The following is a 57,671-nucleotide window of genomic DNA, read 5'->3' as shown; positions in this document are numbered from 1 at the left end:
TCAGTTTTTAAGAGACTATAAAGGAGCTGTCCTGGATCTGGAAGAGCTTAAAAAATATTATCCCGAAGATCTGGGAAGATCACAAAATGGAGATTATAATCTGGATGTAGTGAAAGCTATGTCCTACAGTGCTTTAGGACAGAAAGGAAAGGCCGTCGGAATTATTGAAAGACTGCTGGTTACAAGAGGGTATGTAAAGGGAATGTTTGACCATTACCAGCTTGGAGTAACCTATTTTGAACAGGGAAAATATGATAAAGCCCTGGAAAATTTTGAAAAACAAAGCAAAGAATACGACTTTGCCGAGAATATATACTTTAAAAGTAAAGTTTCTAAAATCAGAAACAAAGATTATTTGGATTTAAAAATGTTAGCCTTAAAAACGTATGATGAGGGAAAGACCATGAAAGATGGCTATACACATCATTTTAACAAAGTCTACAGAAAACAGATTGAAGAACTGTAGAACATAACATTAAATCAATAATCAAAAATTTACTTATGAGCAACGAGCTACAAAACATAAAAAACCGCTTCGGAATTATCGGGAATTTTCCGGCACTCAACAGAGCCCTGGAAAAATCGATACAGGTTGCACCTACAGACATTTCCGTCCTTGTTATCGGAGAAAGTGGAGTAGGAAAAGAATTTATTCCGAAGATCATTCATTCAGAATCCAGAAGAAAACACCAGCCTTATATTGTAGTCAACTGTGGAGCTATTCCTGAAGGAACCATAGATTCAGAACTTTTTGGACACGAAAAAGGAGCTTTTACAGGAGCTACAGCTACCAGAAAAGGATATTTTGAGGTGGCAGATGGCGGAACAATCTTTTTGGATGAGGTAGGTGAGCTTCCTTTGCAGACCCAGGTTCGTCTTTTAAGAGTCCTGGAAAGCGGTGAATTTATGAAGGTAGGATCTTCACAGGTACAAAAGACCAATGTAAGAATTGTAGCAGCTACCAATGTCAACATGATGAAGGCTATTCATGACGGAAGGTTCCGTGAGGATCTCTATTACCGTTTGAATACCGTTCAGATTGATATGCCTCCTTTAAGAGAAAGAAAAGGAGATACTCATCTGTTGTTCAGGAAATTTGCCATCGATTTTGCAGAAAAATACAGAATGCCTGAACTGGAACTGGAGCAAAGTGCCGTTCATTATATAGAAAATTACTCTTTCCCAGGGAATATCCGTCAGTTAAGAAATCTTGTTGAGCAGATGACCGTTGTGGAAAGGAACAGAAATATCACTGCAGAAAAACTTGCAGAATATATTCCGATGGAAACCCATCTTCCAATGGTGGTCAGCAACCAGAGTACACCAAAACCAAATGATTTTGGAAGTGAAAGAGAAATCATGTATAAAATTCTCTTTGATATGCGGAATGATATTAATGATTTAAAATCCTTAACTTCGGAATTAATAAAGAACAGAGGAACAGCAGATCTCAGCAATCATGAAAAAAATCTGATTAACAGAATTTATACCCCTGAAGCTCAGCCACAAATCAACTCAGGATCATTGCTGTATTTTGAGAATAATGAGGCACCGGCAGTACAAAACCCGACCATTATTTCAAGCCCGGATGACAGTTACGAAGATATTGAGGACATTGAAGTAGAGGAAAACAGACCAGAATCCCTTTCTCTTCAGAATAACGAAAAAGATTTGATTATCAAAGCGTTGGAAAAACATAAAGGAAGAAGGAACAGGGCAGCGGATGAGCTGGGTATTTCACAAAGAACTTTGTATAGAAAAATAAAACAGTATAATCTGGAAGATTAGAAAAGCACAATCAATCATGGATATAAATTTAAAACCAAAGCCGATTAATTTTAAATTCGGGGAATATATTAACAAAGGATTCGAACTTTTGAAGAAAGATTTCGGAAACGTATTTACCGCATTTTTAGTGTGCGTTGTGATGTCGATTATTCCTTTTTGCGGATTATTAGGAATGGGTAATATGTATAGATATCTTCATAAAATCAATAAAAATCAGCCAGCAAGCCCGGGAGATATTTTTGATTTTAAAGACTTTATGCCTTACTTTATTCTACAGTTAATTGTTTTTGGAGGAGTTTTACTCATTTACATTCCATTAGTGATTGTATTGGCTTTAACAGGAGCATTGTCTAATAATGGGAATGATGCTGGGCCACTTGCAATGATTTTTATAATTCCTTATGTAGTTTTTATTATGGTAGCGGTCTACTATTTTGCCCTAAAAGCATTCTACATCGTTCCATTAATCAGTCTTAAAGGAATCAAAGAGATCAAGACAGCCTGGAATATTTCAAAAGTAATGACTAAAGGGAATCTTATAGCAATTCTTCTTTTTTCATTTGTAGTAAGCCTTTTGGCTCAGATTGGATTTCTTGCTTGTGGGATTGGGATTTTTCTTACCATTCCATTAGCATATACTGCTAATTATTTTGCTTACGAAGATGCTATTCAACAGATTGAGTATGATGAAATCACTGAAATTGGATCTAAAAATGAATTTTAAAATTAAAAATATCCGTCTGAAACAGCCATTTTTGGTAGTGATGCTCTTTGCTCTGCTGGGAGTATTAAAGTCATGCTACAGCTTTACCGGATCATCTCTTACAGACGAGAAAACCGTCCAGATCAATGAGTTTCCAAACAATGCACCTCTTGTAAACCCTGCATTGTCACAACAGTTCTCTACAGATATTCAGAACAGGTTTTTACAGAGAACCACATTGAAAGGAACAAAATCAAATCCTGATATTCTGATAGAAGGTGAGATTACAGATTACTCCATTTCGCCTACTACGATCAGTTCCAATACCCAGACCAATCCGTCTGGCGGAGTAATACAACAGGCTCAGAATAGACTTACAATTACTGTAAAAGTACACTATGAAAATAAAGTACACCCGGATTCCAGTTTTGACAGAACCTATACGGATGAGGCTGCTTTTAACAGTAACTTGTCTCAGAGTGATATCGAAAGTCAGCAAGTAAAAATTGTGACTGAGAGAATTATTAACAAGATTTTTAACGACATTGTAGCGAATTGGTAAGATGAATCCCAGAGTTTTAGAATTAATAAAAAATCCAAAAAATATTCAGTCAGAAGACCTTGGCCTTTTGAAGGAAGAGATTCATGCATTTCCCTATATTCAAAATATCAGGGCGCTTCATCTGTATGGAGTACACCTGTATGAGAAAGAAAATTATCAGAAAGAACTTTCTATTACAGCGGCTTATACCACTGATAAAAAAATTCTTTATCAACTGATAAACGGGAAGATTCAGCAGGAAGTAACTGAAGAGAAACCCTCTGTAATAGTGGCTGAGAAGCCTGTTAAATATAATTATAATGTCAAGGGTTTCCCAATAAAAAGAGAAGAAACAGAGACTTCTGTAAAAACAGTAGCAGAAAAGGAAACATGCATATTGCCAACAAACCAGGAGGTTCAGCATATCTATGTAAACGGAGAAAGAAACAGAATTCTGTTTGAAGGTGAGGAAAACTTCCTTGATGAGGAAAATGCTGAAACAATTGATCTTGAATCTACATTAGAGTCAGGAACATTGGTCACTCAAAAATCCGAACCTGAAGTAAAAGAGACAATTCAACAGGAAGTAGAAGAGGTACAACAGGGAACAGAAGAGAATGCAGGAGAAAACTTTACATCGGAAACGGTTGTTGAGGAAAATGAGATTACCTCAGAAGCTATAGAAGAAAAAGTAGAAGAAGACAACAGCCTAAGCTTTGAGGAGACAGAATCCTTATTGACAGAAGCAGAGGTTAAAGAAAATATAGCTGAAGTTTCAGAAGAGGACGCTGAAGCCGTTGCGGATGAAGAAATTCCAGTTTATGAAACTGAAAAAGAAGAACCGGATACCGAATTAAGTTTCCACGGAACAGATGCATTCCTGCCTGATGTTAAGATCCAGGCCACTAATGATAGCATCGCTGAAACAGTTGAAGTTCCTTTACCTAATGTAAATAAGCATGAGGAGGAAATGAGACGTCTGATTGAGGAGGTTGAGAAAAAGATGAAGGAAACCAAATCTGCTCCTCAGGAAGAAGAAACAGAACCGAAAGCTGCTGAAGATGACGAGATAAGTTTTGCGGAAACTCAAAATTTCCACTTCTGGTCAACAGGAGAAGAAAGCCCTGAACAGGCAGAGGTTAAAGAAGAAGAACCACATGAAGAAGCGATTGAACAGCCGGAACCGGAAATAGAAGTTGCAGAAGAGTCCGTTCCTGAAGTTCAGACAGCCTGGAAGCCTATGAGCCTGGAATCCCATATACCTGATTCTTTGATTAATAAACCTGTAGTAGCCGTTGTTTCTGCCACAGCTATCCCTGTAGCAACAGAAGCCCCTGTGGTAGAGCCGGAAGCAAAAAATATAGAGTCTGTTGAAGAAACGGAAGAAATAATAGAGCCTTCTGCTGAAGATATTTTGCCGGCTGTAGAAGAAGCTCAGGAATTATCAGAAGAAAAATCTGAGGATAGTTCAGAGGAGGTACAGGATGTTCCTGAAACGGTTTCGCAGGAAAAGAAAGAAGAAGTTCCTGTGATGAATGTTTCATTCTTTGGTACGGATATTTCGAGCCTGAAGGTTGGAGAAGGACAGAAGGAAAAGAAAGAAGAGCCTGCAAAAGGAGAATCAATGAAGGATACAGTAGCGGAAAATACAGCCCAATCTTCAATTAACAGTAATGTTCCGGGGTTTATCAATACCTGGCAAAGCTGGTTGAAAATAGACCGAGTAGATGAAGTTGTAAAAGAAAAAGAGGAGATCAAAGAAAAGGCAATTGAAAACTTTATTGAAAACAATCCTAGAATCAGCCAGTTAAAAGAAGAAAGCTCTTATGTGGTGAAAGAAAAGAATGATGATATTTCCCACCTGATGACTGAGACATTGGCGAATCTTTATGTTGAACAGAAACTATACTCCAAAGCAATTAAAGCATTTGGAATACTGATCAAAAAATATCCGGAGAAGAAAGAATATTTCGAAACTAAAATTAAAGAGATCAAAGACTTTAGAAGTAAAAACTAAAATATAAAAGGTACAGAAGTAAAAGCTGTACCTTTTGTTTTATATTAATTTGAGGCCACTTTTTTGTTCCTAAGTTTTCTCCATGCTTTCCTTCCATAGACAATTACCAAAAACAATAAGATAATAGCCAGAACAGCGGCTATAATAGGTGCTACCATGGCAAGGATGGTCATAATGCCAGCTCCTGCTGTTTCGGTAGTTCCTACTACAGAATTACCCAATCCACCGGTAGTTGCCGTAGAAGCAGCCCGTATTCCTGCAAAACCTGAGCTGATGGTAGCTGCCGTCCCTCCACCCGCAATTAAAGCCAGGGCCCATTGCGGAAATGTTCCCAGTTCGGCAAACTGACTGGCAAATAAAACAGAGCCGGCCACTGTAGCCATCGGAATGGAGACCGTATCCAGTAAATGATCAATAAAAGGAATATAGTACGCCAGAATTTCAACCACTGTCGCAATACCTGTGGTGATTAATGTGGGCAAGCCCGCAAGCCATTCAAAATTTTCATTCATTGGAATCCAGTGAAAATAAGACGCCAGACTCACGGCAAACATGGGAAGAAAAACCCTGAAGCCTGTGGCTGCTGACAATCCAATGCCAATGAATGCACTGATGACATACGAAAGATAGGGAACTTGATCTAACATATTAATTTTCAGATTTATTGTTTCCTATAAAAATACAAAAAGTATGCGAGATTTGAAGGATTGTAAGGGGAGATTTGGAAATGGGATTACGAAGTATAAACTTCAAACGCTTCACAAGAATAAATTTGAATAATCAGCAAAGTCTGTGAAATATAGACTTTATAGAAACTTGTATCCGTAATCATCTGTGCCAATCTGTGTTATCAGTGGTGAGAAAAAATAAAATGAAGAATGAAATCTGTGAGAAATATTAACTACAGATTTTCACAGATTTCTATTGTAGATAAGTAATTAAATGAATAATCTGTCAGATTAAAATTACTTTTTCTGCGTTTCACAAAGCCTGATAAATTGTGCTTCCACTTCCTGAAATTTTGGAGGCATCTCAGAAGAAACCCAAAACAGCATTGCCATAGTCTTTTCTCCAAAAGCTTCTTTAAATAAATCCTTATTCAATCGATAACATTCCCTCAGTAACCTCTTGATACGGTTTCTGTGAACAGCTTTTTTAAAATATCTTTTAGAAACAGAAACACCAAGCTTTCCGTTTTCTACCGGGAGAGTAGGTTTGTCTTTCAGAATAATAATTCTCAGATTTCCGGAAGTTTTCCACTTACCCTTTTCAAAAAGCAAGCTGATCTCTGTATTTTTTTTGAGCTTTTCCGCCCTGGGGTATCTGGAATTCTGCATTAATCTTGTTTCAGTAAATGATTAATCACTTCAGCAGCAGCATAAAGCCCAAAAATGGCAGGCATATAGCTGATTGTTCCATAAAAAGATCTTTTATAATTGGTTCCGTCTGTCATTTTCAGACTTTCCTCATCCTGAATATCGTTGGCAAAAACACAACGTACCCCTTTGTCGATTTTTACTTTTCTCAGCCTTTTTCTTATCTGTCTTGCAAGATGGCAATGCTCGGTTTTGCTGATGTCTCTCACCAATACCTTACTTGGATCGGTCTTTCCTCCAGCTCCCATCGAGCTTACTATTTTTATTTTTTTTCTTTTAGCGGCTATAATTAAGCTTAATTTTGGAGTCACACTGTCTATACAATCCAGAACATAATCAAATGGCGAAGAATCCATCACTTCATCCATTCTTTCAGGATTCAGAAACTCATTGATTTTAGTTAATTTAAGATCCGGATTGATGTCTAACAGCCTTTCAGCAACAACTTCCACTTTATGTTTTCCAACAGTGGATCTTAGAGCAGGGAGCTGTCTGTTTACATTGGTAATATCTACAGTATCACCATCTACTATTGTCATACTTCCTACGCCGGCTCTAGCCAGAAATTCAGCAGCAAAGGAACCAACACCTCCTAATCCTACAACAAGAACAGTTGCTTTGTTCAATTTTTCCAAACCTTCTTCCTTAATGAGAAGTTCTGTTCTTTCCAGCCAGTATTTATCCATTTTTTATTGTGTGTAAGTTTTCTAAAATTTGTTCGTTGAGATCATCCAAAGAAATTCCTTTTATTTCCGAAACTTTTAGGTACAATTCTTCGATCTCAAAATCTTCATTGTCAGTTTCTAAAAAGAATTTGTCTAATGGAGTGGTTTTTAAAATATCCTGCAAAGATAAATTATACAAAACAGCTTTTCCAAAACTCAGATAAAAATTATTGGCCAGAAGATCCTCTGCAATTTGCCGTTTTTTATTAAAACCATGAATGATCATAGGTTGTTCCGCCTTTTTTTTAAAAGAAATCACTTCATAAAATTTTCTGACACAATGTACAATAACAGGCTTCTTTACTTCATTGGAAATTCTAATCTGTTGTAAAAAGACTTCCTCCTGAATTTTCTGATCAGTTGGTACCAAAGAATCCAGACCACATTCACCAATAGCAAAACAATTCTGAAATATCATATCCTTCATCCATGTCATCTGATGGTCTATATCCGAAATATTAATGTCATTCGGGTGAATTCCTATTGAATAAGGGAAATCCGGTGGAATTTGTTCAATATCCAAATTGTAAATTCCATTTCTGATACTTTTTTTATGGTGATGAAAATCGAAAAATTCCATACTCAAAAATACGACTATTTGGAATTAATATAAAATTATTAAACGATCGTTTATAAATGTGTTAAAAATTTCTTAACTTTACTCAAAGTACACTTCATGAAAAAAAAATTTACTGAAAAACAGATTCACATACTGGACATTGCAGAAGAATTGATTGCAAAGAAAGGGTACGAGGGAACTTCTGTAAGGGATATTTGTTCTAAGGCTAATATCAATGTCGCTATGATCTCCTATTATTTCGGTTCCAAGGAGAAAATGATGTCTTATCTCTATCAGTATAGAGTATTGAAGACCAGGGAAAATTTTTCAGAATTTGCGGATACCATTAAGGAAGGAAAGCCCGAAATGCAGATGCGCGAAATGATAAAATATATTGTTTCCCAGCTGTTCAAATACAATTATTTTCATGGGTTTGTTACCCAGGAACTCCGTCATACAGAGAATTTAAAAGATGAATTGCTGGATTTTTACCAGCTGTTTGTAAAAAAACTGGATGAAGTCATTAAAAAAGGGGTAGCCTCCGGAGTGTTTACTTTTACACCAAAGCCGGAAGATATTCTTACGATGATTATCGGCTCTACCTTATTTGTGATCCGGAATAAAAATTTTTATGAGCTTTACGTACCAAGCAAAAACGAAGAAGCCTATGCAAAAGAGGCTGAAAAGAAAGTAAGAATGAATCTTTTATTAAGTGTTTTTGCAATTTTAGGATACGCTGCAGACTAAAATTACGTTAAATATTCATAAAAAAAAATCTATTGACAAAAAAGTTATATTTTTGCAAATTAGTAAATCGGCTGTATAATCCGAAAACTGTTGAACTTTTTATATGAAAAAATATATTTTAGGTCTTTTCGCTGTAGCAGTGATGGCATCATGTGCTAGCCAGCAGGAAAGAGCAATGAAGAGTGCTGATAAAGATTTTATCTTAAAAGCCGCCAATGAAAACTTCGCCAAGAAAAAGTGGAAAAATGCGTTGGCTCTTTATGACAGACTTGCGAACCTTGTAGCAGGAACGGATGATTTCCCTAATGTAGGTTTCAATACAGCTTATGCCAATTACTACGATAAAAGTTACAAGCTGGCTGGGCATCAGTTTAAAAACTTTGCTGTTAACTTTCCAAAAGACCCAAGAGCTGAAGAAGCGGCTTATATGTCTGCATTATGCTACTATGAGGGATCTATGGATTACAACCTGGATCAGTCGAGTACAGAGCTGGCGATCAATGAGCTTCAGGACTTCCTGAATAACTATCCGACTTCAGAAAGAGCAAAAAATATTACTCAGCTTATTGATGAGCTTTCATACAAGTTAGAGTTCAAAGCTTATGAAAACGGAAGACAGTACTTTAAAATGGGAGAATACAAAGCTGCTAATGTTGCTTTGGAAAATGTATTGGAAGATTTCCCGGGTACAAAACTTCGTCCGAAAATTTATGATTATATCATGAAGTCACGTTATGAATTGGCATTAAAGTCAATTTATAGTCTTAAGGATGAGCGTATTGAAAGCGCATTGACTTACGTGAAAATGGTTGAAAAAGAACTTCCTAATACAGAATATTCTAAGACCGCAACTGATCTGAGAGTAAAACTGGAAAAAGAAAAGCAAAATTTTGTAGTTGTTAAAAAAGAAACAGAAGCAAGAATTGCAGCTTTAACTGCCAAACAGAAAAAAGAAGTTGAAAAGCTTGAAAGCCAGGATAAAAAAGAGCAGCAGATTAAAGATCAGATTAGCAACGAAAAGCAGGCAAAGCAGATGCAGAGGGATAGTGCAGCACTTAAGACCCCTCCACCTGCAGCGACTTTCAAAATTAAAAGATAATTCGTAAATTTGCCATCTTAAAATAAAAATAATTTTCTCAAAATGAGTGTAAAAGATACAAAAGCAGAAGTAAATACTATCACTTACGATAAAGATAAGATTGAAGATAAAGTAGGTTCAATCTATGAAGCTATTGTTATCATGGGAAAGAGAGCAGAGCAGATCAATGCGGAGATCCGTACGGAACTTCACAACAAATTAGATGAATTTGCCGTTCACAATTCTACATTAGAAGAAGTTTTCGAAAACAGAGAACAGATTGAGATCTCTAAGCATTACGAAAAACTTCCTAAGCCAACTTCAATTGCTATTGAAGAGTGGCTAAATGAAGACGTGTATTTCAGAAAAACAGAAGAGAGAAAGTAATCATCATCTGTCTTTTTATAAACAAAGGTCATAAAGGAATTAAGTTCTTTTATGACCTTTGGTGTTTTAAACCCTGATTGTGGTAAAAAATAAGTATTTTAGTATTTCAAAAAAATTAAAGCTAAATGAGTGTTTCCGGTAAAAAGATCCTGATCGCTGTTTCTGGAGGAATTGCGGCCTACAAAGCTCACTTTCTGATAAGAGACTTTGTGAAAAAAGGAGCTGAAGTACAGGTGATAATGACCCCCGATGCAGAACATTTTGTAACCAAACTCAGTTTGGCTACTCTATCGAAAAAACCTGTTTATTCCGATTTTTATGGGGATAACGGAACCTGGAATAGCCATGTAGAACTGGCTTTATGGGCAGATGTGATGATCGTGGCTCCCTGTACAGCCAATACTTTATCCAAAATGATTCACGGAATGTGCGATAATCTTGTTATCGCTACCTACATGTCTGCAAAATGCCCGGTGTTTATTGCGCCGGCAATGGATCTGGATATGTATGCACATCCTTCCACAAAGAAAAACTTAGAACTGGCAGAAAATTATGGACATATTATCATTCCTGCTGAAAGCGGAGAGTTGGCAAGTGGCCTGATCGGGCAGGGAAGAATGGCAGAGCCGGTAACTATTTTTAGTGCTCTGGAAGATTATTTTTCAGCTCATACCGTTGAGAAAAGTCTTGACGGAAAAACGGTTTTAATTACTGCTGGTCCTACTTATGAAGCCATAGACCCGGTAAGGTTCATTGGAAATCATTCTTCCGGAAAAATGGGATTCTCTTTAGCTGAAGAAGCTTCAAAAAGAGGAGCAAAGGTTATTCTGATCTCGGGACCAAGCTCTCAAACCCTTACCGATAAAAGTATAGAACTGTATAAAGTGACCTCTGCAAAAGAAATGCTTGCCAAAGTATTTGAATTTTATGATAAAATTGATATTGGTATTGCAAGTGCTGCGGTAGCAGATTATGCACCAAAGGATATTGCCAAAGAGAAGATTAAAAAAAATGATGAAAATCTTACAATCGAATTGGTGAAAAACCCTGATATTCTTAAAACAATGGGTGAGAATAAAACCCATCAGTTTCTGGTAGGTTTTGCTTTGGAGACACAGAATGAAGAAGAAAATGCCAAAGGAAAACTGGAAAAGAAAAATCTTGATATGATTGTACTGAACTCTTTGCGCGATGAAGGAGCAGGCTTTAAAAATGATACCAATAAAATCAAGATATTCACCAAAACAGAGAAAAGAGAATTTGACCTGAAGTCGAAAGGGGAAGTGGCAAAAGATATTCTCAACTTTGTTGAATCTCAGCTTTTAAAATAATTTTAATAAATTTCCGTTCTCAATTTTTAATAGACAATGAAATCGTCAGAGCTTATAAAGGCAATATCTATGGGGATAGTACGATTACATATGACATTTAAAAGAACAATAAGTATCTCCATATGAAAAAAATTATAAGTTTATTTTTTCTGTTATTTATCTGTAATCTTGGTTTTTCCCAGGAGTTGTTAGCAACCGTTCAGGTAAACTCCCAGCAGATAGGAGGAAGTAACCAGCAGGCGTTTAAAGCGTTGGAAAAGAGCCTTAGAGATTTTATCAATAATACCAGCTGGACAGGAAAAAAATTACAGAATTTTGAAAAGATCAAATGTGGGTTTTCCATTGTTATTGCTGAAAGAGATGTAAACAAATTCAAGGGAACCATTGTAATACAGGCAGTACGGCCAGTGTATAATACAACATATGAATCTCCTTTACTGAATCTTCAGGATCAGAGGTTCAGTTTCGAATATATTGAAAATGAAAACCTTATTTTCAATGAGAGACAGTTTTCCGGGAAAAACCTTACCGATGTAATCAGCTTCTATATTTATCTTATTTTGGGTTATGATGCAGACAGCTTCCAGTCTATGGGAGGAACTCAATGGTTTTCAAAAGCTCAACAGATCGCTCAGAATTCTCAGAACAGAAATTATGATGGCTGGAATACCGTCAATGAACCTAGAAGCCGTACCATACTGATCAACGAAATTCTGAATCCAAACTGGAGCCAGTTGAGATCTACTATGTACACTTATCACAGATCCGGAATGGATAATCTTTTCAGCCAGGACCAGACTCCTGCTAAAAAAGTGATCTTTGATGGCCTGATGCAGCTTAAAACATATGAAAACTCTTTCCAGCAAGGATTTTTCTTCAATCTTTTCATGGATACAAAGAGTGATGAGATCTTCAATGTTTTCAATTCCGGAAACAATGGTGGGCTTATTCTTAATGATCTGAAGCAGACCATGATTGTTCTTTCGCCAAAAAATATTGATGGTAAGTGGAATAAATGGAAGTCATAGAATCTCTGCTGTGCGAAGAGGGATGTATGAAATAGATTTATTGTTTTTATAGGGTAAATATTTTGATTTTTTTATGTGTATTTGATATTGTTTTCTATATTTGTTATTATAATACTTAATTGTTACCAAATCCTAATATTATGAAATCTAAAATCAAAGTACAAAAATTAACCAGAGATCAGCAAAAAAACATTCTAGGTAGTGGCCCAATCTCATATGGATGTAGTGGCTGCTGCATGTGGGCAACTCAGGACGGTGTAAGAACATGTGTAGGGTATTATCCTCCTAACAGAGATTGTACCTGCATGGTTTAAAATCTTGTATAGAGATGCATGGACGTGATCTCAATCATGCTATATAAAGACAGGAATTGTATCCGTCATTGGCTGTAATTCTTAAAAGTAATCCTCAATGGCCTCAAATAGCTTTAAGGATTACTTTTTTTTAATACGTTTATTAAGGTACGTGAGATTATTGTTTCAGGATTTCCATTTTTGAAACCAGTCTAGTGGTAAGGTTTACGGATCAAGTGCAAAAATTGGGATTAGTACAAAATCTATAGTTTTTGTTGAAGAAACAGATTATTTTAATCGCAAAAGAAGGATGATTCAAACGTTTTATTTTAGGAAGCTAAGATGTTTCGTGGATATGTATTCTTTCCTTAAGAATATGAGCTAAGATGCTAAAAACTGTATGTCAAATTAAATTCTATAAATACAAACAATATTATCTCCAGACTTCTAAGACTGATTCAGGTTTTCCCTGTTTCAATATGGAGATTTAAAAATTTCACAGGATTTGCTATTCTTAGATATTGAATACTGACTTCTAAAGTTCTATATTTGCATTTAAAGTAACCCGTCGTTTATCCATGCTTTCAAGAATTTACATTAAGAATTTTGCCCTGATTGATACCCTTGATGTATCATTAAATAACGGTCTTCAGGTAATTACCGGAGAAACCGGAGCTGGAAAATCCATCATTCTGGGTGCACTGCGTCTTATCCTGGGAGAAAGAGCAGATGTGAAATCCATATCAAAAGCAGAAGAAAAAAGTGTTGTAGAAACGGAGTTTGCATTGAACAATCAATTCAAGAAATTCTTTATTGAGAACGATCTGGATTATGAACTGCAAACCATCATCAGAAGAGAAATATTGCCATCAGGGAAATCCCGGGCATTTATCAATGATGTACCGGTAACACTGGATATCCTGAAAGAGCTGTCTTCTCAGTTAATTGATATTCATTCCCAGTTTGAAACTTCCAATCTTTTTACTTCAGAATATCAGTTTAAAATTATAGACGGGCTTTCTGAAAATAAGAAAATTATCGATGATTATCAACAGGCATTTTCAGCATTCCAGAATCTTAATACCTTACTTAAAAAGCTGAAAACACAACTATCAGAGACCAATAAAGAAAGTGACTATAAAGATTTCTTACTCAACGAGCTTGAAGAATTGAAGCTTGATGATGTAGACTATGAAGATATTCAAAATCAGTTATCCATTCAGGAAAATGCAGGGATGATTTCTGAAAATGTAGGCCAGATCCTTTCGAGGTTTCATCAGGAAGAAATAGGAATTCTTTCATTTTTCAATGAGGCAAAAGCTAAACTTTCCAGAATTGCAGGTATTTCCACCAGTTTTGCTGAGCTGGATCAAAGACTTGAAACTTCATTTGTAGACTTGAAAGATATCATTTCTGAACTTGAACATGAAGCAGAAAAACTGGAGATCAACCCGGAAAACCTTCTTGTTCTTACTGAGCTGAATAATAAGATCAATGCTTTATTCCTTAAACATAATGTTTCAGATATCAATGAGCTGATCGAAATCAGAAATGAGCTGGCAGGAGATCAAAGAGGAGCTTCAGAGTTGGAAGCACAGATCATTGAAACCGAAGAAAATATTGCTGAGAAAGAAAAATCCCTTCAGGTTCTTGCTGAAAAGCTTTCCAAAAACAGAAAGAAAAATGTTCCTGTCTTCATCAAAAAAGCAGAAGGATTACTTAAAAAGCTGGGACTTGAAAAAGCCAGGGTTGATATAGAATTACAGGGTGCAGAAGAATTTAACCAATTTGGAAAGGAAAATATTCAGCTTTTATTCCAGGCGAACTCAGGATTTCCTTTAAAACCGATCCAAACAGCCATTTCCGGAGGAGAAAGATCAAGGGTAATGTTGGCCGTGAAAAAGATCATTGCAGAAAGTGATGAATTACCAACATTGATTTTGGATGAAATTGATACCGGAGTTTCGGGAAAAGTAGCCGAAGAAATTGGAAATCTTATGCGTGAAATGTCTGAGGATATGCAGCTGATCGTTATTTCTCACCTAGCACAGGTTGCAGCCAAAGGAAATGATAATTACAAAGTGGTAAAACAGGATATTGCAGGAAAAACCCAATCTACCATCATTTCTTTAAGTGATGAAGAAAAGCTGAATGAAATTGCTCAGTTACTTTCAGGAAGCAAAATTACTGAAGCAGCTCTTGCTCAGGCAAAAGAATTAATAGGATAGCCTTAATCAAAATAAAAAAACGCCCCGGAAAATTCCGGGGCGTTTTGGTATTTAATCTATGTTTCTAAAATTATTTCAAGCTTCCTACCATATCTTCAGGTTTTACCCATTCATCAAACTGTTCAGCAGTTAGAAGACCAAGATTAATAGCTTCTTCTTTTAAAGTTGTGCCGTTTTTATGAGCAGTCTTCGCAATTTTTGCAGCATTTTCGTATCCGATATGAGTATTTAAGGCTGTTACCAGCATTAAAGATTTATCTACAAGTTCTTTAATTCTTTCATGATTTGGCTCAATACCTACAGCACAATGGTCATTGAATGAAATACATGCATCAGCAATAAGTTGTGCAGATTGTAAGAAGTTGTAAGCCATTACCGGTTTGAAAACATTCAGCTCATAATTCCCTTGAGTTCCGGCAAAAGAAATGGTAGTGTCATTTCCTAGAACCTGAGCACAAACCATTGTCAGAGCCTCATTTTGAGTAGGGTTTACTTTTCCGGGCATGATGGATGATCCCGGCTCATTTTCAGGAATATGGATCTCTCCGATTCCGGAACGTGGCCCCGATGCCAATAGTCTGATATCCTGAGCGATCTTGAATAAAGAAACGGCAAGTTGTTTTAAAGCGCCATGGCTTTCAACGATTGCATCATGTGCGGCTAATGCTTCAAATTTATTCTCTGCAGTGATAAACGGATGATTGGTAAATTTTGCAATATATTCAGCAACCTTTACATCATAACCATTCGGGGTATTTAAACCTGTGCCTACTGCGGTACCTCCCAATGCAAGCTCAGAAAGGTGGGGCAGGGTGTTTTTTAAAGCTCTTAATCCGAATTCCAATTGGGCAACATAACCGGAGAATTCCTGTCCCAATGTAAGTGGAGTCGCATCCATCAGGTGAGTTCTTCCGATTTTTACCACATCTTTGAAGGCTTGGGATTTTTCAGCAAGGGTATTTTTTAATTTTTCAACTGCCGGAATGGTTGCCTCTACTACTTTTTTATAAGCAGCAATATGCATGGCTGTTGGGTAAGTGTCATTGGATGACTGAGATTTATTCACATCATCATTCGGGTGAATTTCAGATTTTTCTCCCAAAGTTCCGCCATTGTTAACATGGGCGCGGTTGGAAACCACCTCATTCACATTCATGTTGGACTGCGTTCCCGAACCGGTTTGCCAGATGACCAAAGGAAACTGATCATTCAGTTTTCCTTCAAGGATTTCGTCACAAACTTTAGCGATCATATCTCTTTTTTCGGAAGGAAGCACTCCCAGATCAGCATTGGTATAGGCTGCAGCTTTCTTTAAATAAGCAAAAGCTTCAATAATCTCGTGAGGCATAGATCCTTCAGGACCAATTTTAAAATTATTTCTTGAACGTTCTGTCTGTGCACCCCAAAGCTTATCTGCAGGTACCTGCACTTCTCCCATGGTGTCTTTTTCTATTCTGTAATTCATTGTGGTTGAAATTTTATAGTCTTTTTACTTCTGAAGCCATTTTTACCTTTTTATGGATTCATTATTGGATTAGCATAAAGGTACTTATAAACTCAAAAACTCACAATTTATAATCATTATAAATATCAATTTTAATGACTGATTTTGCTCATCTTTTTTTAAAGTAAGCCGTATTTTTGTACAAACAAAAAATTGAATGGACTTTAGATATCAGGATCCGTATCCAATTCAGAAAGATGATACGGTGTATAAAAAGCTTACATCAGATTACGTAAAGGTTGAAAAACTGGGTGACAGAGAAATTTTAACAGTTGACCCAAAAGGATTGGAACTATTGGCTGAAGAAGCTATGGCAGACGTTTCTTTCATGTTGCGTTCTTCCCACCTGGAAAGCCTTAAAAGAATCATTGATGATCCTGAAGCTACCGACAATGACCGATTCGTTGCGTATAACTTGTTACAAAATGCTGCAGTAGCTGCGGAAGGAGCACTTCCTTCTTGTCAGGATACAGGAACAGCAATTGTAATGGGTAAAAAAGGAGAAAATGTATACACAGGAGTGGATGATGGTGAATTCTTAAGCCGTGGAATCTACAATACTTACCAAAAAAGAAACTTAAGATATTCTCAGGTTGTTCCTTTAACGATGTTTGACGAGAAAAACTCAGGATCAAACCTTCCGGCACAGATCGATATCTATGCTAAAAAAGGAGATTATTACGAATTCTTATTCCTAACAAAAGGGGGAGGTTCTGCAAATAAAACTTTCTTGTATCAAAAGACTAAATCTTTATTGAACGAGAAATCTCTGGAAGAATTCGTCAAAGAAAAGATTTCAGATCTTGGAACAGCTGCCTGCCCGCCTTATCACCTAGCATTAGTAATTGGAGGGACATCTGCTGAAGCGAACTTAGCCGCTGTAAAAAAAGCTTCTGCAAAATATTTTGACAACCTTCCAACTGAAGGTAATGAAGCAGGCCAGGCATTCAGAGACCTTGAATGGGAGGCTAAAGTTCAGAAAATCTGCCAGGAAAGTGCTATCGGAGCACAGTTTGGTGGAAAGTATCTTACACATGATGTAAGAGTAATCAGACTTCCTAGACACGCTGCTTCTTGTCCGGTAGGAATGGGCGTTTCTTGTTCAGCAGATAGAAATATCAAAGGAAAAATTACAAAAGAGGGTATCTTCCTTGAGCAATTGGAGGAGGATCCAAAAAGATTTTTACCAGCTACACCACCACATCTTGAAGAAGCGGTTGAAGTTAATCTGAATAAGCCAATGCCTGAAATACTGGCTGAGCTTTCAAAATACCCTATTAAGACAAGATTAAAACTTAACGGAACATTGATCGTAGCAAGAGATATTGCTCATGCTAAGATTAAAGAAATCCTCGACAGTGGGAAACCAATGCCGGAATATTTCAAAAACCACCCAATCTATTATGCAGGGCCGGCAAAAACACCGGAAGGAATGGCTTCAGGAAGTTTCGGGCCTACTACAGCAGGAAGAATGGACGTGTATGTGGATGAGTTCCAGAGTCATGGAGGAAGTATGATTATGCTGGCAAAAGGAAACAGAAGCAAAGATGTTGCTAATGCCTGTAACAAATACGGAGGGTTTTACCTTGGATCTATCGGTGGACCTGCAGCTATCCTGGCAAAAGATAATATTGTATCTGTAGATGTAGTAGACTTCCCTGAACTGGGAATGGAAGCAGTAAGAAAAATCGAAGTAAAAGACTTCCCGGCGTTCATCATTACTGATGATAAAGGAAATGATTTCTTCGCTGACCTTGCCCATTAATCAGAATAAAAAGACCTTGAGAGTGGAGATATAAGATGTTGTATAAGTCTTAAATCTCCTGTCTCATAGGCTTGAAATCTATATAGAATTAAAATAAATTAAAAAATAGAGCCAGTATCTTTTGTGTAAAAAGGAAAAAAGCTTTATTTTTGCCTAAAATCTTTAAGAGAATGATAACTATTTTATCAGCATTTTGGCCGTTCTACCAGTTCCTTTGGACAGTATTTTTCATTACTATGTTTTTAGTAGGGTTCTGGTGTATTTTTATGTTCTTCGGATTAGTAATCCCAATGTGGCTAACTGAAGGTTTGAAAGAGTACTTCGGAAAAGTGAAGCCTTTCGATCCTGAAGATATCAGAAGAAAGCTTATTACTGAGCAGGAAGGTGTAGAGACTATCTATAGCCAGCCTAAAGGAAACGGACCTTTCCTTCACGATCACGGACATCATCATTAATTGATTGTCATTGCTTTTTCACCTGAATTCTGAAAAAGTAATATCAAAGCAAAACAACATATATAAACCGCTTAATTTTTTAAGCGGTTTTTCTATTTATTGTTCCTAAGATGTTCCGGTGATATTCCAAACTTCTTTTTAAAGGCCCTGGTGAAATTCTGTAGGTATTCATAGCCGCATTCAATGGCAATCTCTTTTATCATAATGTCTTTGTCTGTAATAAGTTTTCGGGCTTTCAGCATTCTGAGTTCAGAAATGTAATGGGCAATCGTTGTGTGATATTCCGCTTTAAATTCCTTTCTGATAAGGTTTTGATTCATACCGATCAGCTTTCCGATTTCTTCTGCTTTTATATTCCGGTGATAATTTTCATCAATGAATCTTTTTATCATTTCGGGAGTTTTTGAAGTTGTCTCCATTCTGTTTTCTTTATTGAACTGTTCAAAAATGAGGATAAGGAGCTTGATGATCTTTGCTTCAATGAATAGTTTCTGCATCACTCCCTTTTTAGAATAGCTTAATATCTCCTTTACAATGATATGCATTTCAACAGTCATGGTAGGAGGTGTAGTGTCCTGAAGAAAGATAAAGTGATTATGGATCATGTTTTTCAGAATTTCCTCACCTTCTCTGTTAGATTTCGGGTTGATAAGATTTGAAATATATTGATATTGAAGCTGAATATGAAGGTATTTCAGTTGCTCATCACTATCTGTCCATATTTCTGCCTTACTTTTCTGAGGTGAATAGTAAAGAATATACTGATTCTTGTTAAATAAGAATGCTTCAGTACAGTTATGAGCCTTTAGATGAATATCCGGACTTAATAAAAAAAGGAGATTGAAACTTGATGTCCTTTCTAAAAGGTCCGTTTTTGAAAACCTTTCTACATTTGGTACGTTCTGAACGACAATTTCAATGTTTTCAGAACTGAACACAATTTCATTTTTCGGTTGATTCCCCATACAACACTCTTTTACAGCCATAGTACCACTTAAAGCACGCTTCATAGGATAACTAAAAGTTGGGAAATGATAACCCGGAATTAATTACGTAAGGTACTTTTGTGCAAAATTAAATTAAATTTAGAATAAATAAAAATAATATTAATGATTGAAGATTTATATTTTGCAGTGCGAAATCTGGGAATAGGGATATTGTTGTTGACAGGAAGTGCGTTGAATGCCCAGCAAACCTGTACTAATACAAATCCTGGAGGTAATCCTGGCGATATTGGGTGTGTGAGCTTTACTTATCATGGGCAAGCAATCACTTATACTACAGTAAGGTCAGCGGATGGAAATATCTGGCTTCAGCAAAACTTAGGAAGTGAAAGAGTTGCAGAATCTATGGATGACGAAAAATCATATGGAGATCTGTTTCAATGGGGAAGATGGGATGACGGGCATCAGTTGCGAACATCTTCCACAACCTCAGCTCCTTCTGTCAATTCTCCGGATGGCTTACAGGGAAGTTCTTTTATTACAGGATCTCCTGCGTGGTGGTCAACGAATGGACTTAGTGATCAATGGACAGGTACAGGGTTCTCAGAAATAACAGAGACTGTTGGAGTTGATCCATGTATGGCAATAGGTGATGGCTGGAGATTACCTACCCAGGCAGATTGGGCAGATATTGTTCAGGCAGAGGGAATTCACTCACCTTCAAAAGCCTATGATGGAAATTTGAAATTACCAATGGGAGGTTTTCGTGGTTCCTCAGATGGAGGTTTTACTTCTGCCGGGCAAAAAGGATACTTCTGGAGTTCTACTCCTACGGGAATTGGAGGGAAATATCTGTATATAGGAACTACGGTGACGAATGCCTCTGCAGGAGCTCCAAGAGGACAGGGGGCTTCAGTAAGATGCATGAAAGTAGCATCAGAATTAGGAACTTCAGATATCAATCTCAAGAAAAAGAATGTTGAGGTTTTCCCAAACCCGGTAAAAGGAATCCTTACCGTTAAAAGTGATTCTGTGATTGAAGGAATAAAGATAATCAATGCCGTTGGGCAGAGTTTAGGAAATTCATTTTCAAATAATCAGATCGATATGAATAATCTTCCCTCAGGCTTATATATGATAGAATTAAAATTAAAGAACGGAGAATCTGTGGTAAAGAAAATTATGAAGAATTAATTTTTTTAACATTTAAATCAATATATCTGATTGATTTCCGTTACATACAATAGTTCATTACAATTACTTTTATTGAAAGGCTCATGGAATTTTTTCATGGGCCTTTTTTATGATTTACTGATATTTCTTTCCTTAAAATAGAATAAATTCCTCATGGTGAAGAAAAATTAATATTATATTCGATAAAAATAAAGATATGAAAAATTTCTATTCCGTTGTTTTACTATTCATTACAATGGTTGTTTTTGGGCAGATTAACTATACGGTTTCACCCAATCCGTTTAATGAAACAGATACAGTTACCCTTACAGTTCCCGGTGATCAGATAGATGAATCAGCATGGGGAGTAACCAATAATTCAATTTATATCTGGTCCTGGTCATTCGATACCAATTATCAGAACAGTCAGGATTGTACAACCAACGGAAGCTGGAATAATTCTAATGATTTAAATAAGCTTACTTATAATGATGTAACAGATACCTATTCTCTGACATTGACGCCTACTGCTTTTTTTGGAAGAACAGGAATCGGAAGGTTTGGATTTTTATTAAAAGATAAAACCGGATTACATCAGACTTCACCCGATATTTTTGTCAATGTAGGAGTCCTGAACTTAAGTTTGACCAATCCTGCAGCAAATAGCCTTACAACAGTTCCAGCAGGAAATTCAATCAATATCACTGCAACAACGAATGTGAATGCTAATTTCCAGCTTAAAGCCAACGGAACAGTAGTCAACTCTACATCTACATCCTCTCAGTCTTATTCTTACAATTATATAGTTTCAGAGGATAGTAATATGGAACTTGTTGCTATGGAAGGAAGCCTTTCTAAAAATGCGACATTCATATTGCAGGTTCCCAGAAATGTGGTTTCTGAAGCCATTCCGAACTGGATCAGACAGGGAATAAATTATGATCCGGCAGATCAGACTAAAGTTGGATTAGCTCTTTATGCACCTCACAAAAACTTTATTCACGTGATCGGAAGTTTCAATAACTGGGCGGTGAATGATACCTACCTGATGAAACGGGATACTGCCAATCCGGATCTTTACTGGATAGAGCTGAACGGATTGACTCCACAGCAGCTCTATACATTCCAGTACAGAACGAATGATTTGAGAAAAGTAGCTGATCCTTATTCTTCTCAGATTTTATCTTCTTATGATGATCAGTGGATCTCAGCTTCCACTTATCCTAATCTTCCTGCATTTCCAGCCGGACAGGGCTTTGAAGTTTCAACATTCAAAACAGGGCAGACTCCTTACAACTGGCAGGCGACCAATTTTCAAAGACCTGCAAAGGAAGATCTTGTGGTGTATGAACTGCTGCTAAGAGATTTTACACAGGAAAAAAACTGGCAGTCTCTGATCAACAAAATCTCTTATTTAAAAAACTTAAAAATCAATGCCATTGAATTGCTTCCGATTATGGAATTTGACGGAAACCTTTCATGGGGATACAATACTTCTTTTCATTATGCTTTAGATAAAGCTTATGGAACACCGGAGAAATTCAAAGAATTTGTTGATCTGTGCCATCAGAATGGGATTGCTGTCATTCTTGATGTCGCTTTTAACCATGCAACAGGACGTTCTCCCTTGGCGAGACTTTGGAATATAGATCCGGACGGCGATGGTTACGGTGATGTGGCAGCTAATAACCCTTATTTTAATCAGGTTCCGAAACATTCTTATAATGTTTTTAATGATTTTAACCATACAAGTCCTTCAACTCAATATTACGTTGAAAGATGTCTTCAGCAGTGGCTTACAGAATATCATATTGATGGATTCCGTTGGGATTTAACGAAAGGTTTCACCCAAAACTGTTCTGAAAACGATGAAAACTGCACCAATGCCTATCAGCAGGATAGAGTGGATATTATGAAGAATTATGCGGATAAACAATGGGCAATTGACCCTAATTCTTATATGATATTTGAACACCTGGGAACAGATCAGGAAGAACAGCAATGGGCAAATTATAGAGTAGCAGAAGGAAAAGGAGTAATGCTTTGGAATAAACAGACAGAACCCTATAATCAGAATACAATGGGATATAAAGAAAACAGCAGTTACGACCGTATGAATCACAATCTTCATGGTTTTGCAGAAATGCGTGCAGTAGGATATGGTGAGAGTCATGATGAAGAAAGACTGATGTTTAAAAACCTGGCTTATGGAGCTGTTAATGGAAGTTACAGTGTGAAGAACTTGAATACAGCTTTAGAAAGAATGAAAACATTCGGAGCAACATTCTTTACCATTCCCGGTCCAAAAATGATCTGGCAGTTTGGAGAGCTGGGCTATGAATTCAGTATCAACAGGTGTGCGGATGGAAGCATCAACAACGGCTGTAGAACTGATGAAAAGCCTGTTGCGTTTACCTTAGGATATGATACTGATGCCAATAGAAAAGCAGTTTATGATACTTGGTCGAAGATTATCGATATCAGAAATACCAACCCTGTATTCAAATCAAAAACATACAGTATAGAATCAAATAATCTGGCCAACGATCCGGATGGATTGATCACGAGAATCTATGTCTATGACAACACTATTAACGGAATGAAAAATGTAGTAGTTCTTGCCAATTATTCCACTTCTGTACAAAATGTAATTCCTTATTTCCCTTACGTTGGGCAATGGAAAAATTTGATGGATGATACCTTTTCAAATATTAGCTCTACAATTGCTCCGATTACTTTACAGCCAGGAGAATTCAGAATTTTTGGAAATTCTGCCGGAACTTTATCTACTTCTGATGTGAATGCTACCAACAAACTATCTCTTCAGATTGCTGATAACCCCATTAAAAATGGCTCTGCAAAATTAATTTTTAATAAAGCTAAAAATGGAGAAATTCTTATTTTCGATATGAGTGGTAAAAAACTGGATGCATTCAAACTGGATAAAGAAAACGGAAACTATGAGCTGAAGGTTAATTATCCACCAGGAACCTATCTGGTTCATCTGAAATCAGAAACCGGAGTGGCTATTCAAAAGATGATTGTCAAATAAATACAAAGGCCAATTTGCAGACCAGCAGATTTGCCTTTTTTCTTTTGGGTGATTCTTCAATTTTTGCAGATTTGAAAAATTAGTCTACCTTTGCACTAGATTTATCAAGAAAGGTGGAGGGATTTGGCCCAATGAAACCTTAGCAACCTACACGATTCCAAAAGTGTAAAGGTGCTAATTCCAACCCGATGGGGAGATAAGTGAAGTCAATATTTCTTATATGAATTCCATTTCTTGAAGTCTTGTGTATCTGCAGTATAATCTGTAGAAGAATATTTAATTGGCAAGAATAAAGATGAAAAAATTAAGCACCGCTGTATTACTGATAGGGACAATTTTGGTCGCTGCCCAGGAGCAGGAGGAAAAAGGAAAACAAATCGAAGACATTATCATCGTCGGAAACCGTAACGTCAAAAGAACAAAGCTGGAGACACCTGTTCCTGTAGATGTGATCAATATTGATAAAATTCAGAAATCATCTCCACAAATGACGGCTCAGGATCTTCTGAATTATGTGATCCCTTCATTTAATTCTGTGAGACAATCCGCCTCTGATGGGACGGAGCATATTGATCCGGTAACATTAAGAGGTATGGGGCCGGATCAGGTTTTAGTATTGCTTAATGGGAAAAGAAGGCATACAACTTCCCTGGTCAATTATCAGAATACAATAGGGAACGGATCTGTAGGAACGGATTTAAGTACTATTCCTGTCATTGCTATTGAAAAAATTGAAGTGTTAAGAGATGGTGCTGCAGCACAATATGGTTCTGATGCCATCGCAGGAGTAATTAATATTATTTTAAAAAAGAATGCAGGGGCTTCTGCAAGCTTAACCTATGGATTAAGTGGAAGAAATGATGGGGATACTTACCAGGCGGGAGTGAATTATGGAACTTCTTTGGGTAAAAATGATGGGTTTATCAATCTTTCATTGCAGCTAAGTCACAGAGGAAAAACCACGAGAACCCAAAATCATGATCTTGATATTTACGGGAATAATTTTGCCTATGAATTTGCAGATAATCCGGATGTTGCAAGACAAAATGATGATGATGAGATCAGAAAAAGAGGATTGACAAGAGATGACTTTAATTTCCAGATCGGAGACGCGCAAATCAGACAGGGGCAATTGTTTTTCAATTCAGAATATCCTTTGAATGATAACTTTAAATTCTATTCCTTTGGTGGTTTCAGTATTAAAGAAGGAAAAGGATATGGCTTCAGAAGGCTTCCGAATGAAAGTTTTAATATTGTGAAAGAAATCTACCCCAACGGTTTTCAGGCAGTCCTGAATTCTCAGATTTATGATATTTCTTATGCTGTGGGTGCTAAATATAATGTCAACAGCTGGCTGATTGATCTGAGTAATACATTCGGAAGCAATACATTCAATTACAACGTTGGCAATACCAATAATGCTTCTCTGGGAATAAAATCTCCCACCCGTTTTTACGCAGGGGCACACAGTTTTCTACAAAATACCGTTAATCTTGACGTTTCAAAGAAGATAAAAAACTTCAATATTGCCTTTGGGGGAGAATTCAGGTTTGAGCAGTATCAGATCAAAGCGGGAGATGAAGCTTCCTATACCCAATATGATGAGAACGGCAATGTTGCCACAAAAGATTCTAAAGTGATCGGAGCAGGAGGTTCACAATCTTTTATTGGTTTTTCACCGGATAATGCTTTGAAAAAAGACAGGCACTCAACAGCAGTATATGCTGATGTTTCCTATGATTTGGATAAAAAACTCAATATTGATGCTGCTGCAAGGTTTGAAAACTATTCAGACTTCGGAAATACCCTGAATGGAAAGTTAGCAGTGAGATACGAGTTTGTGAAAAACTATGCGGTGCGGGCGGCAGTAGGAACAGGGTTTAGAGCTCCGTCACTTCAGCAGCAGTATTTTAATAATTCTTATGCCGATATCTCCACTTCAGGAGATGGTATTGTAAGAAAAGGGATTTTTAATAATGAAAGCATCGCCGCACAGGTTCTGGGATTTGATAAATTAAAACAGGAAACATCAGTAAACGGAAGTGTGGGATTCACCTTACAACCTGCTAAAGGGCTTTTCATTACGGTAGACGGATATATCATTAAAGTGAAAGACAGAATAGTAATTACCAGTAACATTACAGACTCCAGATTATCTGATATTTCAGTGGTAGGAGAAGGAAATGCGGTAGAAAGCGGCAGATTCTTTGCGAACGCAGTTGATACCGAAACGAAAGGAGTAGATGTAGTTGTTTCCTATGACTGGAAGCTTGGTGGCGGAAACTTAAATATCAATCTTGCCGGAAATTATACAGAGACAAAAATTACAGACTTTCACTTTCCTGATAAATTAGAAACTCCTCAGAATGAATTCTTTGGTCCGGATCAGATTAATATTATTGAAACCTTATCACCCAAGACAAAAGCTTCATTAGGACTTACCTATGGAATCGGAAAGCTCAATTTTCTCGTAAGAAATACCTACTTTGGTAAAGTAATAAGAGATGGCTTCCCTTTCGGAATCGTTCAGGAGTTTTCTCCAAAAGTGGTTACAGATGTGAGTGTAGGATATGATATCACAAAAAATATTAATCTTACTGTGGGGGCAAACAATGTATTGGATGTCTTCCCGGACCTTCAGACCTATAAAAATTCATACTATGGAGTATTCAAATATGCGCCGGTTCAGATGGGAACGCTGGGGAGTTATTTCTTCGGAAGGCTTAATTTTAATTTTTAATAAGTAAATGAGTACTGCTTCACATCAGATCGGCTGGAAAACAGCTGCTGCCATTGTTGTTTCTAATATGATAGGAACCGGGATTTTTACTACCCTGGGCTTTCAGTTATCCGATATTACCAATACCTACAGTATTTTTCTGTTATGGGCAATCGGAGGTGTTCTGGCTTTATTCGGGGCTTTCTGTTATGCGGAATTAGGATCTCATTTTAAAGGAAACGGTGGCGACTTTATTTATCTTAAAGAAACCTATCATCCTTTATTCGGATACCTGATAAGCTGGATTTCCCTTATTATTGGCTTTTCTTCACCTGTAGCACTGGCGGCTCTGGCTATGTCGAAATATCTGTCTGTATTTGAGTATTCATTTGGAAATGGTTTTGCAATTGCCGCCATATTTTTGGTGGCCATTACTTTATCATTCAGTTTAAAGACTTCAAGCCGGTTTCATAATTTTTTTACCTTTATCAAGATTGCCTTTATCATTGTGCTTGTGATCCTGGGAGTTGGATTATCAGACTCTCCACAAATCGGAAACAGTCTGAACTTCAGTGATAGCTGGCAGAATGAGATTATGCTTCCCGCTTTTGCTACCTCATTGGTTTTCGTAACGTATTCTTATACCGGTTGGAATTCCGCATCCTATATTGCCGGGGAAATAAAAGATGTTCAGAAGAGCCTTCCTAAATCATTAATTATAGGAACTGTTTTTGTGACAGTAAGTTATATTCTTGTTAACTATATTATGCTAAAACATGCTCCAGTAAGCCAATTAGCGGGAAAAGAAGATGTAATGGGAGAGGCGGCAGTGAATATGTTTGGACTTTCCTTTGGAAAAATTGTGAATGTCTTTATCGCATTACAGCTTATTGCAACCATCAGTGGATATTTATGGGTAGGATCAAGGCTTACGCAGGCTTTTGCAAAAGAAACCCGTATCTGGAAGCCTCTTTCAGTAGGAAATAAAAAAGGAATTCCGGTAAGGGCCATCTTTGCCCATGCAGTGATTGCTACGATCATTATCTTAACCGGGAGTTTCAAAGAAATTTTCGTTTATACTGCTTTTATCCTTCAATTATTTGCAAGTTTGGCAATTTCAACGGTGTACTTTCTTAAAAAGAAAGATAGAAAGATATTTAAATCCAATACCTTTTATATTTTTCCTACCGTTTTTCTTCTATTCAGTTTTTATATCCTTTATTTTACCTTTATTCATAACCCTAAAGAAAGTTTAATAGGGCTGGGAATTATTGCAGTAGGACTTATTTTATACTGGATAGACAGAAGACTTTCCAAAGGAATTTAAAGGAATATTGAAAACATACAGAAGCTGATAGACCCATTTGTAAATGTATCTTTTTACCGTTTTGTTCCCTTGATCCCTAATGCTCAAAAATTTATACTTTAATTTTGAATTTTTAATTCTTATCTTTGCACCCACAAAAATTCGACAATGTCTAAATCATTAATTCCAAAATTAGAAGCTATAAAACAAAGATATAATGAGGTTGCAGACCTTATTATACAGCCTGATGTCATTTCAGACCAAAAAAGATATTCTTCTTTGAACAAAGAATACAGTGATTTGGGGAAAATTGTAAGAGTTTACGATCAGTATAAAGGTGCTTTAGACAGCATTGAAGAATCTGACGAAATTATTGCGGATGGCTCAGACAGAGATCTTGTAGATCTTGCCAAAGAAGAAAAGCTGGAAGCTCAGTCCAAAATTCCTGGGTTAGAAGAAGAACTTAAAGTTCTGTTGATCCCTAAAGACCCTGCAGATGACAAAAACGTTATCGTTGAATTACGTGCCGGAACTGGTGGTGACGAAGCAGCAATCTTTGTGGAAGATGTTTACAGGATGTATACCATGTATTTCAAAACAAAAGGATGGAGACATGAAGTGACAGATTCCAATGAAGCAGCAAAAGGATACAAGGAATTGATCATGAAAGTGGAAGGGGAAGGTGTGTACGGAATCATGAAATTCGAATCAGGAGTTCACCGTGTACAGCGTGTACCGGAAACAGAATCCCAGGGTAGAGTTCATACTTCTGCCATTACTATAGCCGTTTTACCGGAAGCAGAAGAAGTAGACTTCGAGCTGAATCCTGCAGATATTGAAATGCAGACATCCCGTTCAGGAGGAGCCGGAGGTCAGAACGTAAACAAAGTTGAAACGAAAGTACAGCTGACTCACAAGCCTTCAGGAATGGTAGTGGTTTGTCAACAGGCTCGTTCTCAGCTGGCTAACCGTGAGTTGGCAATGGAAATGCTAAGAACCAAACTATACGATATTGAACTTCAAAAAGTACAGGGAGATATTGCGGCACAACGTAAATCTATGGTTTCTACAGGTGACCGTTCTGCAAAGATCAAAACGTACAACTATCCACAGGGAAGAGTAACAGATCACAGAATCAACAAGTCTATGTATAATCTGGATGCCTACATGAATGGAGATATTTCTGAAATGATTGATGCCGTAATTATGGCAGAGAATGCAGAAAAAATGAAAGGAGAAGAAGAAAACTATTAAAAGTTTCAAAAAATAAAACGAAGCCTCTGATTTTTTCAGGGGCTTTTCTTTTAACCATAACAATGAATTCAAAATATAAACTATGAAAAATTACAAAATTATTTTTTTACTGTTGCTTACCATGATGGGGCAGAACCTTATAGCACAGACAGAAGTAAAGAAGCCAAAAGAAGTATTTGAACTTTTCTTTGGATCTTTTTTGAATAATGATGAAGCCACACGTCTTAAACTGAATGATTATCTGAGACCTACCGTTGAAGGAAAAGACGCTTTTGATATCAACTTTAAAGAAAATGCAGAAGACATGGTAAAGACAAGTGCAGAGAGTTTTCTGTCTGTATTTCCAAAAGCAGCCGCTTCAGCCTGTCAGAAAGAAGCTGAAGATTATTTCAAAGTCTTATTTACCAATTTCAGGAATGCTAAACTTACCATTAAGAGTATTAATGTTGTTCAGAATGAATATATAGAAGATCAGAAAATTGCTGAGGTGAAGTATACTGTAAGTTTTAAGATACCTGCCACTCCAACACCGGAACCAAAGGTAGAACCTAAAAAAATAAAAGCTGATGATCTGAAAAAATATATACTTCAAATGACTCAGAATTTTAGCAATGCTGATAAAACAATCACTACAGATCAGGAATTTAGTTTATATGAACTGAAGGAAGGCGATAAAATCTATTACTGGAATGGAAGTCCGGATCAAATTGTAACCAATCTTACTGATTTCTATTTTGATAGCCTATAGTCAGTGTTAAACTGATTAATAACTCATTAAATAAGTAAAAGTCTCGCGAAAACGGGACTTTTTTTATTTCACATACTTTATGTATTTTTGGTAAAAACTGTTCAGTATGAATTTTAAACCTATGTTATTAACGGCTGGAGTTCTGTTTTCAGCATCTTTTTACTCTCAAACAATGAATTATCCAAAAGCATTAAAGGGTGCTCAAACCGATACTTATTTTGGAACCGCAGTTTCTGATCCGTACAGAGATCTGGAAAATGATTCTGATGCCACTAAAAAATGGGTAGATGAAGAAGTGGCTTACAGCCAGAATTATCTTTCAAAAATTCCATTCAGAGATAAAATTAAGAACCAACTGAAAGAAATCTGGAATTATGAGAAAATTTCAGCCCCTTTCAAAGAAGGAGATTACACCTATTATTCTAAAAACGATGGTTTACAGGCTCAGTCTGTTTTATACAGAACCAACAATAAAACCAAAGCTACAGAAGTATTCTTAGATCCGAATAAATTCTCAGAAAAAGGAACCACTTCATTGTCTAACCTTTCTTTTAACAAAAAAGGAACTCTTGCTGCTTATTCTATTTCTGAAGGTGGAAGTGACTGGAATAAGATCATCATCATCGATGCAGTTACCAAAAAGCAGATCGATGAGACCTTGGTGGATGTGAAATTCAGTGGAATTGCATGGCAGAATGATGAAGGTTTCTATTATTCAAGTTATGACAAACCGAAGGAAGGAACCGTACTTTCCGGAATGACAGATAAGCATAAAGTGTATTTTCACAAGCTTGGAACAAAGCAGTCTGAAGATAAACTGATCTTTGGAGGAGAGAAAACACCAAGAAGATATTTGGGAGCCAGTGTTTCAGATGATCAGAGATATTTAATCATTTCAGCTGCCAATGCAACCAACGGAAATGAGTTATTTATCAAAGATTTGAAAAAAGGAGGAGACTTTGTACAGATTAATAAAGGATTTGATATCAATGCTCGTATTGTAGATACTCAGGGAGATGAGCTTTTTATTTCGACAGATAAAGATGCTCCGAACATGCGTCTTGTAAAAACTACAATCAGCAACCCGGCTCCGGAAACATGGAAAGATGTTATTCCGCAAACAGAAAATGTATTGGGGATATCTTCAGGGGGCGGATACTTCTTCGCAACTTATATGGTTGATGCTATTGATCAGGTAAAACAGTATGATAAAACCGGAAAATTAATCAGAGAAATTACACTTCCAGGGAAAGGGAATATATCAGGTTTTGGAGGAAAAGAAAAAGAGAAAGACATTTATTACTCTTTCAGCAACTATATTACACCAGGAACTACTTATAAATTCAATGTAGATTCAGGTAAATCCGAAGTATACCAAAAACCGAACGTGAAGTTCAACCCGGATGATTATGTTTCTGAACAGGTATTCTATACTTCTAAAGACGGAACTAAAGTTCCGATGATGATCAATTATAAAAAAGGAACTAAGCTTGATGGTAAAAACCCTACTATTTTATACTCTTACGGAGGATTTAATATCAGTTTACAGCCATCTTTCTCAGTAGTGAATGCTATCTGGATGGAAAATGGTGGAATCTATGCTGTTCCAAACATCCGTGGAGGAGGTGAATATGGTAAAAAGTGGCATGACGCAGGAACAAAGATGCAGAAAAAAAACGTTTTTGAAGACTTTATTGCTGCAGGAGAATATCTACAGAGTAAAGGCTATACGTCAAAAGAATATATGGCACTTTCCGGAAGATCAAACGGAGGTCTGTTGGTAGGTGCAACCATGACTTTACGTCCTGATCTGGCAAGAGTAGCATTTCCTGGAGTTGGAGTATTGGATATGTTAAGATATAACAAATTTACAGCTGGAGCCGGATGGTCTTATGACTATGGAACTGCGGAAGACAGCAAAGAAATGTTTAATTATCTGAAATCATATTCTCCGGTACACAATGTAAAGGCAAAAACATGTTATCCATCCACAATGATCATTACCAGTGACCATGATGACAGAGTAGTTCCGGCGCACTCTTTCAAATTTGGTGCTGAGCTTCAGGAAAAACAGGCTTGTAAGAACCCTATTCTGTTACGAATTGAGAAGAATGCAGGACACGGTGCCGGAAGATCAACAGATCAGGTAATTGGTGAAAATGCAGATCTGATATCATTTGCTTTATATGAGATGGGAATAAAGAAATAATGATTAAAAAGTAAAATATTTAATGTAACGGCTAATTTTATTGAAAATTAGCCGTTTTTTTAAATGTTATTCTGATTATAATTACTATTTTTATGGCGGATATTTAAAGTTTATTAATCTTGGATTAATTAAGTAATTATGAAAAAAAGAATTTTACTGGTTTGTGCATTGGCAGCAGGACTGTCTAGCTTTAATGCACAGAGGTGGACGCCGGCCTCACAAAAAACGTCTGAAGTAAGAAAAGAAGTGGAAGTTCAGTATTCTTATAGATTGGATTTACAATCTCTTAGAAATACTTTAAAAGATGCTGTAGAAAGAGGAAGAGGCGCTCAGGCTGTAGTGGTATCTTTACCTACAGCAGAAGGGAAAATTGAGAAATTTGCAGTATATAGTGATCCTATTGTAGAGAAATCTATGGCAGATAGATATCAGTTGGGTTCGTATGTAGGTGTTGGGGTAGATGATCCTGGAAAATATGTAAGATTCAGCACTGCACCAACTCAGATGCAATCTATGATTATTAAAGATGGTAAATTCCAATTTATAGAGCCTATTACTGCAGATAAGCAAGTATATGGGGTGTTTTATAAGACAAAGAGAACAGAAGGAGAGCATGGTTTTGAATGTACGACAGAAGAGAAGAATTTTAAAGATATAAAAGCTTTAGAACTTAATGGAAAAAATAGTCTTTCTAATGTAGGAATTACAAGCAGACCATCTAGTACAACTTTCAGAACTTATAGGTTAGCTCTTTCAACAACAGGTGAATATACTAAAAAGTTTGATCCAACAGGAGGAATTACAAACACTGTTATTCAGATGCATGCTACTATGGATCGTGTAAATGGTGTTTTCCAGAAAGATTTTGGAGTTAAACTTATTATGTTGGATTTACCGGGTATTATTTTTACAGATCCTACTTCAGATCCTTATACAGGTAATTTGAATCTACAACTTCAGCAAACACTAACTACACAAGTTGGGGATATTAATTATGATATCGGGCACGTATTCAATGCAGCAGGAGGTAATGGTAATGCAGGAGGAATAGGAGTAATGTGTACTAATCCAGCAACACCAACTTCATTAGGAAAAGGGGCTGCCTTTACTCAAAATACAAACCCTGTGGGGGATTCATTTGATATTGATTATGTTGCCCATGAAATGGGACACCAATTGGGAGGTAACCATACTTTTTCCAATAAATCAGAAGGATATGGAGCCAACGTAGAGCCTGGAGGAGGAACTACTATTATGGGATATGCAGGAATTACCAGTGATAATGTTGCAATGGCTTCAGATGCATATTTTCATTATAAATCAATCGATCAGATCCTGACAAGTCTGGATGGAAAGTCAGATTGTGGGACTTCAGAAACAATTAATAATAATACTCCACCTGTAATAGGAGGACTTACTTCTTATACAGTACCTAAAGGAACAGCTTATTATCTTGATGCATCAGCTACGGACGCAGAAGGAGATGCATTTACTTATACCTGGGAGCAGAATGATAGTGTAGATGATGCAGCTTCTATCTCTGGAGACAGTGGATGGGGATATAATCCGCAAGGGGCATTGACAAGATCTTATTTTGGTACTTCAAGCGGAAGAAGATATTTCCCTAGTTTGCCAATTGTAATGTCTGGTAATCTTACGAATAAAACAATATGGGAAACAGTATCTTATATTCCAAGAACTGTAAACTATGCTGTTACGGTAAGAGATCAAAATGCTATGAGACCTATGGTGTCTTCTAAGGAAATTGCAACTGTAATCGGAAATGACGGCCCATTCAAATTTAATGGTCTTACTGCGTCTTCGATATTGTATAAAAATGCTAATAATGTTATTCAGTGGGAGGTTGCTAATACAAATATAGCTCCTTATAACTCACCGAATGTAAAAATTGAATATACAACAGATCTTGTGAATGGAGCAACATGGACTGAACTTGTTGCCTCTACTCCGAATAACGGAAGCTATACTGTGCAGATGCCAAGTACAATTACAACTCCAATTAAGTTGAGAGTATCAGCTATTGGAAATGTATTCTATGCAGTATCTCCTGCTATTACTGTGGCCGATGCTCCTGCTTCTACAACTGTTGCTCCAACGGGTGTTTCAGTAATAGATACAGAAGTATTTAAAACTACAGCTAGAGTATCTTGGAATAGTGTACCTGGTGCTACTTATTCAATCAATTATAGAAAAGGTGCTACTACAAACTGGTCAAACATGTTAAGTCAGACAAATAATGTTGTATTGACAGGTTTAGAGGATGAAACAAATTACGAAGTACAGGTTGCAGCTGTTGTAAACACTGTTCCTGGTGCATTCTCTAATAATTATGCATTTAAAACTAAGGGACTTACAACAGGGGTTGATTATTGTATATTAAATTCAGGAATTCCTGATTTTGGTATGGTGTATCAGGTGTCCTTGAATGGTACAGCAATTCATACGGATGGTTCATACAGAGCCTATAAAGATGTGAGTGATAACCCTGCTAAGACAATTAACCTAGTGAAGGGAACTACTTATAGTTTAGATGCTAGAGCAGTAGTCTCCAGTGCTTATTCTCAAATGGCAGGAAGACAATTAAGAATTAATGCCTGGATAGATTATAATAGAAATGGATTGTTTGAAGATACGGAAAGAATTTTTGGATTAGGATCAAATAATGCTCAAGTAAATGCAGCAGTTGGAGGAGCTATAAACTTTACAGTACCAGCTACAGCTTATTCAGGTGATAAAACATTAAGAATGAGAGTTGTTGGGAAGTATGGTAATACAGACCTGTCGAACCCGTGTGTTGAAATCCCTACAGGAGCTGGAGGTGTTATGGATCTTCCTGTTAAGATTAGTGCAGGAAGTCTTGCTACAGACGAAGTAAGAGGAACAAAAGCTTCATCAGAAATTTCTATCTATCCTAATCCTGCAGATACTTTCGTAGAAGTGAAAAACCTTAAAGGTAAAGCAGATTACAAAATCTACTCTGCGGATGGAAGATTAGTTCAGGAAGGTCAGATTGACGGACAAAGAATTAATGTTGCTTCATTAATCAAAGGAATGTATGTTGTTACAATCAAAAATGATCAAAACACTTACAATACTAAGCTTATTAAAAAATAGTAGTATTAAATAACTATAATGTAAAAACCCCGGATGAATTTCATCCGGGGTTTTATTTATTAATATGGAATTGATTATTATATTGAAAATATGATTTAGAGATTCATTACTCATCTTTTGATAAAGTTTTTAAACAGAAATTAATGCAGGAAGATTGTAATTTAAAACTCACGTAATCATAAGATTATCAATACTTATTTATTATTCTAAAAATGCTTAAATTTAGCATCTAATAAATCCGTAAGTATGAGAAGAGAAGTTCAAAATAAAACTCCTCAATTTAATATAACTGAAAAAATAACTGAAATCTATCCTTTTGAAAAAGATGGGTTACAGTTGAAATCTTCCTATACAAAAGAAGATATTAAAAATGAATCTTTAACGGAAACCTCTCCGGGAATTGCCCCTTATTTAAGAGGACCATACTCTACAATGTATGTTCAGAAACCTTGGACAATCCGTCAGTATGCAGGGTTCTCCACAGCTGAAGAATCCAATGCTTTTTACAGAAGAAATCTTGCAGCAGGACAAAAAGGGCTATCTGTAGCTTTTGACCTTGCTACACACAGAGGCTATGATTCAGATCATTCAAGAGTTGTCGGGGATGTTGGAAAAGCAGGAGTTGCGATTGACTCTGTGGAAGATATGAAGATCCTGTTTAATGAAATTCCGTTAGATGAAATCTCGGTTTCCATGACAATGAATGGGGCCGTACTTCCAATTCTGTCTTTCTATATTGTCGCAGCAGAAGAGCAGGGCGTTTCTCAGAATTTACTTTCAGGAACCATTCAGAATGATATTTTGAAAGAGTTCATGGTAAGAAATACTTACATTTATCCACCCGCTCCTTCAATGAAGATCATTGCAGACATTTTTGAATACACTTCTCAAAATATTCCGAAATTCAATTCAATTTCAATTTCCGGATATCATATGCAGGAAGCAGGAGCCACTCCGGTATTGGAAATGGCTTATACACTGGCAGACGGTCTGGAATATGTAAGGACAGGAATAAAAGCAGGAATGAAAGTAGATGATTTTGCCCCCCGTTTATCATTCTTCTGGGCAATCGGGATGAATCACTTCATGGAAATTGCTAAAATGCGTGCCGCAAGATATATCTGGGCCAATCTTTTACAACAGTTTAATCCTCAGAATCCAAAATCTTTAGCATTAAGAACCCATTCCCAGACTTCAGGATGGTCATTAACAGAACAGGAACCTTTCAATAATATCACCAGAACCGCCATTGAAGCATTGTCTTCAGCATTAGGAGGAACACAATCGCTGCACACCAATGCATTAGATGAAGCTATTGCCCTTCCTACCGACTATTCAGCTAAAATTGCAAGAAATACACAGATCATTCTTCAGCAGGAAAGCGGAATTTGTGATGTGGTAGATCCAATGGGAGGAAGCAATCTTGTAGAAAGTCTTACCCAGCAGATGATTGAAGAAGCGATGAGGTATATTGATGAGGTAGAACAGGAAGGGGGAATGACCAAAGCCATTGAAGCAGGAATTCCAAAAATGAGAATTGAAGAAGCTGCCGCTAAAAAACAGGCTAAGATTGACAGTGGTGAAGAATTTATCATTGGAGTCAACTCATTCAAATCATCATTAAAACAAGACGCAATAGAAATTCTTGATATTGATAATACTGAAGTTCGCAGAAAACAAATTGAACGATTAAACAGCATTAAAGCAGAAAGAAGTTCTGAAGCGGTTACAGAAATCCTGAATGAGATCCGTGAAAGTGCAAAAACCGGAAAAGGAAACCTTCTGGCACTTTGTATAGAAGCGGCAAGAAGAAGAGTAACGCTTGGTGAAATGAGCGATGCCATGGAAGAAACCTTTGGAAGATATAAAGCAAACATTAAAACAATTTCTGGAGTATACGCGATGAATGCCGGTAAAAACGAATACTTTGAAAAAGCCCTTAATCTGACTCAAAAGTTTGAAGAGGAAGAAGGACGTCGTCCAAGAATCATGGTGGCTAAAATGGGTCAGGATGGTCACGACAGAGGCGCAAAAGTAGTAGCAACAGCATTTGCTGATATGGGATTTGATGTCGATGTAGCCCCATTATTCCAAACACCGGAAGAAGTAGCCAAACAGGCAGTAGAAAACGATATTCACATTCTTGGAGTATCTTCATTAGCTGCAGGGCACAAAACATTAGTGCCTCAGGTAGTAGGAGAATTAAAAAAGCTGGGGGCAGATGATATTACCATCGTAGTAGGCGGAGTTATCCCACAACAGGATTATGAATTCCTTTATGCTAACGGAGCAGATTTCATTTTCGGCCCAGGAACTAATCTTCCAAAATGCGCTGTAGAAATTTTAGAGAGATTTTTAGAAAACTAATCCCAAAAAGCTTTAATTTTCATCAGGAAATTAAAAGCACATCTATGGGTTTTAAAAATATACTGAAGCCTACGAAGAAAAAACTGATTTTCTTTGTAGGCTTTCTCTTTATAGCTATTGTATTATTCGTTTTAGAAGAAAAAAAGGATCGAACTGTACAAACTTCTCCTGTTCCTGCAGATAGTATGCAGGTTAAGAAACATTTGGTGGCACTTACCCAGACTCCACAGTTCAGAAACCATAAAAATGTAGATCAGCTTAATACCATTGCAGACTATATTCATAAAACTTTCAAAACATACAGTGACAGCACAGGCTTTCAGGAATATAAAGTAGACAGACAGTCGTATAAAAATGTAATCGGTTCATTTGGAACTGAAAACAGTAAAAGAATTATTATAGGAGCCCATTATGATGTTTGCGGAGATCAGCAGGGAGCAGATGATAATGCCACAGGAGTGACTGCTCTCTTGGAATTGGCAAGAATGCTCAAAGGGCAAAAGCTTAATTATCGGATAGATCTTGTTGCTTATACATTAGAAGAACCGCCTTATTTCAGAACAGAAAATATGGGAAGCCATATCCATGCAAAATATTTAAAAGACAACAATATTGACGTCTATGGAATGGCAAGTGTAGAAATGATTGGCTATTTTAAAGATGAAAAAGGATCTCAGGATTTCCCTGTAGGCATTTTTTCCTGGATTTATGGTGATAAAGGAGATTTTATTACTTTGGTGAAAAAGTTCAGCGGAGCAGGCCCATTCGTTGGAAACTTTATAGATCATTTTAAAAACGCAAATCAGGTAAAAACAGAAACATTTCCAGCTCCGAAATTTGTAAGTGGTGTCGATTTCTCAGATCACCTGAACTATTGGAAATTCGATTTTCCTGCCCTTATGATTACTGATACTTCCTTCTTTAGAAACAAAAATTATCACAAATCTACAGACACTTTGGAAACGTTGGATATCCAACGGATGACAAAAGTTATTGATGCTATTTTTCTAAGCATTATTCACCTCAAGTGAAAAATCTTAGATGATCTTAAAATCTAAAAATAAAGGCTGCTTCAACGTTTGAAGCAGCCTTTATTTTATTTTTTCTGAACGATTTTACCATCGTCCATAATCTGATAATGAGTTTTAGTTATCTTTTGACTATTTCCATCAATCTTATGATCTGTTGTCACAGTGATTTCTCCTGCTTTATTGATTTCATAGCTGCTGAACTCCTCCTTCTTATTATCTTTTCCGGGGTCAAACCAAATACCTTCTACATAGGCTTCGCCAACGATGCTGTTATGCAATACAGTAAGCAGATAATATCGGTAATCAAAATCTCCGCAATCCATCGGAACAAGAATCAGTTCAACATCCTTATATCGGGCTAAAGGAAAATATCGGAATGCTGGCTCTCCACAGCTGTACTTCTCTGAACCTTCCACCGCAAAATCTGTTTCGATAAACTTTACATCTACCTGAGGAAGACTTTCAATAGGTAAGCTATAAAGACCTTGCTTCAACAAAGATTCCAGTGCGGCAGGCTCATTTTTGCTTTTTCTCCATTGCTCAATAGAAATATATTCTCCGGATACGGGTTCTAAAATAGTTAAAATGTTACATTGAGTACTTGAAGCCTGAAAAATATGATATGTTTCAAAGCGATCCGGTCCATTATACCCTGCAGAAATAGAATAATCCCAGCCATTATTTACTTTTGTACTGTCTACAAGAAAGCCGATATGACCTTTTCCTTTAGTCTCTGATTCTAGAAACTTCACCTGATCTTTCATCTCTTCCAAATCCAGAATTTTTTCCATGAAATGAGGAGAAAAACAACCTTTCTCCACTACTTTTACTTCTTCTTTTTTTACAGGTTCTTCTTTCTTACATCCTATAAAAAGTAATGGAAGTAAGGCCAATAAAAATCTATGCATAAAATTCATTTTTCACAAAAATAAGATTTAAATAATTGATGATTAAAAAAATAATTCTATATTTGCATCTGAAAACCAAGTTTAACCAATTAAAAACAACGAAGCAATGTTCAGAACTAATCAGAATTCTACAGTTGGATTACCCCTTATGGTGGTAAGGCTTCGCGGTTTGGTACATTCTTAGAATAATAGTACAATACAATATCAAAACCCGAAGTCGTAGAGATTTCGGGTTTTTTATTGCGCAATATTTCAAAACTCACATTCAGTTTCCCCGAAATCTTTTTAAGTGTTATTAAGAACAGAATAGGATGAGGTTTTACCCTCAAATGATAGCTGTTCATCATTATTAATTCATTCAACTAGTGTTTTAGTTGATTAAGAAAATAGATTAAGAGCAGGTTCAATATTTTGGATTTTGTATCTGATATCTTGTGTCTTACATGGAAAATGATAACCTTCTGTCTTACCGGCTGAGAAGCCTGAGAAGCAGAAAAAGAATAATAAAAAAAGATGTAGAAAAGCAGATAAGAAGAAAGTATCAACGTCGTAATAAACTTTGTGATATCAAAAGAAATATCCCATGGATTCCTTTAGACGAACCTTATCAGAGAGGATTTGTAAGATTCTTCGCCGTTAGGGAAGATGTAAAGAAATCCAAAGATGGGGATTTCTTTGAAGGAATTTTGAAGAAGATCAATACCCACATGTATTCCGAAAGCCGCCAGTTTCTGAAGAAAAAGAAAAAATCCGGACGGAGAATATATGTTGAAAGAGCACAGAAGCTCAAGAATATCTCTTCCTATTCATGGACTGATCCAAAGTTGGGGCTCACTTCAAGAGAAAGAGAGTATTTCCTGAAGCAGGAAGAATACTGTCCTTTCCGGAAGACTTATGTGCCTTACTACGAATTCAAGGAACCCTGGAGATTTACCTTACGTACAAGACCCAATATGATTACCCACTATAAGCCTGTAGACTTTCAACTGGAAAAGGAAATAGCAGAGCTGAAGTCTTATTTGGGACAGCATAAAATTACTGGAATTGTTAACAAAACAATTTATGGTAGGGTGTTTTCATGGGATACGAAAACAGAAGATACTGATCTTATTAAAAACAGGAAATATATTACCTGTACAATTTCTGCAACAGAGATTGCAGAAAGCTTTCTGGACGATGTGTCCACAATTATTTAAAACAAAAACAATGGGAAATTTAAAACTAAAAGGAAAAGATATATTAAAACTGGGCTATCCAAACAATCAAAGCGTAAACGTGGCCCTGGAAGTAATGAAAAGAAATTTTGCAACTAAAAATATCCATTATGTAAAATCTCTTTTAAAAGAAATTCTGATTCATCCGGAACAGTTCGAAAAAGATTTGACTTTCGGGCAGATTGCGGAAACTTTACTTTCATCCAAAAAAACAGAAAAAAGGATGCTGAATCCGCTGCGTGCAGACTTTCAGATCTTCGGGAATAATATCTCTGAAGAAGCAAAAAATCAGCTGTACACGGCATTGAAGCTTCCGGTTTCTGTTCAGGGCGCATTAATGCCTGATGCTCATAGCGGCTATGGTCTTCCGATCGGAGGAGTGTTGGCTGTAGAAAATGCCGTAATCCCTTACGGAGTAGGAATGGACATCGGTTGCAGAATGAGTCTGAGTATTTTGGATACACCCGTTTCATATCTGAACGGAGCAAGGGACAAATATGAGAAAGCCCTTGCCGAACATACAAAATTTGGAATGTATGAAACTCACAAGTCTCATATAGGTCATGAAATATTCGAGAGAGATACATTTGATATGATCCCTGTTTTAAGAAGATTGAAAGGAAAAGCCATCAAACAGATGGGATCTTCCGGCGGTGGAAATCACTTTGTAGAATTCGGAGAAGTGGAAATTACAGAGGAAGATGAACAAATTGGTTTACCAAAAGGGAAATACCTTGGGATTCTTTCACACAGTGGCTCAAGAGGATTAGGAGCTGAAATCGCTCAATATTATTCAAGAGTAGCCGTGGAACAATGTCCATTGCCTAAAGAAGCCCAGCAATTCGCCTGGCTGGATTTGAGTACTCATCTTGGTCTGGAATACTGGACGGCAATGAACCTCGCGGGAGACTATGCCTCAGCCTGTCATGATGATATTCACAGAAGGTTGGTAAAGGCAGTAGGCGGAAGAGTAAAAGCCCGAATCGAGAACCATCACAATTTTGCATGGAAAGAAATCCATAACGGAAAAGAAGTAATCGTTCACAGAAAAGGAGCTACTCCGGCCAATGAAAACGAACTGGGAATGATACCGGGATCCATGACTGCTAAAGGATTTATCGTCCGCGGAAAAGGAAATCCTGATTCATTGAATTCGGCTTCACATGGTGCAGGCAGAGCTCATTCAAGAGGAGAATGCAGAAGTCTTTTTACTCAGAATGATATCAAAAAAGAATTGAAACTTAAAGATGTTACGCTGATGGGCGGAAATACAGAAGAAGCACCAATGGCTTATAAAAACATTCATGAAGTAATGAATGCACAAAGTGAATTGGTAGACATTCTGGGAACATTCCAACCGAGAATTGTGAGAATGGATAGATAATCAGTTAAATATTCAGGAGCTTAATCCCGCTTTCCGCACTCGCTATTTTTCTTTTATAAAAGAAAAATGAGCTCAGACAATTGCTGCAATCGGGGCTAGTAATAAAGTTCCGTCATTCTGATACAGACTGGGAACAGTTGATAAACGAAGTGAAGAATCTTACAGAATAACAGAGATTCTTCCTTCGTCAGAATGACAAAGAAAAACTACAAATAACAATACAATGGGAGCACCTCATAATATAAAAAGATATGGAGAAGTCTGGCCGGAATTCAGAATCCGCTTGGGCCTTGAAATATTGGAAAAACTAAAAAATAAAATCATCATATCCGGTGGATGGGCGTGGCACTTTATGTCTGAAAATGGACATACAGAATATAAACATGCTCATGATCACAAAGATATTGATGTCTTTGTACAGAAAGAAAACGTTGCTGAAGTAGTGATCATTCTTCAGCAGGAAGGGTTTCAAAAAGTTTGGACCCGCTACGATCATCTTCCTAGTGAAGAAAACTTCAGACGATATGAAAAAACAGTAGAATTGGAAAATGAAAAGTATCACAGGATTACTATCGATTTTTTTGAAAGAAATGATATTAAAACCGTTGAAGTCAATGGTTTTACAGTAGTGAAGCCAGATCTTTTGCTTTCATTCTACAGAAATATTCATTCCAGCGATAAATGCTGGGCAGTAATGGCTGCAAAAGATTTATTACAAAAGGGAATAGATCCTGTTGGACATCCCTTATTAAGCAAAATGCCAAAATAACAATGGAAAAATTAATACAGATCACTTCCGGAAGAGGTCCTTTAGAATGCCAATGGGTCGTATCTAAAGTATTAAAGACCTTCTTAGAAGAAGTAAAAGAAAATAATATAGACTACGAAATTATTCATCGCGAAAACGGAGATGTAAATATGACTGTAAAATCTGCAACTGTACTTTTAAAAGGAAAGAACATCAAAGAATTTTTGAAAACATGGCTTGGAAGCATATGTTGGGAAGGGAAAAGTACATTCAGAAAGCTGCATAAAAGGAGTAAATGGTTTATCGGGATCTTTGAACTGGAAAATCTGGAAACAGTTAATTTCAATGAAAAGGATATCAGATTTCAGACCACCAGAAGCCAGGGGAGCGGAGGACAGAATGTTAATAAGGTGAGTACAGCTGTCCGTGCCACCCACATTCCAACCAATGAATCCGTATTTGTACAAGATACACGGTCACAGTTGAATAATAAAAAGCTATCCATTATCAGATTAAAAGAAAAAGTAATGGAAAATTATAAGGATCAATTGGAAAATAGAATGAAGGAAACCTGGAATCAGCATCTTCAGGTAGAACGCGGAAATCCGGTCCGTACATTTTCCGGAACAGATTTTAAGAGTAATTATCAGGATAAATCCTATAAAAAACAAAGGAATAGCCTTAAACACAAATTAAAAAACTACAGCAATGACCTTAACTAAAAATAAATACTATTTTGAAGCTCTGGACTACTTTCCATACAATATGGCCGAGTGTCTGGATGCCCTGAACTATGCCCTTTCTTATGAACCTGAAGATGCAGACAGTTTATGTCTGATGGGAAGAGTCTATTCAGAAGTTTTGAAAGACTATGAAACCGGTAAGAAATACTTTGAAGAAGCCATGCAGAGTAATATTGGGAATGTGAATACCCCTAAATATTATATTGAATGCCTTTTAAGTAACGAAGACTATGAGGAAGCAGAGAAGCTTATAGAATATGCCTTAAAAATGAAGGGAATTGATAAATCTGAAATTTTGAATGGAAAATCTCTTTTGTTCGAAAGAAAAGGAGAATATAAAGAGGCGCTGGAAGAACTTAAACAGGCGAAAAGATTCAGCTTTTGCAGAAGTACTCTTGAAATTCTGGAAGACAGAGAAAAGCTGATTCAGAATAAAATACCTAAAACGAGAACCAGAAAAAAAACAGTTTAATATAATCCGTTTAAATTATTTTAATGAATAAAACAAAAGCAACCTCTCCTATGAAAGCTTGTTTTTTGTTTAATAAATCACTTGAAATATTTTGATTGTTTTAAATAATTAATAGATTTGTTGTAAATGAACAATTTTATGAATAGAAAATTATTTTTACTTCCGGTTTCGGTAGCTGTTTTTTTTGCCTTTGGCAAAATGAATGCACAAAATTCTACGAAACTTGTACAGGATTACTATCAAAAAAGCGGAAAACTGGCTCAGAAGAATAATTCCACAGGTAAGGTAGGTGTGATTATTTTGAACGAAGATCCTTCAAAAAGTTTAGGAGCTAATATTATCAATGTACAACAAACCTATGATGGTCTCAGAGTGTACAATGCACTGGGAAAAGTGATTATTAAGGGAGATGAGATCATCTCTGAAAAGAATGATTTCAGCAGCAATGTTGTCGTTGCCAATCAGAAAAAAATACAGGAAAGATTTTCTGAGGATTTACTGAAACAACAGCTGGGCTTTAGTCAAATTTCTGAAATCAGTTATTTGCCGGATGTTTACTTTGAGAAAAATGGAGTGCATGTTCTTTCAAAAGAGTTATTTGTTACGGATAAAAACTCTTCAGAAGTATGGCATGTTATTGCAGATGCCGGCAATGGGGAAATTCTCAGCAAAGATAATACTACGTTAAGCTGTAATTTTGAAAATAGCAGAGACTCACAGGCTACAGACGCTGAGCCGTCTGTGAATGAAAATACGCAATATCAGTTCGCGGATTTACTGTCTCCCACCAATGCCTCCTACAATATTTTTCCACTTCCGGTAGAAGCACCTACTTTTGGGGGACGTACCATTGTTAGTAATCCATGGGACTTAACTGCATCTCCTGAAGGGTGGCATTCTGACGGTACTAATAGCTATACCATTACAAGAGGAAATAATGTACATGCCTATTCAGACCAGGATAATGCCAATGTTCCGGGATATTCTCCTGACGGCGGAAGTACATTGAACTTTAATTTCCCTTTTGCGGATGGAAGATATGATAATCCTTTCGCCCATAGAGATGCTGCAGTTACCAACCTGTTTTATTTAAACAATAAAATGCATGATATATTCTATAAATTTGGATTTACAGAATCTGCAAGAAATTATCAGACCAACAACTTTGGCAATGGAGGTATGGGCAATGATGCTGTAAGAGCAGAGGCCTTTGATGGAAGTGGTTTGAATAACGCCAATTTCAGTTCTGGATATGAAACCGTTATTTCAGGGACAACTTATCTTGCTGCTCCAAGGATGCAGATGTATCTTTATGACAGAACACAGACCAGTGCGGACCCTATTGTACGTTATCAGTATAACTCTCCTGCTACATTGGTTAACAGAACTAAGGTCTTGACCGGAGGTGCTGCATTTGGACCTATTTTTGGACCACCGGTAACAGGAGATCTTGCAGTTTCTGTACCTGCTGATGCATGTGTTGAGCCCGCAGCCGGAAGTCTTACCAATAAAATAGCCATTATAACCAGTACCAGTTGTGAATATGGTCTTAAAGTTCTGAATGCTCAAAATGCAGGAGCTATAGGTGTTATTGTTTACAGACCATCTGTTGACACTCCTGTAAGTATGGGAGCAGGTGTTTCTGGTCCTCAGGTAACCATTCCTTCCATCAATATCGGAAAGACAGAAGGAGAATTTATGGTGGCTCAGGTTAATGGTGGGACTACAGTGAATGCAACGTTAAATTTTGATTTTAGCGGATTTAAACATTCCAGTTTTGATAACGGAATTATTGCCCACGAATATGGACACGGAATTTCAAACCGACTGACAGGTCAGGGATACAGCTGTCTTTCTGTAGCGAATACTGCAGAACAAATGGGAGAAGGATGGTCCGATTATTTTGCATTGATGCTTACTACGAACCCAGGAGATACTTCTGCATTGGCAAGAGGGATGGGAACCTATACTAAAGGAGAGCCCATTACAGGATTAGGAATCAGGCCAGCTAAATATTCTCCTGACTTTGGAGTAAACAATTATACTTATGGAAAAACAAATACTGTTAGTGGTTCTCACTCCATAGGCTTTATTTGGGCAACCATGTTATGGGATCTTACATGGAAGTATGTTGAGAAGTATGGATATAATAGCGATGTACTGGCTAGTACGGCTTCCGGAAATGCAAAAGCTCTGCAAATTGTAGTAGATGGATTAAAACTTCAGCCCTGCAGCCCTACATTTATAGACGGAAGAGATGCCATTCTTAAGGCTGATCTTTTAGGAAATGGAGGTGCGGACAAATGTATGATCTGGAAAACCTTTGCAAAAAGAGGATTGGGAGTGAACGCTTCAGCAGGAAATAAGACGGTGGCTAATGATCAGGTAGAAGATTTTACAGAACCGGAGGAATGCAAAGCTGTGTTAGCGACCCAGGATATAAAAGCTGAAGGTACTAAGTTTATTGTATTCCCTAATCCTACGTATGATGAGTTTTTTGTTGGGAATATAGATAAATCCTCAAAAGAGGTACGTATTAAAATGTTTGATATGTCCGGAAAACTGGTATTTTCGGATTCAAGAGAAGCCGTTTCCAGAAAAGCTGTTTCTACGAAAGGATTTACCAAAGGAGTTTATATGGTTCATATTCAACAGGGAGATAAATCACAGGTTGAAAAGCTAATTGTAAGATAATCTGCAATCCAAACCAAATAAAAAAATAAGCTTTCCTTGGAAAGCTTATTTTTTATTTACAGAGATCAGATAATCATAGACCATTTGATGTTGATCATCCGTTAGCTTTGCTTTCGGAGCCATTCTGCTTAAGGTGTTGATCCAGCCCTGGTTGTCATGCTTGGTAGGTTCCGGCAGTTTATGGCATTTTGCACAGGAATTTTCAAAAACTGTTTTTCCTTGTGCCAACTGTTCGGATGAGGTATACTTTGGCCCTGTTACAGCCATACTTTTAGGTCCGCAGGATACCAGAAATGCTGATGCTGCGATGCCGCTTAAGATTAATTTTTTCATACCTATATTATTTTGTTGGTGAATTACTTTTTCACAGAAACAATATAATCGTAAACCCATTTGTGCTGGTCATCTGTCAGCTTTGCTTTCGGAGCCATTGCATTCATAATACCTACCCATTGTACAGAATTGTGTGACGTGGGATCAGGTAGCTTATGGCACTTTCCACAGGAGTTTTCAAAAATTGTTTTTCCCTGAGCAATCTCTTCAGCAGTAGACGTTGAGGTTCCTGCAGTAGCCGCAGAAGTAGAAGCTTTAGGAGTACAGGAAACTAATAGGATAGCAGTGAATGATGCCGCAGCAATAAGTTTTTTCATGTTTCTTATTTTGATATATAACAAATGTAATAAATTCCTAAACCCTTTGATACAGTGTGTTGTAGTTTTAATTTAGAAGAAATAAAAATCGAGATATTGCGAATAATGTAATCTTAAACCTTCTGTTGTCAGTCTTTTATTTTGCCTTTGACAAAACTATTGACCATTCACTTTTTAATTATTAATTTTGAATCAATGAAATTTTCTACAGAAGAACTTATTGAGGGAATACAGTCAGGAAACAAACGTCTGATTGCAAAGGCTATTACTTTAGTTGAAAGTAAAAAAGCTGAACATAGAGTACAGGCAGAAGACCTTCTGAAAAGAATTATGCCTTTTACAGGAAACTCCGTCAGAGTAGGAGTTACCGGCGTACCTGGTGCAGGAAAATCTACTTTTATCGAAAGTTTCGGCAGGTTAGCCATTGCTCAGGGAAAAAAAGTAGCTGTACTTGCTATTGATCCAAGTTCTTCTATCAATAAAGGAAGCATTCTGGGGGATAAAACCAGGATGGAAGAATTGGCAAAAGAAGAAAACGCATTCATACGGCCATCCCCAAGTTCCGGATTTTTAGGTGGGGTAGCCAATACCACTTTTGAAACAATGATGATCTGTGAAGCAGCAGGGTATGACTATATCCTGATAGAAACTGTTGGAGTAGGGCAATCAGAGGTTTTGGTAGCAGATATTACCGATGTTTTCTTATTTCTTAAGATTATTGGTGGCGGAGATGAGCTTCAGGGAATAAAACGAGGAATCATGGAAATGGTAGATGTTATTTTCATTAATAAAGTAGATCAGGATAATCTTCAGAAGGCTAAAAATACAAGACTTGAGCTGAAAAGAGCCTTGGATTTTATTCCACCAAAAGAAAAAGGATGGAAAATTCCGGTATTATTAGGTTCTGCTTTACACAATGAAGGACTGCAGGATATCTATGATAAAATCTCGGAATTTATAGATTTGAAAAAGAAAGCCGGACGTTTTGAAGAAATCCGCACCCAACAGGCAGAAAAGCGCTTTGAATATTGGGTTCAGGAGTATATTTTATCTCTTATGAAAAAGAGCAATGAGGTACAGGAAGCCTATCAGACGCACAAAAAAAATGCTTCAGAGATGGTTTCCAATCCAAGTACTGAAGCAAAATTATTTGTTGAAAAATTTTTATCGGGTGAAAAGAGAATTTAAAGCTTTTCTTTTTCCTGCTTTACTTCACTTTTAGAGACATATCCGTCGTAGGTGATCGGTTGTCGGTCATTACTTCTCATTGAAACGAAAGCCTTGCCGTTTTTAAAGATCTCAATATTGATCTCATCTACTGTATTTACGTCCTTTGGTTTGATTTTTAGAGTCCAGTTTCCTTTTTTGTTCTGTGATTTATTGATGATAAAATCCTTTGAAGTAAATGTATAGCCGTTCTTATCTGCATTTCCATAACTCGGATTGAATACTCTTCCAAAATATGGCAGCTCTACATCTACACTATTTTTATTTACCACAATAGTATAATCTCCGTTTAGATTCAAAATTCTGGATGCCGTAGAATTGGGCATAGAATTCATAACGTTGATGACATCATAATTTGTAGGATTGGCCCTCTGTGCATAGAAGGTAAATTCCTGGGAATCCACTAAGGCATTCACTACTGCTGGATCTGATGAACCCTGTGAGGCACAGCTCTGAAAACTGAACAGAAAGCCAAAGATCATCAGAAGGGAAATATACTTTTTCATGATTGAAATAATTATTAAATTTAAACAGCAAAATGTATGCAAATATATTCCTTCTTTACTATTTTGGAATAAAAATTGTTAAGGTTGAATTATTAACACTCAAACTATGAAAGTTACACATCTATTAGGAATTGGAGCATTCGCTCTGTCGGTCGCTGCCTGTACTACAAATCCAATTACAGGAAGATCATCTTTACAGCTGGCCAATAATTCAGAAATTTTAACAATGTCTGCTCAGGAATATAAAACGACATTGTCTAAAGGTAAGGTAATTACCGGAACAGCAGATGCAAAGAGAGTGGTAAATGTAGGAAACAGAATTAAAAACGCAGCAGAAAGGTATTATCAAAGTATAGGAAGATCAGCAGATCTTTCCAGTTACAATTGGGAATTTAATCTTCTGCAGAGTAGTGAATTAAATGCATGGTGTATGCCGGGAGGTAAAGTAGCTGTTTATACAGGAATTTTACCGGTAACCAAAGATGATAACGGACTTGCAGTAGTAATGGGACATGAGGTTTCCCATGCATTAGCAGGTCATGGAAATGAAAGAATATCTCAGGCGATGATGGCTCAATATGGAGGTGCTATTCTTGGAGGAGCCATTTCCAATGCTCAATGGGCAAGTGTTTTCCAGAAAGCATATCCAATCGGCTCACAGGTAGCATTATTAAAGTATGGTAGAGGGCAGGAATCAGAAGCAGATGAAATGGGACTTTACCTGATGTCTATGGCAGGATATGATCCAAGAGCAGCGATTCCTTTCTGGAACAGAATGGAGGCGGCTTCTTCAGGAGCAAGACAGCCGGAGTTTTTATCTACTCACCCTAACCCTGAAACCAGAATTTCAGATATCAACAAAGATCTGCCGAAAGCTTTGGAATACTACAAGGCTGCAGGAGGGAAAATATAACCTGTTAGCTTATTATAAAAAAAAGACGGACTGATTTTTAAAATGAGTCCGTTTTTTATTGGATAATATTTTTCTTTTCACCCGATTTGGAATAATTATAGCTGTATTGATCATTGGGAAAGACTATTTAAATAGTATTCCTGTATAAAGACTTATTAAATTTTTAGTAAATTTGGTATAGTTTTTATAACATATTTACTTAAACACAATATTATGAAGAGTTTATCAATTACCGGACTTATCCTATTAGCCGTTTCAGCTTTACTTTTTTATCTTACTACTGATTTTGCTGTAGAGCAGATCAAGATTTCTCATATTATGGGAGTGATGGCTGGGGTAGGGATAGGGCTTATCATTGGTGGAATGGTAGGATATCTGAGCAAAGGAAGCGCTATAAAGGCTGAACAGAAGAAAAAAGAATTCAAGCAGCTACAGAAAGAGAAAGAAGAGCTTGAAAAACAGGCTGCTGATATTGCAAAACGCCAGGCCGAGCTTGAAAATCAAAATAAAAATCCTCAAATCTAAAATTTGAGGATTTAAAAGTTGTTATTTTCGATTGTTGATTAAAATTTATATCCCAAACCAACCATAAACAAGTTAGGTCTGTTATCATATCTGATCTCCGAACCAGAAACTTTGTTGATAAAGTTTCTTTCATCTTTACTGAAAGCACCTTCATATTTTGCATTTACAATAAGCTTTTTAATTTCAAGCTGTGCTCCGAACTGGTAGCCTACTGTAAAGTTATTTTTAGCATTTTCTTTAAAATCGTTATAGGTATTGTCTTTGCTCAGGTTAAAGCTTCCAACCGGACCTACAAAAACCCCCAGCATATTTCCTAAAACGTTATATCCTAAAAGAACCGGAACATCAATTCGGTTGCTTTTGACATCGAAAGTAGTATTCTCCGTCGTAAATTCATTCTTAAAATGAGTGTAATATACCTCAGGCATTAAGAATAATGACGTAGGTAATCCCACCTTTAATGAAAGTCCCACGTTGAAACCTACATTGTTTTTTCCTGTTCCTTCAATGGCGTCATTCACTGTTCCTTTGATATTGGACCATGAAGGTGAGCCTGTAGGAAATATGATATTGGCCTTACCTGCCAGTGAGATCTGTGCAGAAGCCCACATTGAAAACCCTATTAACGCTATACTAAGTATCTTTTTCATTATCGTCTAATTTTGTATTCTCAATTGTTTTATTATTCTCAAGTAAATATTCTCTCAGCTCTTTAAACAGTTCTGAAGAGTAAACGAAGTCAATCAGATTTTTATTGCCTGCTGTAATCAGGATATCCTTATTTCCTTCCCATTCTTTGATTCCTAATCTCAGGTATACAATTTTCTCGCCAATCGTCATTACAGAGTTCATATCGTGGGTATTGATGATCGTTGTCGTGTTGTATTCCTTGGTAATCTCGTAAAGGAGATCATCGATGACCTTTGAAGTATACGGATCAAGCCCTGAGTTGGGTTCATCACAGAATAAATATTTTGGATTGTTCACAATTGCTCTTGCAATAGCAACCCTTTTCTGCATTCCTCCGGAAATTTCAGAAGGATATTTTCTTCCTGCCTTATCAAGATGCACTCTTCCTATTACTTCAAAAACTCTTTTCTTCTTTTCTCTAAAAGTAAGGTTGGTAAACATATCCAGTGGAAACATAATATTCTCCTCTACCGTTAAAGAGTCAAATAAAGCACTTCCCTGGAATACCGTTCCGATTTCTGAACGAAGATGTTGCTTTTCATCACGGTTCATCGTATTGACATTCCGGCCATCAAATAAAATTTCTCCGGATGATGGCATATAGACATTCAGTAAACTTTTAAGAAAAACGGTTTTTCCCGAGCCACTCTGTCCGATGATAAGATTTACTTTTCCTTTATCAAATGATGTTGAAATTCCCTTAAGTACTTCAACATCTCCAAAACTTTTCTTAAGATCTTTTACCTCAATCATCAGCTTAATATTAATTGGGTTAAAATTAATTCGGAAATGATAATGAATACCATTGTCCATACTACAGCTTGTGTACTTGCTCTACCTACTTCCAAAGATCCTCCTTTCACAAAATATCCGAAATAAGAAGGTACTGTTGCAATGATGAATGCAAAAACTATGGTTTTGGAAAATGCATAATAGATAAACAGATTAGGCATATACATCTGGATTCCGATAATATAGTCGTTTTCTGTCCAGTTTCCTGTTAAAATCCCGGCAATATAACCTCCGCCAATACCAAATACAATACTGATAGCAATAAGAAGAGGATTAAAAATCATACAGGCGATAATTTTTGGAAATATCAAAAAGTTGGGTGAGTTAACCCCCATGATGTCTAAGGCATCAATCTGCTCAGAAACCCTCATGGTTCCAATACTGGAGGCAATATATGATCCTACTTTACCTGCTAAAATTAAACTGATGATGGTAGGCGCAAATTCCAAAACAAGGACTGCTTTTGTTGCATATCCTACAAATGAAGGAGGAATGGGAAATGATGATGCATCAAAGTTATTGAACATCTGAATAGCTACTACAGCCCCCACAAAGATTGATGTGAAGACCACAAGTCCGAAAGAATTTACTCCCAAATCATTAATTTCCCTCATGAGCAGTTTCCAAAAAACCCTCATTTTCTGGGGTTTTTGCAGGGATTTTCCTAGAAGGATAATATATTCCCCTACTGCTGTGAAAAACTTTTTTAACATACTGCTAAATTAGACTTTTTTATTGAATTAGGCTAAGGTTGAAGTGAAGACTGATGCCCCGATAATGTTAAAATTATCCTAACCTTAGCATAGCTTTATTTTGCATTTTTATCCCCGCCGATAACCAGTAAAATGGTTTTTAATATAATAACCAGATCCAGAACAAAACTCCAGTTCTTTACATAAAATGCATCTGCAAGAACTCTTTTTTTCATTTCTACTTCTACATCTCCGGAATCCCCACGCAATCCGCTTACCTGTGCGAGACCTGTAATTCCTGGGTTTACCATGCTTCTTAAACTGTATCTTCCGATTTTGGGTTTGTAATAATTGTCAACAGCCAGCATATGAGGCCGTGGACCTACTACAGACATTTCTCCTTTCAGTACATTCATGAACTGTGGAAGCTCGTCAAGACTGGTTTTTCTTAAAAATTTACCCACCTTGGTAATTCTTGTATCATTTTCCCGGGTAGTGCTTGTGGTAGACTCATCATTTACCACCATGGTCCTGAATTTTATACAGCTGAATACCTCCTCATGGAACCCATATCTTTTCTGAAAGAAAAAAACAGGTCCTTTGGAACTGGCTCTGATTAAAATTGCGATGATCGGAAATAACCATGAGCAGATGAAAGCCAATACAAAGATGGAAAAGAATATATCAAATGTTCTCTTCATCAGGAAATTGGAATAATAATCTAACGGGTATCTTGCCTGATTTAAAACAGGCTGTGTCTGGATATAAGCGAGATCATACAGAAAAAAATCATTCTGGGTAATACTCGGAATGAGGGAAATATGAACCTTGTTTTCCTCTGCTAGCTTAAAAATTTCAGTTTCTGTACCTTCATTGTAGGAATTTTCAGTAGAAAAAAACAGTGTGTGAATCCCGTTTTTTTTCCAGAAATCAACCAGGTTATCAGTGGTATTCGCTGAATTTTCATATTCAAATATTCTATATCCGTAATCTTTACGGTCCTTAAATATGTTTTTAAGAATCTCAGTAGAATCATTATCTCCTAAGAACATGATATTTCTATAGTTGATCCCCAGTGAACGGAAGTATTTAATCGCAAAATAAATGAGTGATTTTGCCAGAAAGATAAATATCAACAGATAAAATGACAGCCAGTAAATGTCTGAATTGAAAAATACATTTTTACTGACTTTCCCAAGAAGCAGAACACCAAGTATAAACGATATAAAATGGATTAGGAGCCGTTCCAGAAACAGGGTATAGGTAAGGTTCCTCGGGATATTATATATTTTTGTTCTACCGCTGAGAAGTACCCAGAACAGAAACAGCAAAATCAGTGAAAAAGCGTTCTGATACCAGGTTTCTCTATGATATTTCAGGTCTTCGTTTCTGCTTATAAAAAAGAATATGAAGATAGATGCAATAACCATAAGGTCAAGCAAAATAATGATCGATTTCAGGTATCTGGAGTATCGAATTCTCTGCATCTATCGGTATTATAACAGGTACGGTCAGCTAATGTACGTATTTTTTAAGGTATATTAAGATATTTATGGGTCTGAACTGATGCCTGCCACTCCGGATGTTCCAGAATAAAATCTGTAATCTTTGGATAGATATCATCTCTCTTGCTCCATTCACTCTGAAGATAGAGCTTACAGTTTTCAGAAACTTTTGCAGCCTGCTCCTGTGCAAATGTAAAGTCATGGTAGTTGAAAACGATCACTTTAAGTTCGTGTGCTTTTTGATAGATTTCTTCTTTCGGTAATCCTGTTTTCTTTGGAGAAAGGGTAATCCAGTCCAGTTGTCCGCTCATAGGATAAGCTCCTGAGGTTTCGATATGAATGGTACATCCAAGTTCCTTTAATTTTGACGTCAGGATTTCCAGGTTCCATGTCAAAGGTTCCCCTCCTGTAAGAACGATGGTTTTACAGTGTTTAGCTGCAGTTTCGGCAATTTCTACGGCATCCATTAACGGATGAAGCTTGGGATCCCAGCTTTCCTTTACATCACACCAGTGGCATCCTACATCGCAGCCTCCAAGCCTGATAAAATAAGCGGCTTTTCCTGTGTGTGCTCCTTCTCCCTGTAAAGTGTAAAAATGCTCCATTACAGGGAGCATTTTACCTTCTTTTAATAAAATATCTTGTTCTTTATTCATTTTAAAATTAGTCGTTATAGACCGAAGTTTTATAGGCAATGATGGTGTTTTTCATCAACATCGCTCTTGTCATTGGGCCTACTCCTCCAGGTACCGGAGTAATCCAGCTTGCTTTTGCTGCACAGCTGTCAAAATCCACATCACCGGCAAGGTAGTATCCTTTTGGAGAATCATCGTCTACTCTCGTGATACCCACGTCAACGATTACCGCACCCTCCTTAATCATTTCTCCTTTTAAGAAGTGAGGATCTCCTAAGGCTGTAATAACGATGTCTGCCTTTTTAGTATATTCTTCAATATCTTTTGTGTATGAGTGTGTAAGAGTAACAGTTGAGTTTCCAGGGAAATCTTTTCTTCCCATTAAGATGCTCATCGGTCTTCCTACAATTTTACTTCTTCCAATGATAACACAGTCTTTTCCTTTAGTTTCGATATTGTATCTTTCCAGTAATGTTAAGATCCCGAAAGGTGTTGCCGGTAAGAAGGTGTCCATTTCAAGAGCCATTTTCCCGAAGTTTTCAGGGTGAAACCCATCCACATCTTTTCTTGGATCAATAGCGTTGATAATTTTCTCCTGATCAACCTGATCAGGTAAAGGTAGCTGAACGATAAACCCGTCTACTGCTTTAGATTTATTCAGTTCGTCAATAGTTTCCAATAATTCAGATTCCGAAACAGTGCTTGGGAATTTGATTAAGCTGGATTGGAACCCTACTTCTTCACAGTCTTTTACTTTAGCATTTACATAAGCCTTGCTTGCTCCGTTGTTTCCCACAAGAATTGCTACCAAATGAGGTGCTCTCCTTTTGCTTGCAAGGATTTTTTCCACTTCAACTTTGATCTCTGCTTTGATTTCCTTGGATACTTTAAGTCCGTCAAGAATTTCTGCCATTTTTACTTTTTTACTTTTATTTAGATTTAGATTTTTTCGAATACTACAATATCCTGAAATTCATCAGCACCTTCCTTTTCTACATCATTTCTCCAGAATCCTCCCTGTATGGTTTTTACTTTCAGACCTGCTTCATGAGCCATTTGATTCAGTAATGGAATACTTACGGCAATATTGGCAGCCGTTACTTTATCATCCATCAGCCGGTATCCTTCATACTGATGTGGGAAATGCATGCTTCCACTTTCCGCTTTAGAATCATCATACAGAAAGAATGTTGCAAGACATTGTCCGCCACTTTTCAGAACCCTGCTGATTTCATTCAGATATTGTTTGATCTCAGGGATCTGCATGTGGGTGAAAACAGAAAACAAAAATGCTTTATCAAACTGAGCTTTATCGTAAGGGAAGGTGAAGTTCTCCGCTTTCTGACTGAAAGTATTATACAGATCATTATAAATCGGTGTAAACTTAAAGTTGAAGTTCGGATATTTTCTGTGAATGTGTTTATCACACCACTTAATTCCTTTTTCTACGGCATCGAAACCATCATAAGCTCCCTTGTCTATGAATCCGGATAGGGCAACAGCTGTTCTGCCGATTCCACATCCTATATCCAGCACATGGTCTGTATTTTTAAGTGCAATATGTTTTTTCAGCGCATTCATCTGACGGATCCCGTGAGGAATAAAATCGCTGCTTCCTACATAGATATCTCCCTTTTTAGGCTCGTTTTTAGCCCTTTTTCCGGTAATGCCTTCATAGAAATCTATCGGAAAATAATATAGTTTTCTTCCTAAGAGCCTGAAGCCGGGAGGCAGTTTATAATAATATGATCGTAATGCAGACATCTGCTATTTATTTCCTTTATAATAATTAATTAATCCGTTGGTGGAACTGTCATGCGAAGTTACAGTTTCGTTGCTTTCAAGCTCTGGTAAGATTTTGTTAGCGAGAACTTTACCTAATTCTACTCCAAACTGATCGAAGCTGAAAATGTTCCAGATTACCCCCTGAACAAAGATTTTATGCTCATACATTGCAATTAACTGACCTAATGAAAAAGGGGTTAATTCTTTGAATAGTATTGAGTTAGTAGGAGTGTTTCCGTGGAAGACCTTGTAATTTAATAATTGGTCTATTTCTTCGTCAGATTTTCCGGCATTTTTAAGTTCTTCTTCAACTTCTTCTTCTGTTTTCCCGAAAGCAAGTGCTTCAGTCTGGGCAAAGAAGTTGGCTAATAATTTATCCTGGTGGTCAGAGACTTCATTACAGCTTTTAGCATAAGCAATAAAGTCTGCAGGAATCAATTCTGTACCTTGGTGAATCAATTGGTAAAATGCGTGTTGACCATTAGTTCCTGGTTCTCCCCAAATGATGGGTCCTGTTTCATATTCTACAAATTCTCCGTTTCTGTCTACACATTTCCCGTTGCTTTCCATATCTCCCTGTTGAAGATATGCTGCAAATCTGTCCAGATATTGTGAGTATGGAAGAATTGCATAGCTTGTTGCTGCATAGAAATTACGGTACCATATTCCCAGAAGTCCCATTAATACAGGGATGTTTTCAGAGAAGTCCTCCGTCTGGAATCGTTGGTCTGTGTCAAAGGCTCCTTTTAGAAGCTGCTCAAAGTTTTCATATCCTACGGCCAAAACAATACTTAATCCGATAGCACTCCATAGAGAGTATCTTCCGCCTACCCAATCCCAGAATTCAAAGATGTTTTCTTCTGCAATTCCAAATTGCTTAACAGCTTCAACATTAGTGGATAAAGCAACAAAATGTTTTGCAACATCTTCGTGTTTTCCAGCTTTAAGGAACCAGTCTTTTGCTGAGTTTGCATTGGTCATTGTTTCCTGCGTCGTAAATGTCTTGGAAGCAATGATGAATAAAGTAGTTTCCGGGTTTAGATCTTTAACAACCTCTGCAATATGATTTCCGTCCACATTGGAAACAAAGTGAACATTGAGTCTTGTTTTAAAATGCTTTAAAGC

52 protein-coding genes and 1 riboswitch (2 of these 53 running past the window's edge) are annotated in these 57,671 nt (G+C 36.9%); of the genes, 33 read left to right on the top strand and 19 right to left on the bottom strand.

What is annotated here, in order from left to right:
* The 5 genes in view from WH267_RS08030 to WH267_RS08010 are tightly spaced (at most 35 nt apart) and all read left to right on the top strand, a layout consistent with a single transcriptional unit that may run on beyond the window.
* Positions 1-466, top strand: the 3' portion of a protein-coding gene (locus WH267_RS08030; RefSeq protein WP_340007167.1) for a tetratricopeptide repeat protein. 332 nt of this gene lie to the left of the window's left edge; only the last 466 of its 798 coding nucleotides appear in the window; its start codon lies beyond the left edge, outside the window; it ends in the stop codon at positions 464-466.
* Positions 467-501: 35 nt separating this feature from the next.
* Positions 502-1,788, top strand: a complete 1,287-nt coding sequence (locus WH267_RS08025) for a sigma-54 interaction domain-containing protein (RefSeq protein ID WP_115969707.1) — start codon at positions 502-504, stop codon at positions 1,786-1,788.
* Positions 1,789-1,804: 16 nt separating this feature from the next.
* Positions 1,805-2,512 (top strand): hypothetical protein, encoded by a 708-nt coding sequence (locus WH267_RS08020; RefSeq protein ID WP_340007162.1) that lies wholly within the window; start codon positions 1,805-1,807, stop codon positions 2,510-2,512.
* Positions 2,502-3,053 carry an LptE family protein gene (locus WH267_RS08015; protein ID WP_123321160.1) on the top strand — a complete coding sequence of 184 codons (552 nt, stop codon included), beginning with the start codon at positions 2,502-2,504 and terminating at the stop codon, positions 3,051-3,053. Before WH267_RS08020 ends, WH267_RS08015 begins: the two co-directional genes overlap by 11 nt.
* Before the next feature lies 1 nt (position 3,054).
* The gene (locus tag WH267_RS08010; RefSeq protein WP_340007160.1) at positions 3,055-5,049 is read left to right on the top strand and encodes a hypothetical protein; all 1,995 of its coding nucleotides are present in this window, start codon (positions 3,055-3,057) and stop codon (positions 5,047-5,049) included.
* A 44-nt stretch (positions 5,050-5,093) separates the two neighbouring features.
* Here WH267_RS08010 and WH267_RS08005 read toward each other — a convergent pair whose 3' ends face one another.
* The 4 genes from WH267_RS08005 to WH267_RS07990 form a co-directional block, all read right to left on the bottom strand.
* Positions 5,094-5,696 carry a DUF4126 domain-containing protein gene (locus WH267_RS08005; RefSeq protein WP_340007158.1) on the bottom strand — a complete coding sequence of 201 codons (603 nt, stop codon included), beginning with the start codon at positions 5,694-5,696 and terminating at the stop codon, positions 5,094-5,096.
* A gap of 318 nt (positions 5,697-6,014) precedes the next feature.
* The gene (rnpA, locus tag WH267_RS08000; RefSeq protein WP_115969711.1) at positions 6,015-6,386 is read right to left on the bottom strand and encodes a ribonuclease P protein component; all 372 of its coding nucleotides are present in this window, start codon (positions 6,384-6,386) and stop codon (positions 6,015-6,017) included.
* Positions 6,386-7,111 carry a tRNA threonylcarbamoyladenosine dehydratase gene (locus tag WH267_RS07995; protein WP_340007155.1) on the bottom strand — a complete coding sequence of 242 codons (726 nt, stop codon included), beginning with the start codon at positions 7,109-7,111 and terminating at the stop codon, positions 6,386-6,388. Before WH267_RS07995 ends, rnpA begins: the two co-directional genes overlap by 1 nt.
* The gene (locus tag WH267_RS07990; protein ID WP_340007153.1) at positions 7,104-7,730 is read right to left on the bottom strand and encodes a TatD family hydrolase; all 627 of its coding nucleotides are present in this window, start codon (positions 7,728-7,730) and stop codon (positions 7,104-7,106) included. Before WH267_RS07990 ends, WH267_RS07995 begins: the two co-directional genes overlap by 8 nt.
* 96 nt (positions 7,731-7,826) lie before the next feature.
* Here WH267_RS07990 and WH267_RS07985 point away from each other — a divergent pair, with 96 nt between their 5' ends.
* The 7 genes from WH267_RS07985 (at position 7,827) to WH267_RS07955 (ending at position 14,801) form a co-directional block, all read left to right on the top strand.
* Positions 7,827-8,456 (top strand): TetR/AcrR family transcriptional regulator, encoded by a 630-nt coding sequence (locus WH267_RS07985; protein ID WP_066693165.1) that lies wholly within the window; start codon positions 7,827-7,829, stop codon positions 8,454-8,456.
* 103 nt (positions 8,457-8,559) lie between these two features.
* Positions 8,560-9,555, top strand: a complete 996-nt coding sequence (locus tag WH267_RS07980; RefSeq protein ID WP_340007150.1) for an outer membrane protein assembly factor BamD — start codon at positions 8,560-8,562, stop codon at positions 9,553-9,555.
* Between the two features lie 42 nt (positions 9,556-9,597).
* Complete coding sequence (locus WH267_RS07975; protein WP_034681463.1) at positions 9,598-9,921, top strand: DNA-directed RNA polymerase subunit omega; 324 nt, start codon at positions 9,598-9,600, stop codon at positions 9,919-9,921.
* A gap of 125 nt (positions 9,922-10,046) precedes the next feature.
* On the top strand, positions 10,047-11,252 hold the full coding sequence (coaBC, locus tag WH267_RS07970; protein ID WP_340007148.1) for a bifunctional phosphopantothenoylcysteine decarboxylase/phosphopantothenate--cysteine ligase CoaBC: 1,206 nt from the start codon (positions 10,047-10,049) through the stop codon (positions 11,250-11,252).
* 122 nt (positions 11,253-11,374) lie between these two features.
* Positions 11,375-12,280 carry a type IX secretion system protein PorD gene (gene porD, locus WH267_RS07965; RefSeq protein ID WP_340007147.1) on the top strand — a complete coding sequence of 302 codons (906 nt, stop codon included), beginning with the start codon at positions 11,375-11,377 and terminating at the stop codon, positions 12,278-12,280.
* 140 nt (positions 12,281-12,420) lie between these two features.
* Positions 12,421-12,594, top strand: coding sequence for a hypothetical protein (locus WH267_RS07960; RefSeq protein WP_165852180.1), 174 nt, complete (start codon positions 12,421-12,423; stop codon positions 12,592-12,594).
* Positions 12,595-13,151: 557 nt separating this feature from the next.
* A complete protein-coding gene (locus WH267_RS07955) occupies positions 13,152-14,801 on the top strand; it encodes a DNA repair protein RecN (RefSeq protein WP_340007145.1) in 1,650 nt (549 codons plus the stop codon).
* A 70-nt stretch (positions 14,802-14,871) separates the two neighbouring features.
* Here WH267_RS07955 and fumC read toward each other — a convergent pair whose 3' ends face one another.
* Positions 14,872-16,266, bottom strand: a complete 1,395-nt coding sequence (gene fumC / locus WH267_RS07950; protein ID WP_340007144.1) for a class II fumarate hydratase — start codon at positions 16,264-16,266, stop codon at positions 14,872-14,874.
* A gap of 196 nt (positions 16,267-16,462) precedes the next feature.
* Between fumC and WH267_RS07945 the strand changes: the two genes are divergently transcribed.
* A complete protein-coding gene (locus tag WH267_RS07945) occupies positions 16,463-18,070 on the top strand; it encodes a fumarate hydratase (protein ID WP_340007143.1) in 1,608 nt (535 codons plus the stop codon).
* 170 nt (positions 18,071-18,240) lie between these two features.
* A complete protein-coding gene (locus WH267_RS07940) occupies positions 18,241-18,525 on the top strand; it encodes a hypothetical protein (protein ID WP_181575077.1) in 285 nt (94 codons plus the stop codon).
* 92 nt (positions 18,526-18,617) lie between these two features.
* On the opposite strand, the gene WH267_RS07935 is transcribed toward WH267_RS07940, so the two are convergent.
* On the bottom strand, positions 18,618-19,535 hold the full coding sequence (locus WH267_RS07935) for a helix-turn-helix transcriptional regulator (protein ID WP_340007139.1): 918 nt from the start codon (positions 19,533-19,535) through the stop codon (positions 18,618-18,620).
* A gap of 99 nt (positions 19,536-19,634) precedes the next feature.
* Between WH267_RS07935 and WH267_RS07930 the strand changes: the two genes are divergently transcribed.
* The 10 genes from WH267_RS07930 to WH267_RS07885 all read left to right on the top strand — a co-directional run bounded on the left by WH267_RS07930 (position 19,635) and on the right by WH267_RS07885 (position 38,463).
* A complete protein-coding gene (locus WH267_RS07930; RefSeq protein WP_340007137.1) occupies positions 19,635-20,663 on the top strand; it encodes a T9SS type A sorting domain-containing protein in 1,029 nt (342 codons plus the stop codon).
* A 196-nt stretch (positions 20,664-20,859) separates the two neighbouring features.
* A complete protein-coding gene (locus WH267_RS07925) occupies positions 20,860-23,694 on the top strand; it encodes an alpha-amylase family glycosyl hydrolase (RefSeq protein ID WP_340007135.1) in 2,835 nt (944 codons plus the stop codon).
* Between the two features lie 98 nt (positions 23,695-23,792).
* A riboswitch (SAM riboswitch) is annotated at positions 23,793-23,897 on the top strand.
* Between the two features lie 92 nt (positions 23,898-23,989).
* Positions 23,990-26,434 (top strand): TonB-dependent receptor plug domain-containing protein, encoded by a 2,445-nt coding sequence (locus WH267_RS07920; protein WP_340007133.1) that lies wholly within the window; start codon positions 23,990-23,992, stop codon positions 26,432-26,434.
* 7 nt (positions 26,435-26,441) lie between these two features.
* On the top strand, positions 26,442-27,740 hold the full coding sequence (locus WH267_RS07915; RefSeq protein ID WP_340007131.1) for an APC family permease: 1,299 nt from the start codon (positions 26,442-26,444) through the stop codon (positions 27,738-27,740).
* 147 nt (positions 27,741-27,887) lie between these two features.
* Positions 27,888-28,973, top strand: coding sequence for a peptide chain release factor 1 (gene prfA, locus WH267_RS07910; RefSeq protein ID WP_115969735.1), 1,086 nt, complete (start codon positions 27,888-27,890; stop codon positions 28,971-28,973).
* A gap of 82 nt (positions 28,974-29,055) precedes the next feature.
* Positions 29,056-29,721, top strand: coding sequence for a hypothetical protein (locus WH267_RS07905; protein WP_115969737.1), 666 nt, complete (start codon positions 29,056-29,058; stop codon positions 29,719-29,721).
* A gap of 106 nt (positions 29,722-29,827) precedes the next feature.
* Complete coding sequence (locus WH267_RS07900) at positions 29,828-31,930, top strand: prolyl oligopeptidase family serine peptidase (RefSeq protein WP_115969739.1); 2,103 nt, start codon at positions 29,828-29,830, stop codon at positions 31,928-31,930.
* A 138-nt stretch (positions 31,931-32,068) separates the two neighbouring features.
* Positions 32,069-35,065, top strand: coding sequence for a reprolysin-like metallopeptidase (locus tag WH267_RS07895; protein ID WP_340007128.1), 2,997 nt, complete (start codon positions 32,069-32,071; stop codon positions 35,063-35,065).
* Between the two features lie 246 nt (positions 35,066-35,311).
* Positions 35,312-37,432, top strand: coding sequence for a methylmalonyl-CoA mutase (scpA, locus tag WH267_RS07890; RefSeq protein WP_115969743.1), 2,121 nt, complete (start codon positions 35,312-35,314; stop codon positions 37,430-37,432).
* Between the two features lie 44 nt (positions 37,433-37,476).
* Positions 37,477-38,463, top strand: coding sequence for a M28 family peptidase (locus WH267_RS07885; protein WP_340007126.1), 987 nt, complete (start codon positions 37,477-37,479; stop codon positions 38,461-38,463).
* 65 nt (positions 38,464-38,528) lie between these two features.
* Here the strand turns inward: WH267_RS07885 and WH267_RS07880 are convergent, their stop codons facing one another.
* Entirely contained in the window at positions 38,529-39,371 is an 843-nt protein-coding gene (locus WH267_RS07880) for a hypothetical protein (protein WP_340007125.1), read from the bottom strand.
* Positions 39,372-39,517: 146 nt separating this feature from the next.
* Positions 39,518-39,733 carry a hypothetical protein gene (locus WH267_RS07875; protein ID WP_123947288.1) on the bottom strand — a complete coding sequence of 72 codons (216 nt, stop codon included), beginning with the start codon at positions 39,731-39,733 and terminating at the stop codon, positions 39,518-39,520.
* Positions 39,734-39,814: 81 nt separating this feature from the next.
* On the opposite strand from WH267_RS07875, the gene WH267_RS07870 reads away from it, so the two are divergent.
* From WH267_RS07870 to WH267_RS07845, 6 genes are all read left to right on the top strand, one after another.
* Complete coding sequence (locus WH267_RS07870; RefSeq protein ID WP_340007122.1) at positions 39,815-40,567, top strand: hypothetical protein; 753 nt, start codon at positions 39,815-39,817, stop codon at positions 40,565-40,567.
* Between the two features lie 10 nt (positions 40,568-40,577).
* Complete coding sequence (locus WH267_RS07865) at positions 40,578-41,969, top strand: RtcB family protein (protein ID WP_340007120.1); 1,392 nt, start codon at positions 40,578-40,580, stop codon at positions 41,967-41,969.
* 223 nt (positions 41,970-42,192) lie between these two features.
* Positions 42,193-42,738 carry a hypothetical protein gene (locus WH267_RS07860; RefSeq protein WP_340007118.1) on the top strand — a complete coding sequence of 182 codons (546 nt, stop codon included), beginning with the start codon at positions 42,193-42,195 and terminating at the stop codon, positions 42,736-42,738.
* Positions 42,739-42,740: 2 nt separating this feature from the next.
* Entirely contained in the window at positions 42,741-43,439 is a 699-nt protein-coding gene (gene prfH, locus WH267_RS07855; protein WP_340007116.1) for a peptide chain release factor H, read from the top strand.
* A complete protein-coding gene (locus WH267_RS07850; protein ID WP_340007114.1) occupies positions 43,426-43,932 on the top strand; it encodes a tetratricopeptide repeat protein in 507 nt (168 codons plus the stop codon). The genes prfH and WH267_RS07850 overlap by 14 nt, the downstream gene beginning before the upstream one ends.
* A 138-nt stretch (positions 43,933-44,070) precedes the next feature.
* Complete coding sequence (locus WH267_RS07845; RefSeq protein WP_340007113.1) at positions 44,071-46,626, top strand: T9SS-dependent M36 family metallopeptidase; 2,556 nt, start codon at positions 44,071-44,073, stop codon at positions 46,624-46,626.
* Between the two features lie 45 nt (positions 46,627-46,671).
* Here the strand turns inward: WH267_RS07845 and WH267_RS07840 are convergent, their stop codons facing one another.
* Both WH267_RS07840 and WH267_RS07835 read right to left on the bottom strand, forming a co-directional pair.
* On the bottom strand, positions 46,672-46,959 hold the full coding sequence (locus WH267_RS07840) for a c-type cytochrome (protein ID WP_340007111.1): 288 nt from the start codon (positions 46,957-46,959) through the stop codon (positions 46,672-46,674).
* A 23-nt stretch (positions 46,960-46,982) separates the two neighbouring features.
* Positions 46,983-47,276 (bottom strand): c-type cytochrome, encoded by a 294-nt coding sequence (locus tag WH267_RS07835; RefSeq protein ID WP_115969761.1) that lies wholly within the window; start codon positions 47,274-47,276, stop codon positions 46,983-46,985.
* Between the two features lie 195 nt (positions 47,277-47,471).
* Between WH267_RS07835 and meaB the strand changes: the two genes are divergently transcribed.
* Complete coding sequence (gene meaB, locus WH267_RS07830) at positions 47,472-48,464, top strand: methylmalonyl Co-A mutase-associated GTPase MeaB (protein WP_340007109.1); 993 nt, start codon at positions 47,472-47,474, stop codon at positions 48,462-48,464.
* On the opposite strand, the gene WH267_RS07825 is transcribed toward meaB, so the two are convergent.
* Positions 48,461-49,009 carry a DUF4251 domain-containing protein gene (locus WH267_RS07825; RefSeq protein WP_123321045.1) on the bottom strand — a complete coding sequence of 183 codons (549 nt, stop codon included), beginning with the start codon at positions 49,007-49,009 and terminating at the stop codon, positions 48,461-48,463. The two genes, meaB and WH267_RS07825, sit on opposite strands and share 4 nt — an antisense overlap.
* A 106-nt stretch (positions 49,010-49,115) precedes the next feature.
* Between WH267_RS07825 and WH267_RS07820 the strand changes: the two genes are divergently transcribed.
* Positions 49,116-49,922 carry a M48 family metallopeptidase gene (locus tag WH267_RS07820; RefSeq protein WP_115969767.1) on the top strand — a complete coding sequence of 269 codons (807 nt, stop codon included), beginning with the start codon at positions 49,116-49,118 and terminating at the stop codon, positions 49,920-49,922.
* A gap of 213 nt (positions 49,923-50,135) precedes the next feature.
* Positions 50,136-50,447, top strand: coding sequence for a hypothetical protein (locus WH267_RS07815; protein WP_115969769.1), 312 nt, complete (start codon positions 50,136-50,138; stop codon positions 50,445-50,447).
* A 38-nt stretch (positions 50,448-50,485) separates the two neighbouring features.
* Here the strand turns inward: WH267_RS07815 and WH267_RS07810 are convergent, their stop codons facing one another.
* From WH267_RS07810 to pgi, 8 genes are all read right to left on the bottom strand, one after another.
* Positions 50,486-51,097 (bottom strand): outer membrane beta-barrel protein, encoded by a 612-nt coding sequence (locus WH267_RS07810; RefSeq protein WP_340007103.1) that lies wholly within the window; start codon positions 51,095-51,097, stop codon positions 50,486-50,488.
* On the bottom strand, positions 51,081-51,890 hold the full coding sequence (locus tag WH267_RS07805) for an ABC transporter ATP-binding protein (protein WP_340007100.1): 810 nt from the start codon (positions 51,888-51,890) through the stop codon (positions 51,081-51,083). Before WH267_RS07805 ends, WH267_RS07810 begins: the two co-directional genes overlap by 17 nt.
* Positions 51,890-52,642 carry an MlaE family ABC transporter permease gene (locus WH267_RS07800; protein ID WP_115969775.1) on the bottom strand — a complete coding sequence of 251 codons (753 nt, stop codon included), beginning with the start codon at positions 52,640-52,642 and terminating at the stop codon, positions 51,890-51,892. Before WH267_RS07800 ends, WH267_RS07805 begins: the two co-directional genes overlap by 1 nt.
* A 95-nt stretch (positions 52,643-52,737) precedes the next feature.
* Positions 52,738-54,108 (bottom strand): exopolysaccharide biosynthesis polyprenyl glycosylphosphotransferase, encoded by a 1,371-nt coding sequence (locus WH267_RS07795; RefSeq protein ID WP_340007098.1) that lies wholly within the window; start codon positions 54,106-54,108, stop codon positions 52,738-52,740.
* Positions 54,109-54,152: 44 nt separating this feature from the next.
* Positions 54,153-54,782, bottom strand: a complete 630-nt coding sequence (locus tag WH267_RS07790) for a 7-carboxy-7-deazaguanine synthase QueE (RefSeq protein WP_340007096.1) — start codon at positions 54,780-54,782, stop codon at positions 54,153-54,155.
* 7 nt (positions 54,783-54,789) lie between these two features.
* Positions 54,790-55,674 (bottom strand): bifunctional 5,10-methylenetetrahydrofolate dehydrogenase/5,10-methenyltetrahydrofolate cyclohydrolase, encoded by an 885-nt coding sequence (locus tag WH267_RS07785; RefSeq protein ID WP_115969780.1) that lies wholly within the window; start codon positions 55,672-55,674, stop codon positions 54,790-54,792.
* Positions 55,675-55,700: 26 nt separating this feature from the next.
* Positions 55,701-56,525 (bottom strand): class I SAM-dependent methyltransferase, encoded by an 825-nt coding sequence (locus tag WH267_RS07780; protein ID WP_123321048.1) that lies wholly within the window; start codon positions 56,523-56,525, stop codon positions 55,701-55,703.
* 3 nt (positions 56,526-56,528) lie between these two features.
* A protein-coding gene (gene pgi, locus WH267_RS07775) for a glucose-6-phosphate isomerase (RefSeq protein ID WP_340007093.1) crosses the window boundary here: on the bottom strand, positions 56,529-57,671 show its 3' portion. Its footprint extends 498 nt past the window's final position; 1,143 of the gene's 1,641 nt are visible here — the last part of the coding sequence; its start codon lies beyond the right edge, outside the window — the gene reads right to left on this strand; the stop codon is at positions 56,529-56,531.

The sequence above is a fragment of the Chryseobacterium sp. MYb328 genome (genome assembly GCF_037572595.1).
GTDB lineage: Bacteria > Bacteroidota > Bacteroidia > Flavobacteriales > Weeksellaceae > Chryseobacterium > Chryseobacterium pennae.
The sequence above is the reverse complement of the archived record's forward strand: the minus strand, read 5'-3'. Positions and strand labels throughout refer to the sequence as shown.

Coding starts and splice junctions, on each gene's coding strand:
- WH267_RS07915 (WP_340007131.1), top strand. CDS start 26,442: ATGAGTACTGCTTCACATCAGATCGGCTGGAAAACAGCTGCTGCCATT.
- WH267_RS07795 (WP_340007098.1), bottom strand. CDS start 54,108: ATGCAGAGAATTCGATACTCCAGATACCTGAAATCGATCATTATTTTG.
- rnpA (WP_115969711.1), bottom strand. CDS start 6,386: ATGCAGAATTCCAGATACCCCAGGGCGGAAAAGCTCAAAAAAAATACA.
- WH267_RS07790 (WP_340007096.1), bottom strand. CDS start 54,782: ATGAATAAAGAACAAGATATTTTATTAAAAGAAGGTAAAATGCTCCCT.
- WH267_RS07865 (WP_340007120.1), top strand. CDS start 40,578: ATGGGAAATTTAAAACTAAAAGGAAAAGATATATTAAAACTGGGCTAT.
- WH267_RS07945 (WP_340007143.1), top strand. CDS start 16,463: ATGGACTTTAGATATCAGGATCCGTATCCAATTCAGAAAGATGATACG.
- porD (WP_340007147.1), top strand. CDS start 11,375: ATGAAAAAAATTATAAGTTTATTTTTTCTGTTATTTATCTGTAATCTT.
- WH267_RS07885 (WP_340007126.1), top strand. CDS start 37,477: ATGGGTTTTAAAAATATACTGAAGCCTACGAAGAAAAAACTGATTTTC.
- WH267_RS07870 (WP_340007122.1), top strand. CDS start 39,815: ATGGAAAATGATAACCTTCTGTCTTACCGGCTGAGAAGCCTGAGAAGC.
- WH267_RS07880 (WP_340007125.1), bottom strand. CDS start 39,371: ATGCATAGATTTTTATTGGCCTTACTTCCATTACTTTTTATAGGATGT.
- WH267_RS08010 (WP_340007160.1), top strand. CDS start 3,055: ATGAATCCCAGAGTTTTAGAATTAATAAAAAATCCAAAAAATATTCAG.
- WH267_RS07975 (WP_034681463.1), top strand. CDS start 9,598: ATGAGTGTAAAAGATACAAAAGCAGAAGTAAATACTATCACTTACGAT.
- WH267_RS07985 (WP_066693165.1), top strand. CDS start 7,827: ATGAAAAAAAAATTTACTGAAAAACAGATTCACATACTGGACATTGCA.
- WH267_RS07800 (WP_115969775.1), bottom strand. CDS start 52,642: ATGTTAAAAAAGTTTTTCACAGCAGTAGGGGAATATATTATCCTTCTA.
- WH267_RS07835 (WP_115969761.1), bottom strand. CDS start 47,276: ATGAAAAAACTTATTGCTGCGGCATCATTCACTGCTATCCTATTAGTT.
- WH267_RS07925 (WP_340007135.1), top strand. CDS start 20,860: ATGAAAAATTTCTATTCCGTTGTTTTACTATTCATTACAATGGTTGTT.
- WH267_RS07995 (WP_340007155.1), bottom strand. CDS start 7,111: ATGGATAAATACTGGCTGGAAAGAACAGAACTTCTCATTAAGGAAGAA.
- WH267_RS07825 (WP_123321045.1), bottom strand. CDS start 49,009: ATGAAAAAGTATATTTCCCTTCTGATGATCTTTGGCTTTCTGTTCAGT.
- prfH (WP_340007116.1), top strand. CDS start 42,741: ATGGAAAAATTAATACAGATCACTTCCGGAAGAGGTCCTTTAGAATGC.
- coaBC (WP_340007148.1), top strand. CDS start 10,047: ATGAGTGTTTCCGGTAAAAAGATCCTGATCGCTGTTTCTGGAGGAATT.
- WH267_RS07940 (WP_181575077.1), top strand. CDS start 18,241: ATGATAACTATTTTATCAGCATTTTGGCCGTTCTACCAGTTCCTTTGG.
- WH267_RS07820 (WP_115969767.1), top strand. CDS start 49,116: ATGAAAGTTACACATCTATTAGGAATTGGAGCATTCGCTCTGTCGGTC.
- WH267_RS07980 (WP_340007150.1), top strand. CDS start 8,560: ATGAAAAAATATATTTTAGGTCTTTTCGCTGTAGCAGTGATGGCATCA.
- WH267_RS07920 (WP_340007133.1), top strand. CDS start 23,990: ATGAAAAAATTAAGCACCGCTGTATTACTGATAGGGACAATTTTGGTC.
- fumC (WP_340007144.1), bottom strand. CDS start 16,266: ATGAATTACAGAATAGAAAAAGACACCATGGGAGAAGTGCAGGTACCT.
- WH267_RS07905 (WP_115969737.1), top strand. CDS start 29,056: ATGAAAAATTACAAAATTATTTTTTTACTGTTGCTTACCATGATGGGG.
- WH267_RS07895 (WP_340007128.1), top strand. CDS start 32,069: ATGAAAAAAAGAATTTTACTGGTTTGTGCATTGGCAGCAGGACTGTCT.
- WH267_RS07785 (WP_115969780.1), bottom strand. CDS start 55,674: ATGGCAGAAATTCTTGACGGACTTAAAGTATCCAAGGAAATCAAAGCA.
- WH267_RS07960 (WP_165852180.1), top strand. CDS start 12,421: ATGAAATCTAAAATCAAAGTACAAAAATTAACCAGAGATCAGCAAAAA.
- prfA (WP_115969735.1), top strand. CDS start 27,888: ATGTCTAAATCATTAATTCCAAAATTAGAAGCTATAAAACAAAGATAT.
- WH267_RS07850 (WP_340007114.1), top strand. CDS start 43,426: ATGACCTTAACTAAAAATAAATACTATTTTGAAGCTCTGGACTACTTT.
- WH267_RS07805 (WP_340007100.1), bottom strand. CDS start 51,890: ATGATTGAGGTAAAAGATCTTAAGAAAAGTTTTGGAGATGTTGAAGTA.
- WH267_RS07935 (WP_340007139.1), bottom strand. CDS start 19,535: ATGAAGCGTGCTTTAAGTGGTACTATGGCTGTAAAAGAGTGTTGTATG.
- WH267_RS08015 (WP_123321160.1), top strand. CDS start 2,502: ATGAATTTTAAAATTAAAAATATCCGTCTGAAACAGCCATTTTTGGTA.
- WH267_RS08005 (WP_340007158.1), bottom strand. CDS start 5,696: ATGTTAGATCAAGTTCCCTATCTTTCGTATGTCATCAGTGCATTCATT.
- WH267_RS07955 (WP_340007145.1), top strand. CDS start 13,152: ATGCTTTCAAGAATTTACATTAAGAATTTTGCCCTGATTGATACCCTT.
- WH267_RS07990 (WP_340007153.1), bottom strand. CDS start 7,730: ATGGAATTTTTCGATTTTCATCACCATAAAAAAAGTATCAGAAATGGA.
- WH267_RS07860 (WP_340007118.1), top strand. CDS start 42,193: ATGGGAGCACCTCATAATATAAAAAGATATGGAGAAGTCTGGCCGGAA.
- WH267_RS08025 (WP_115969707.1), top strand. CDS start 502: ATGAGCAACGAGCTACAAAACATAAAAAACCGCTTCGGAATTATCGGG.
- meaB (WP_340007109.1), top strand. CDS start 47,472: ATGAAATTTTCTACAGAAGAACTTATTGAGGGAATACAGTCAGGAAAC.
- WH267_RS07810 (WP_340007103.1), bottom strand. CDS start 51,097: ATGAAAAAGATACTTAGTATAGCGTTAATAGGGTTTTCAATGTGGGCT.
- WH267_RS07780 (WP_123321048.1), bottom strand. CDS start 56,525: ATGTCTGCATTACGATCATATTATTATAAACTGCCTCCCGGCTTCAGG.
- WH267_RS07840 (WP_340007111.1), bottom strand. CDS start 46,959: ATGAAAAAATTAATCTTAAGCGGCATCGCAGCATCAGCATTTCTGGTA.
- WH267_RS08020 (WP_340007162.1), top strand. CDS start 1,805: ATGGATATAAATTTAAAACCAAAGCCGATTAATTTTAAATTCGGGGAA.
- WH267_RS07900 (WP_115969739.1), top strand. CDS start 29,828: ATGAATTTTAAACCTATGTTATTAACGGCTGGAGTTCTGTTTTCAGCA.
- WH267_RS07815 (WP_115969769.1), top strand. CDS start 50,136: ATGAAGAGTTTATCAATTACCGGACTTATCCTATTAGCCGTTTCAGCT.
- WH267_RS07845 (WP_340007113.1), top strand. CDS start 44,071: ATGAATAGAAAATTATTTTTACTTCCGGTTTCGGTAGCTGTTTTTTTT.
- scpA (WP_115969743.1), top strand. CDS start 35,312: ATGAGAAGAGAAGTTCAAAATAAAACTCCTCAATTTAATATAACTGAA.
- WH267_RS07930 (WP_340007137.1), top strand. CDS start 19,635: ATGATTGAAGATTTATATTTTGCAGTGCGAAATCTGGGAATAGGGATA.